57 protein-coding genes, 1 pseudogene and 2 riboswitches (1 of these 60 running past the window's edge) are annotated in these 54,554 nt (G+C 65.6%); of the genes and pseudogenes, 31 read left to right on the forward strand and 27 right to left on the reverse strand.

The annotated features are described in order from the left end of the window. From F615_RS18305 to F615_RS19430, 7 genes and pseudogenes are all read left to right on the forward strand, one after another. Positions 1–544 (forward strand): annotated as a pseudogene (locus F615_RS18305) (hypothetical protein); the annotation flags it as partial. Between the two features lies 1 nt (position 545). After that, positions 546–1,364 (forward strand): beta-ketoacyl synthase chain length factor, encoded by an 819-nt coding sequence (locus F615_RS19425; RefSeq protein WP_156824615.1) that lies wholly within the window; start codon positions 546–548, stop codon positions 1,362–1,364. Continuing rightward, positions 1,361–1,795: a hotdog family protein gene (locus F615_RS18315; protein ID WP_019561227.1), complete on the forward strand. Its 435-nt coding sequence runs from the start codon at positions 1,361–1,363 to the stop codon at positions 1,793–1,795. The genes F615_RS19425 and F615_RS18315 overlap by 4 nt, the downstream gene beginning before the upstream one ends. Next, on the forward strand, positions 1,792–2,514 hold the full coding sequence (fabG, locus tag F615_RS0110940) for a 3-oxoacyl-ACP reductase FabG (RefSeq protein ID WP_019561228.1): 723 nt from the start codon (positions 1,792–1,794) through the stop codon (positions 2,512–2,514). Before F615_RS18315 ends, fabG begins: the two co-directional genes overlap by 4 nt. 8 nt (positions 2,515–2,522) lie before the next feature. After that, positions 2,523–3,296 (forward strand): glycosyltransferase family 2 protein, encoded by a 774-nt coding sequence (locus F615_RS18320; RefSeq protein ID WP_051090238.1) that lies wholly within the window; start codon positions 2,523–2,525, stop codon positions 3,294–3,296. Then, positions 3,293–4,030: an ABC transporter ATP-binding protein gene (locus F615_RS18325; RefSeq protein ID WP_019561230.1), complete on the forward strand. Its 738-nt coding sequence runs from the start codon at positions 3,293–3,295 to the stop codon at positions 4,028–4,030. The genes F615_RS18320 and F615_RS18325 overlap by 4 nt, the downstream gene beginning before the upstream one ends. A 45-nt stretch (positions 4,031–4,075) precedes the next feature. After that, positions 4,076–5,311 (forward strand): ABC transporter permease, encoded by a 1,236-nt coding sequence (locus F615_RS19430; RefSeq protein WP_169452429.1) that lies wholly within the window; start codon positions 4,076–4,078, stop codon positions 5,309–5,311. A gap of 142 nt (positions 5,312–5,453) precedes the next feature. Here F615_RS19430 and F615_RS19925 read toward each other — a convergent pair whose 3' ends face one another. Beyond that, the gene (locus F615_RS19925; RefSeq protein WP_026330242.1) at positions 5,454–6,338 is read right to left on the reverse strand and encodes a hypothetical protein; all 885 of its coding nucleotides are present in this window, start codon (positions 6,336–6,338) and stop codon (positions 5,454–5,456) included. A 195-nt stretch (positions 6,339–6,533) separates the two neighbouring features. Between F615_RS19925 and F615_RS0110965 the strand changes: the two genes are divergently transcribed. Beyond that, positions 6,534–7,973, forward strand: coding sequence for an NAD-dependent succinate-semialdehyde dehydrogenase (locus F615_RS0110965; RefSeq protein WP_019561232.1), 1,440 nt, complete (start codon positions 6,534–6,536; stop codon positions 7,971–7,973). Here F615_RS0110965 and F615_RS0110970 read toward each other — a convergent pair. Both F615_RS0110970 and F615_RS0110975 read right to left on the reverse strand, forming a co-directional pair. Further along, entirely contained in the window at positions 7,934–8,524 is a 591-nt protein-coding gene (locus tag F615_RS0110970) for a hypothetical protein (protein ID WP_019561233.1), read from the reverse strand. The genes F615_RS0110965 and F615_RS0110970 overlap by 40 nt on opposite strands. 75 nt (positions 8,525–8,599) lie before the next feature. Continuing rightward, positions 8,600–9,877 (reverse strand): D-amino acid dehydrogenase, encoded by a 1,278-nt coding sequence (locus tag F615_RS0110975; protein ID WP_019561234.1) that lies wholly within the window; start codon positions 9,875–9,877, stop codon positions 8,600–8,602. A gap of 64 nt (positions 9,878–9,941) precedes the next feature. Continuing rightward, positions 9,942–10,051, reverse strand: a riboswitch (glycine riboswitch). Continuing rightward, positions 10,052–10,149: riboswitch (glycine riboswitch) on the reverse strand. A gap of 140 nt (positions 10,150–10,289) precedes the next feature. Here F615_RS0110975 and F615_RS18335 point away from each other — a divergent pair. Further along, complete coding sequence (locus F615_RS18335; protein WP_019561235.1) at positions 10,290–11,138, forward strand: YihY family inner membrane protein; 849 nt, start codon at positions 10,290–10,292, stop codon at positions 11,136–11,138. Between the two features lie 15 nt (positions 11,139–11,153). Here the strand turns inward: F615_RS18335 and gyrB are convergent, their stop codons facing one another. The 3 genes from gyrB to dnaA form a co-directional block, all read right to left on the reverse strand. Then, positions 11,154–13,658, reverse strand: coding sequence for a DNA topoisomerase (ATP-hydrolyzing) subunit B (gene gyrB / locus F615_RS0110985; RefSeq protein WP_033371349.1), 2,505 nt, complete (start codon positions 13,656–13,658; stop codon positions 11,154–11,156). Between the two features lie 84 nt (positions 13,659–13,742). After that, positions 13,743–14,849, reverse strand: coding sequence for a DNA polymerase III subunit beta (gene dnaN / locus F615_RS0110990; RefSeq protein WP_019561237.1), 1,107 nt, complete (start codon positions 14,847–14,849; stop codon positions 13,743–13,745). A gap of 265 nt (positions 14,850–15,114) precedes the next feature. Next, on the reverse strand, positions 15,115–16,515 hold the full coding sequence (gene dnaA / locus F615_RS0110995) for a chromosomal replication initiator protein DnaA (protein WP_019561238.1): 1,401 nt from the start codon (positions 16,513–16,515) through the stop codon (positions 15,115–15,117). 442 nt (positions 16,516–16,957) lie between these two features. On the opposite strand from dnaA, the gene rpmH reads away from it, so the two are divergent. The 6 genes from rpmH (at position 16,958) to F615_RS0111025 (ending at position 21,742) form a co-directional block, all read left to right on the forward strand. Then, positions 16,958–17,092 carry a 50S ribosomal protein L34 gene (gene rpmH, locus F615_RS0111000; RefSeq protein ID WP_019561239.1) on the forward strand — a complete coding sequence of 45 codons (135 nt, stop codon included), beginning with the start codon at positions 16,958–16,960 and terminating at the stop codon, positions 17,090–17,092. Between the two features lie 25 nt (positions 17,093–17,117). Then, entirely contained in the window at positions 17,118–17,597 is a 480-nt protein-coding gene (locus F615_RS0111005) for a ribonuclease P protein component (RefSeq protein WP_019561240.1), read from the forward strand. Continuing rightward, on the forward strand, positions 17,594–17,932 hold the full coding sequence (gene yidD / locus F615_RS0111010) for a membrane protein insertion efficiency factor YidD (RefSeq protein ID WP_019561241.1): 339 nt from the start codon (positions 17,594–17,596) through the stop codon (positions 17,930–17,932). Before F615_RS0111005 ends, yidD begins: the two co-directional genes overlap by 4 nt. After that, the gene (gene yidC / locus F615_RS0111015; protein WP_026330244.1) at positions 17,929–19,635 is read left to right on the forward strand and encodes a membrane protein insertase YidC; all 1,707 of its coding nucleotides are present in this window, start codon (positions 17,929–17,931) and stop codon (positions 19,633–19,635) included. The genes yidD and yidC overlap by 4 nt, the downstream gene beginning before the upstream one ends. Positions 19,636–19,714: 79 nt before the next feature. Continuing rightward, on the forward strand, positions 19,715–21,091 hold the full coding sequence (gene mnmE / locus F615_RS0111020) for a tRNA uridine-5-carboxymethylaminomethyl(34) synthesis GTPase MnmE (RefSeq protein ID WP_026330245.1): 1,377 nt from the start codon (positions 19,715–19,717) through the stop codon (positions 21,089–21,091). Between the two features lie 183 nt (positions 21,092–21,274). Continuing rightward, positions 21,275–21,742, forward strand: coding sequence for a cyclic nucleotide-binding domain-containing protein (locus F615_RS0111025; protein WP_019561244.1), 468 nt, complete (start codon positions 21,275–21,277; stop codon positions 21,740–21,742). Positions 21,743–21,752: 10 nt separating this feature from the next. On the opposite strand, the gene F615_RS0111030 is transcribed toward F615_RS0111025, so the two are convergent. The 4 genes from F615_RS0111030 to F615_RS0111045 all read right to left on the reverse strand — a co-directional run bounded on the left by F615_RS0111030 (position 21,753) and on the right by F615_RS0111045 (position 26,112). Continuing rightward, positions 21,753–22,292 carry an adenine phosphoribosyltransferase gene (locus F615_RS0111030; RefSeq protein WP_019561245.1) on the reverse strand — a complete coding sequence of 180 codons (540 nt, stop codon included), beginning with the start codon at positions 22,290–22,292 and terminating at the stop codon, positions 21,753–21,755. A gap of 43 nt (positions 22,293–22,335) precedes the next feature. After that, entirely contained in the window at positions 22,336–22,911 is a 576-nt protein-coding gene (locus F615_RS0111035; protein WP_019561246.1) for a histidine phosphatase family protein, read from the reverse strand. A gap of 27 nt (positions 22,912–22,938) precedes the next feature. Further along, positions 22,939–23,913: an MBL fold metallo-hydrolase gene (locus tag F615_RS0111040; protein WP_019561247.1), complete on the reverse strand. Its 975-nt coding sequence runs from the start codon at positions 23,911–23,913 to the stop codon at positions 22,939–22,941. A 201-nt stretch (positions 23,914–24,114) separates the two neighbouring features. Continuing rightward, positions 24,115–26,112, reverse strand: coding sequence for a monovalent cation:proton antiporter family protein (locus tag F615_RS0111045; RefSeq protein WP_019561248.1), 1,998 nt, complete (start codon positions 26,110–26,112; stop codon positions 24,115–24,117). A gap of 90 nt (positions 26,113–26,202) precedes the next feature. Between F615_RS0111045 and F615_RS0111050 the strand changes: the two genes are divergently transcribed. From F615_RS0111050 to F615_RS0111065, 4 genes are read left to right on the forward strand one after another with little or no spacing between them, the layout of a single operon-like run. Next, positions 26,203–27,198, forward strand: coding sequence for a KpsF/GutQ family sugar-phosphate isomerase (locus F615_RS0111050; RefSeq protein ID WP_026330247.1), 996 nt, complete (start codon positions 26,203–26,205; stop codon positions 27,196–27,198). Then, complete coding sequence (locus tag F615_RS0111055) at positions 27,198–27,788, forward strand: KdsC family phosphatase (protein ID WP_019561250.1); 591 nt, start codon at positions 27,198–27,200, stop codon at positions 27,786–27,788. Before F615_RS0111050 ends, F615_RS0111055 begins: the two co-directional genes overlap by 1 nt. Further along, positions 27,789–28,499: an LPS export ABC transporter periplasmic protein LptC gene (gene lptC, locus F615_RS0111060; RefSeq protein ID WP_019561251.1), complete on the forward strand. Its 711-nt coding sequence runs from the start codon at positions 27,789–27,791 to the stop codon at positions 28,497–28,499. Further along, the gene (locus F615_RS0111065) at positions 28,496–29,272 is read left to right on the forward strand and encodes an SDR family oxidoreductase (RefSeq protein WP_019561252.1); all 777 of its coding nucleotides are present in this window, start codon (positions 28,496–28,498) and stop codon (positions 29,270–29,272) included. Before lptC ends, F615_RS0111065 begins: the two co-directional genes overlap by 4 nt. A gap of 6 nt (positions 29,273–29,278) precedes the next feature. Here the strand turns inward: F615_RS0111065 and F615_RS0111070 are convergent, their stop codons facing one another. Together F615_RS0111070 and F615_RS0111075 are read right to left on the reverse strand one after the other, a co-directional pair. After that, a complete protein-coding gene (locus F615_RS0111070) occupies positions 29,279–29,743 on the reverse strand; it encodes a hypothetical protein (RefSeq protein WP_156824616.1) in 465 nt (154 codons plus the stop codon). After that, on the reverse strand, positions 29,740–30,243 hold the full coding sequence (locus F615_RS0111075) for a hypothetical protein (protein ID WP_019561254.1): 504 nt from the start codon (positions 30,241–30,243) through the stop codon (positions 29,740–29,742). Before F615_RS0111075 ends, F615_RS0111070 begins: the two co-directional genes overlap by 4 nt. A 209-nt stretch (positions 30,244–30,452) precedes the next feature. Between F615_RS0111075 and fumC the strand changes: the two genes are divergently transcribed. From fumC to F615_RS0111090, 3 genes are read left to right on the forward strand one after another with little or no spacing between them, the layout of a single operon-like run. After that, positions 30,453–31,847 (forward strand): class II fumarate hydratase, encoded by a 1,395-nt coding sequence (gene fumC, locus F615_RS0111080; protein WP_019561255.1) that lies wholly within the window; start codon positions 30,453–30,455, stop codon positions 31,845–31,847. A gap of 43 nt (positions 31,848–31,890) precedes the next feature. Continuing rightward, complete coding sequence (locus F615_RS0111085) at positions 31,891–32,826, forward strand: sodium-dependent bicarbonate transport family permease (RefSeq protein WP_019561256.1); 936 nt, start codon at positions 31,891–31,893, stop codon at positions 32,824–32,826. Positions 32,827–32,828: 2 nt separating this feature from the next. Continuing rightward, positions 32,829–33,137, forward strand: a complete 309-nt coding sequence (locus tag F615_RS0111090) for a P-II family nitrogen regulator (RefSeq protein ID WP_019561257.1) — start codon at positions 32,829–32,831, stop codon at positions 33,135–33,137. 74 nt (positions 33,138–33,211) lie between these two features. Here F615_RS0111090 and rbp read toward each other — a convergent pair whose 3' ends face one another. Then, entirely contained in the window at positions 33,212–33,589 is a 378-nt protein-coding gene (gene rbp, locus F615_RS0111095; protein ID WP_019561258.1) for an RNA-binding regulator, read from the reverse strand. A gap of 229 nt (positions 33,590–33,818) precedes the next feature. On the opposite strand from rbp, the gene F615_RS0111100 reads away from it, so the two are divergent. The 7 genes from F615_RS0111100 to F615_RS0111130 all read left to right on the forward strand — a co-directional run bounded on the left by F615_RS0111100 (position 33,819) and on the right by F615_RS0111130 (position 40,586). Beyond that, entirely contained in the window at positions 33,819–34,652 is an 834-nt protein-coding gene (locus F615_RS0111100) for a helical backbone metal receptor (protein ID WP_019561259.1), read from the forward strand. After that, positions 34,625–35,782, forward strand: coding sequence for a GGDEF domain-containing protein (locus tag F615_RS18340; RefSeq protein WP_019561260.1), 1,158 nt, complete (start codon positions 34,625–34,627; stop codon positions 35,780–35,782). The genes F615_RS0111100 and F615_RS18340 overlap by 28 nt, the downstream gene beginning before the upstream one ends. 61 nt (positions 35,783–35,843) lie before the next feature. Then, positions 35,844–37,304: a metalloprotease TldD gene (gene tldD, locus F615_RS0111110; protein WP_019561261.1), complete on the forward strand. Its 1,461-nt coding sequence runs from the start codon at positions 35,844–35,846 to the stop codon at positions 37,302–37,304. Positions 37,305–37,460: 156 nt separating this feature from the next. Then, the gene (locus tag F615_RS0111115) at positions 37,461–37,955 is read left to right on the forward strand and encodes a hypothetical protein (protein WP_019561262.1); all 495 of its coding nucleotides are present in this window, start codon (positions 37,461–37,463) and stop codon (positions 37,953–37,955) included. Positions 37,956–38,228: 273 nt separating this feature from the next. After that, the gene (locus F615_RS0111120; RefSeq protein WP_019561263.1) at positions 38,229–39,347 is read left to right on the forward strand and encodes a 3-deoxy-7-phosphoheptulonate synthase; all 1,119 of its coding nucleotides are present in this window, start codon (positions 38,229–38,231) and stop codon (positions 39,345–39,347) included. A 61-nt stretch (positions 39,348–39,408) separates the two neighbouring features. Beyond that, positions 39,409–40,059 carry a dioxygenase family protein gene (locus tag F615_RS0111125; protein ID WP_019561264.1) on the forward strand — a complete coding sequence of 217 codons (651 nt, stop codon included), beginning with the start codon at positions 39,409–39,411 and terminating at the stop codon, positions 40,057–40,059. A 218-nt stretch (positions 40,060–40,277) separates the two neighbouring features. Beyond that, positions 40,278–40,586: a hypothetical protein gene (locus F615_RS0111130; RefSeq protein ID WP_019561265.1), complete on the forward strand. Its 309-nt coding sequence runs from the start codon at positions 40,278–40,280 to the stop codon at positions 40,584–40,586. Here the strand turns inward: F615_RS0111130 and F615_RS0111135 are convergent. Genes F615_RS0111135 through F615_RS0111145 form a run of 3 tightly spaced genes read right to left on the reverse strand, consistent with a single transcriptional unit; the run spans position 40,583 to position 42,242 of the window. Further along, entirely contained in the window at positions 40,583–41,164 is a 582-nt protein-coding gene (locus tag F615_RS0111135) for a cob(I)yrinic acid a,c-diamide adenosyltransferase (protein ID WP_019561266.1), read from the reverse strand. The genes F615_RS0111130 and F615_RS0111135 overlap by 4 nt on opposite strands. A gap of 27 nt (positions 41,165–41,191) precedes the next feature. Next, on the reverse strand, positions 41,192–41,629 hold the full coding sequence (locus tag F615_RS19435; RefSeq protein WP_019561267.1) for a hypothetical protein: 438 nt from the start codon (positions 41,627–41,629) through the stop codon (positions 41,192–41,194). 10 nt (positions 41,630–41,639) lie between these two features. Beyond that, the gene (locus F615_RS0111145; RefSeq protein WP_019561268.1) at positions 41,640–42,242 is read right to left on the reverse strand and encodes a peptidoglycan recognition protein family protein; all 603 of its coding nucleotides are present in this window, start codon (positions 42,240–42,242) and stop codon (positions 41,640–41,642) included. Between the two features lie 141 nt (positions 42,243–42,383). Between F615_RS0111145 and F615_RS0111150 the strand changes: the two genes are divergently transcribed. Both F615_RS0111150 and F615_RS0111155 read left to right on the forward strand, forming a co-directional pair. Beyond that, positions 42,384–43,805, forward strand: coding sequence for an FAD-binding oxidoreductase (locus tag F615_RS0111150; protein WP_019561269.1), 1,422 nt, complete (start codon positions 42,384–42,386; stop codon positions 43,803–43,805). Positions 43,806–43,907: 102 nt separating this feature from the next. After that, the gene (locus F615_RS0111155) at positions 43,908–44,438 is read left to right on the forward strand and encodes a class I SAM-dependent methyltransferase (protein WP_019561270.1); all 531 of its coding nucleotides are present in this window, start codon (positions 43,908–43,910) and stop codon (positions 44,436–44,438) included. Between the two features lie 21 nt (positions 44,439–44,459). On the opposite strand, the gene F615_RS0111160 is transcribed toward F615_RS0111155, so the two are convergent. From F615_RS0111160 to mnmG, 11 genes are all read right to left on the reverse strand, one after another. Then, a complete protein-coding gene (locus F615_RS0111160; RefSeq protein WP_019561271.1) occupies positions 44,460–45,986 on the reverse strand; it encodes a SpoVR family protein in 1,527 nt (508 codons plus the stop codon). Then, positions 45,983–47,272 (reverse strand): YeaH/YhbH family protein, encoded by a 1,290-nt coding sequence (locus F615_RS0111165; protein WP_019561272.1) that lies wholly within the window; start codon positions 47,270–47,272, stop codon positions 45,983–45,985. Before F615_RS0111165 ends, F615_RS0111160 begins: the two co-directional genes overlap by 4 nt. 53 nt (positions 47,273–47,325) lie before the next feature. Further along, positions 47,326–49,248 (reverse strand): PrkA family serine protein kinase, encoded by a 1,923-nt coding sequence (locus tag F615_RS0111170; protein WP_019561273.1) that lies wholly within the window; start codon positions 49,246–49,248, stop codon positions 47,326–47,328. A 412-nt stretch (positions 49,249–49,660) separates the two neighbouring features. After that, positions 49,661–50,557: a ParB/RepB/Spo0J family partition protein gene (locus tag F615_RS0111175; protein ID WP_019561275.1), complete on the reverse strand. Its 897-nt coding sequence runs from the start codon at positions 50,555–50,557 to the stop codon at positions 49,661–49,663. Between the two features lie 10 nt (positions 50,558–50,567). Further along, complete coding sequence (locus F615_RS0111180) at positions 50,568–51,119, reverse strand: RBBP9/YdeN family alpha/beta hydrolase (protein ID WP_019561276.1); 552 nt, start codon at positions 51,117–51,119, stop codon at positions 50,568–50,570. A gap of 21 nt (positions 51,120–51,140) precedes the next feature. Then, entirely contained in the window at positions 51,141–51,911 is a 771-nt protein-coding gene (locus F615_RS0111185; RefSeq protein WP_019561277.1) for a ParA family protein, read from the reverse strand. A gap of 19 nt (positions 51,912–51,930) precedes the next feature. Further along, positions 51,931–52,347 carry a type II toxin-antitoxin system VapC family toxin gene (locus F615_RS0111190; RefSeq protein WP_019561278.1) on the reverse strand — a complete coding sequence of 139 codons (417 nt, stop codon included), beginning with the start codon at positions 52,345–52,347 and terminating at the stop codon, positions 51,931–51,933. Continuing rightward, the gene (locus F615_RS0111195) at positions 52,344–52,592 is read right to left on the reverse strand and encodes a type II toxin-antitoxin system Phd/YefM family antitoxin (RefSeq protein ID WP_019561279.1); all 249 of its coding nucleotides are present in this window, start codon (positions 52,590–52,592) and stop codon (positions 52,344–52,346) included. Before F615_RS0111195 ends, F615_RS0111190 begins: the two co-directional genes overlap by 4 nt. Positions 52,593–52,652: 60 nt before the next feature. Beyond that, entirely contained in the window at positions 52,653–53,264 is a 612-nt protein-coding gene (locus F615_RS0111200) for a LysE family transporter (RefSeq protein ID WP_019561280.1), read from the reverse strand. Continuing rightward, positions 53,264–53,968 carry a 16S rRNA (guanine(527)-N(7))-methyltransferase RsmG gene (gene rsmG / locus F615_RS0111205; protein ID WP_033371340.1) on the reverse strand — a complete coding sequence of 235 codons (705 nt, stop codon included), beginning with the start codon at positions 53,966–53,968 and terminating at the stop codon, positions 53,264–53,266. The genes F615_RS0111200 and rsmG overlap by 1 nt, the downstream gene beginning before the upstream one ends. Before the next feature lie 115 nt (positions 53,969–54,083). After that, positions 54,084–54,554 carry the final stretch of a tRNA uridine-5-carboxymethylaminomethyl(34) synthesis enzyme MnmG gene (gene mnmG / locus F615_RS0111210; protein ID WP_019561282.1) on the reverse strand. It continues 1,494 nt past the right edge of the window, so 471 of the gene's 1,965 nt are visible here — the last part of the coding sequence; its start codon lies beyond the right edge, outside the window — the gene reads right to left on this strand; it ends in the stop codon at positions 54,084–54,086.

Genomic DNA, 54,554 nt, shown 5'->3' on the forward strand with positions numbered 1-54,554 from the left:
GGGCTTGCGAAAACGCTCGAATCCCGCGGACGCATCGGCCGCCGCTGCCAAGGTCATCTGCTTCATGACCGTAATCATCGCCGCCCATCACCAGGGCGACAAGACGGACTACTGCCAGGCGCAGGACTTGATCAGCGTTTCCTTAGGGGCCGCCCTGGCCATGCGGGCTGCTTTGGACGCCGCCGGTCTGTCCCCCGCGGACATCGGCTATGTCAACGCACACGGAACGGCCACGCCAGCCAACGATCGCGCGGAAGCAGCCGCTCTGGCGTCTGTGTTCGGAGATCAAGGAGTGTCGGTGTCGTCCACCAAAGGCATCACTGGACACACCTTGGGGGCTTGCGGGATCGTCGAAGCGCTGATTACCGCCGAAGCACTGCGACATCAAATCTTGCCTGCAACCACCAACCTCGAACACCCCGATGCCGATTTGCCGCTCGATCTGATCGTCACTCCACGCGAAGCGAAACTGCAATATGCAATGAGCAATAATTTTGGATTTGGCGGCAGCAACTGCTCGCTAATCTTTTGCCGCAGCAACTGACGTGAGCCGCCTGAGATTCTTCCTCCATGCCGCCGGGGTTTTGGCTCCTGGCGCGATGTCGCTCGATGCGTTGCTCGAAGCCGCTCGCAACGGAACGCCGTTGACGTGGGACAACGAGGCGTTCTGCCTGCCCATGCCTTCAGCTTTGCCTGCCAATGAACGTCGCCGTGCCAGTCGCTGCGTGCGGCTGGTTTTGGCCTGCGTGGAACAAGCCTTGTCCGGCACCGGCTTCGATGCCAGCACACTGCGCTGTGTCTTCGCCACCGACGAGGGCACCGGAGAAGTCTGTCAGCAAATGCTCGAATCTTTGACCACGGTGGGGCAAGTGTCGCCGCTTGTCTTTCCGAATTCGGTGCTGAATGCCTCTGCAGGCTACTTTTCCATCGCCCATCGCAACCACCAGCCGGCCACCGTGGTGAGCTTGGGAGAGGACAGTTTTGCCAGCGGACTGCTGTGCGCCCTGACAGAAGCCCAAGCCTTCGGCCAGCCAGTGCTGCTAGTAGGTTACGACGCTGCAATCACGCCTCCCTTGGACGAACTGTTGCCCCTCAAAGAATCTCTCTGTACCTCCTGGGTGCTCAGCGTGGCCAACAAACCTGAGCACGGGCCTGTGATTGGCCATGGTGAAGTGGTTCTCACGTCGGCCGAGGGTGTGCCAGCTCCTCAGTGGCGCCCTGCTTGGCTACCCCAAGCCTGGGCCCATCACAGTGCCGCGCGGGGGTTGGCCGCACTGGGGCTGTTGGCCGCACCTGCAGGTGCTACCCTCACCCTGCCGCTGGGGGGGCTGCACCTTTTGCTTACCCTTGCTTCAGCCTCATGAAGCTCGATCGCACCGACATCGAACGCCGCGTGCCTCATGGAGGCACGATGTGTCTATTGGAAGAAGTATTGCATTGGGACAGGACGCGCATCGTGTGCCAAGCAAGCGCTCCAAGCGCCGATCATCCTCTGGCACGCGATGGCCGAGTGGCCAGTGTGATCGCTCCGGAGTACGCTGCACAAGCCACGGCCGTGCACGGCGCATTGCTCGAAGGACATGCGCAGCCTCGCGCTGGCGTCCTTGCCAAACTGGCCCAAGTCGATCTGCTGCGCCCCGATATCCCCGGCGATGCGGGCGCCCTGCGGGTGCAAGCCGAAATGCTCAGCCGCGATGTGTCTGGATGCCTCTATGGCTTCGAGGTGAGCGCTAACCATCAAACCATCTGTCGCGGCAAACTGATCGTCGCCTTCGATCGTGGGGGACGGTCGTGAGCCGTCGTGCCTTGGTCACTGGTGGCAGCGGCGGCATCGGCGCCGCCATTTGTCGCGCCCTGGCCGCACAGGGGCTGCAGGTCTTGGTTCATACCCATCGTGGTCAGGACCGCGCCCAAACTCTGGTCGAAGAAATCAGGGCCTCGGGTGGCCACGCCCACGTCGTGACTTTCGACCTCGACGACGCCCAAGCGGTGGCACGCGCCATCGAAGCAATCCTGGCCACGGGGCCGGTACAGGTTCTCGTGAACAACGCTGGCGTGCATCGCGATGCACCCATGGCTGGCATGGATGCACATACCTGGCACTCGGTGATCGATACCAATCTGCACGGCTTTTATCGAGTGACTCAACCTTTGCTGTTGCCGATGATGCGCACACGCTGGGGCCGCATCGTCAACATCAGCTCGGTCGCAGCGCAGGCAGGTAACCGCGGCCAAACCAACTATGCTGCGGCCAAGGCCGCGCTGCTCGGCGCGACCAAGTCGCTGGCATTGGAACTCGCTTCGCGCGGTATCACGGTCAATGCCGTTGCACCTGGCATCATTGACACGGCCATGACCGAATCGGCGTTTCCACCCGATCGCATTCGAGCTCTCGTGCCTGCCGGACGCGCAGGTCGGCCTGAGGAGGTGGCTGCCCTGGTCGCCTTCCTGGCGTCTGATGCCGCAAGCTACATCACCGGTCAGATCATCGGTGTCAATGGCGGGATGTATTGATGCAATCCATGGATTGGACGGACGTCTGGATTGCCATCCCGGCATACAACGAAGAACGAACCATCCGCGCTTTGGCCGAAGGAGCGCTGCGGCAATGTCCACGTGTGATCGTGGTCGATGACGGCTCGTCGGACGGCACAGCCGCTGCCATGAAGGGTCTGCCCGTGTGCCTGTTGCGTCATGAGATCAACCGTGGGAAGGCGGCCAGTCTGCGCACTGCTTTTGCCTATGCACTGGATCGCGGAGCACGCTGCTTGATCGCCTTCGACGGCGACGGACAACATGACCCCGAAGATGCCCCGGTGCTGTTGGCCGCCTGGGAGCAAGCCCCTGAGCGCATCGTCATTGGGTCGCGGCTGCACGACCGCTCGCAGTTCCCGTCCGCCCGTTACCACGCCAACCGCTTTGCGAGCTTCTGGATCTCCTGGGCCGCCGGTCATCCGATCGCGGACTCGCAATCGGGCTATCGTGTCTATCCGCGTGAGGTCATGCGCATTGCTTTGAGCCCCCGAGTTCACAGCTCTCGCTTTACCTTCGAGAGCGAAATCTTGATTGAGGCCGCTCAGCAAGGCCACCAGACCTTGTCCGTGGCCATCGCCGGGCGATATCCCCCCAACGCTCGGCCAAGCCATTTTCGGCCTGTAGTCGATATCGCCAAGATCGTCATCATGGTTGGCAGTCGGCTGTTGCGGCGCGGCATGGCTCCGCTGTCTTTGTGGCGCAGCCTAGGACCAGCACCCGTGCTACCCGGCCGCATGCCTTCGAGGTCTTGGCGACGATGAACAGCTCTGCTGTCCTGATCGCCGAGCAGCTGGTCTATCGCTACCCGGGGCAACCGGATGATACGCTGCGCGGAGTCAATCTGCGTCTGCATCGTGGCATAGCCGTGGGGCTGCTGGGGCCCAACGGCTCTGGCAAGTCCACGCTTATCAACTTGCTCATCGGTTTGCGCACCCCCAAAAGCGGACACCTCATCTATCCAGATGACAAACAGCCTTGCATCGCTTGGGTCCCGCAAGAGTACGCCTTCTATCCCGAATTGAGCTGCCTGGAAAATCTTCAGCTCTTTGCCAGCCTGCTTGACATCGACGCTCATGATCGACAGCGGCGTATTGCTTCTGCCATGGCCAATTGCCAGCTGCAGGAGTTTGCCAAACGTCGCGCACGCCATTGCTCGGGAGGGGTACGGCGGCGTCTGAACCTTGCCATTGCTTTGCTACAACAGCCAGATGTGCTGCTCCTGGACGAGCCCACGGTCGGCGTTGATCCCCAATCGCGCGCGTTTCTGCTTGAGCGTGTTCGGGAGCTGGTGCAAGGCGGCACAGCTGTGCTTTACGCCTCCCACTACATGGAAGAGATCAGCGCAGTGTGCTCGAACATCGTGTTACTCGATCGTGGCCAAGTGATCGCTCACGGTGAGCTCTCCACTCTACTGCAGGGGCCCGCAGGCGGTCCTTCTTTTGCTGATCTCGATGCCCTGTTCATGCACTACACCCACCGGTCCTTGCGTGACTGAAGCCCGCCCCTCATGACCAGAGCCGCTCATCGTCTCCATCAGATCGTGAACCTGGCCCTCAAGGAGTGGCGGCTGCTGGCACGCAATCCGCATGGCTTGGCGGTGCTTTTCTTCATGCCTGCGATGTTCATCTTGGTGATGTCTTTCACGCTGAAAAACACCCTGGTGACGCATGTCGACCTCCCTGTCACCGGCTGGGTCGTCGAAGACACCCATCCTGCTGCGCAGGCCTGGTGCCAGCAATGGCTCAACCACCATGGAGGGCAGCGTTACGCAAGCCGCGAAGCCTTGCAAACAGCCTTGCGCGAGCGCACCATTGACGCTGCCGTAGTGGTACGGTCACCATGGCTGGACAAGAACGGACGACCTCAGGCCAACCAAGTCGAGCTTTGGTTAGGAAACAGAGTACAACCCGCGGCAGCAGCTAGGCTACGCACCGAGCTGAGCTTTTCCATGCTGCAAGTGCGTTTGCGCATCGCCGCCGCTGAGGCGGGACCCTTGGCCAGCATGCTGCTCGACAGTACCTCCGCACCCGAACTGATGGGGCAGGATCATGGTCCGCGAATCCGCTATCTTTATGAAATCGAGTCGGGCCGTGCCATGACTGCCGTCCAGCAAAGCGTTCCTGCTTGGCTGGTGTTTGGAATGTTCTTTGTCGTGATTCCTATGGCCGGCGTGCTCATCCAGGAACGTAATGAAGGCACGCTCTTGCGGTTGGCCAGCTTTGGTGTAACACCGGGGACCGTGCTGGGCAGTAAGCTGGCGGCCTTCATGTTGCTGAACTGGATACAGCTGTCGTTCATGATCTTGGTGGGACGCTGGCTGGTACCGCTGTTGGGCGGCCCGGCCCTGCAATTGGACATCGAGCTCGGGTGGTTTGCACTCATGGTGCTGTCCACCAGTGCGGCTGCTGTGGGACTGGCCTTGCTAGTGGCGGCCTACAGCCGCAGCTTTGATCAGGCCGCTGCACTCGGTGGCGGCCTCAACGTGCTGCTCGGCGCCATTGCCGGCGTAATGGTGCCGCGCATGTTGATGCCCCCAATTCTGCAAACGGTCTCGGAATGGTCTCCCATGGGCTGGGCACTCGACGGCATGCAGGTCGTCTTCGTCGGCAATCCTCAGGCTGAGGATCTCTTGCTGCGTGCTGGATTGCTATGGGTCTTTGCGCTGTCGTGTCTGGCAGCTGCCTGGAATACCATTCGGCACTGGGGATCGATTGTCCCTCGATCCAGCAATTCGCCCTCGCCGGTCGCTTGCCAAGGAAGCAAGGACTCAACTTAGCCGGAGCTTGGCATGCTCCCCTGATAAGGGGTCTCGCAATCGACCTAAGCATGAGGTGGCCTGGCAATCAAGCCGCCTGGACTGCCTGCAGCGGCACGGCCGCAGCATGCAGCCAAAGCATCGTGATCTCACGATGCGTGACTCACCCCAGATCCTCCCCGCCGGCACCCACCACCCGTGTGTTGCCCAAGCCCAGCAGCTCGCGGGCTTCGCGCAGCAGCGGCATCACCTCGTGCAGCTTGCGCTGGCGACGTGAGCGCAGCAAATAGCGCTCGATGTCGAACACCAAGTCCCCCAACTCACCCAGGGTCTCGCAGCGCTCCAGGCGCGCCGGCACACGCGAGGTGAAAGGCGGCGGCTCGCGTTGGATCACGGTGCGCAGCAAGGCCCGCACCTGCTCGTGCAAGGCCATCTCCGACGGCGTGGGCCCCCCCTCGGGCGCCTTTTCGATCTCGGTGAGCACCGGCAGCTCGAGCGGCGCATCCAGCCGGACCGGGGGGAGAAGCGGCGCAGCCCCCCGGCGCGATGACCGCAGCGCCCCGACCGGCCCACGACCACGCGCTGGCGCCAAAGCCTTTGGCGCCGGTGGGAGCGACGGTGGAAGCGACGGTGGAGCCTCGGACATGAAACCGGCCGTCTCGGCCAGGGCACGGGCCAAAGGGCCTTGGGGACATGGCGGCGCTGCCGGTGCAGCTGCAGACCCGCCCTGTGTCTGTGGCGCTGGCGCAGATGCGGGTGCCGGTGCGGGCACACTCACCGCTTGCGGCATGCCCTCGGGCTCGGGCGCCTCCGGCGCTGGTGCCGCCGCCGGCGGGCTGGACAGCTCCACCAGACCCAGCCGCAGCAAGTCGTCGAAATGCTGCGGGCTGGCCCCGGCCTTCTGTGCCATGCTCAGCACCTCGGCCAAAGACCGCGTCCCATCGACCAGCCACAACACCGTGCGGTGGCGTTGGCTGAGCCGATGCACACGATGACGCAACTCCTCGTGGCCGAGGGCGGTCTTGAGGGGTATGGCCGGTGAGCTCATCGCCGAAACGAAGCGCGGGCTCACATTGTGGCGCAGCCAGCCGCATCGTGCCGAGCAACGACACGACTTGCGCCCCCAGCCTCGGTGGAAAGTCACGGTCGTGGTCGCAAGGGGCCTTCGGGGTTACAGTCGGCCCTGAGCCGATGCCTTGCATTCGTCGCGCCTCACCTGTCCCATCCGATCCCAAGACCTGCCATGACCTACCCGCACACCCAACTCTTCATCGCCGGCCAGTGGTGCGATGCGGCCGACGGCCGCACGCTGCCGGTCTACAACCCGGCCACGGGCCAGGAAATCGGCCGCGTGGCCCATGCCTCGGTGGCCGATCTGGACCGCGCCCTGCAGGCCGCCCAGGCCGGCTTCGAGGTCTGGCGCGACATGGCGCCGGCCGAGCGGGCGAAGATCATGCGCCGCGCCGCCGCGCTGATCCGCGAGCGCGCCAACGAGATCGCCCCGTTGATCACCCAAGAGCAAGGCAAGCCTCTGGCCGAAGCCAAGGCCGAGACCTTGGCCGCGGCCGATCTCACCGAATGGTTCGCCGACGAGGGCTTGCGGGTCTATGGCCGCCTCGTGCCCTCGCGCGGCAAGCCGGAGCTGCGCCAAATGGTGCTCAAGGACCCGGTGGGCCCGGTGGCGGCCTTCACGCCGTGGAATTTCCCGATCAACCAGGTCGTGCGCAAAGTCGGCCCGGCGTTGGCTGCCGGCTGCTCGATGCTGGTGAAAGCCGCCGAGGAAACTCCCGCCGGCCCGGCCGCCTACATCCGCGCCTTCGCCGACGCCGGCCTGCCGCCAGGGGTCTTGGGCCTGGTCTATGGCCAGCCGGCCGAGATTTCGAGCCATTTGATCCCGCACCCGATCATCCGCAAGATCACTTTCACCGGCTCGACGCCGGTGGGCAAGCAACTGGCCGCCCTGGCCGGTCAGCACATGAAGCGCGTGACCATGGAGTTGGGCGGACATGCGCCGGTGATCGTCTGCGAAGACGCCGACCTGGAACTGGCCGTGCGCGTCAGTGCGGCAGCCAAGTTCCGCAATGCTGGCCAAGTGTGCATCTCGCCCACGCGCTTTTTGGTGCATGAGCGCCTGCGCGACGACTTTGCGCAGGCGCTGGCGCAACATGCGCAAAGTCTCAAGGTGGGCGACGGCCTGGCCGAAGGCACGCAGATGGGCCCGCTGGCCAACCCGCGACGCCTGGCCGCCATGGCCGAGCTCACGCAAGACGCCGTGCGCAAGGGAGCCACCGTGCTGGCCGGGGGCGAGCGCATCGGCCACAGCGGCAATTTCTGGCAGCCCACCATCCTGGCCGATGTGCCTGTCGATGCGCGCGTCTTCAACGACGAGCCCTTCGGGCCGGTGGCGGCGATCCGCTCGTTCAAGACGCTGGACGAAGCCATTGCCGAGGCCAACCGCCTGCCCTATGGCCTGGCCGCCTATGCCTTCACGCGCTCGCTGAAGAACGCGGACTTGCTCGCGCGCCGCATCGAGGTCGGCATGCTGTGGATCAACATGCCGGCCATGCCCTCGGCGGAAATGCCCTTCGGCGGGATCAAGGACTCGGGCTATGGCTCCGAGGGCGGCCCCGAGGCGTTGGAAGCCTACCTCAACGTGCGTTCCGTGGCCGTGATGAACGTCTGAGAAACCTGCTCGGCACCGGACGGAGGCCGGGCGTCTTGCGTGCCGCAGCCGTCCGGCGCACGCAGCCCCTCGGGCAACTGGGCTTGCACCTGAGACCAAAAGAGGGCGGCGCGCGCCTCGCCCGCTTGGCGAGCGACGCACGCCCGGGCCAGCTGCATCCAGGACCACAGCGAGGGCTCGTCATGCACCGTGCGCACCGCATCGCGCAGGCTGGGCTCGTGATCGGGCGCCATCAGTATGGCCAATTCCAGCGCATAGATCTTGGCCAGGTGCAAGGAGCGCGGTCGTGGCCGAGGAGCGCCGGGTTTTTTCGGCACGGGCGGAGGTGCGACCACCCATTCGGCCAGCCCCAGGGCGACCAAGTCGCGCACCTGGTCCTCTTTGAGCCCCAGGCTCTCGATGATCGGCGCCAGGGCCGCCAGGCTTCGGCGGCCGTCGAGCATGACCAACAACTGCCGTTGCGCCCAAGTCCCGGGAAACGATGTGCCCTGCAAGACGGCGCGTCCCCGAGCCGTCTTGCGCAGGATGCCATGTGTCGGCCCACCCGACATGCTTTGCCTCCAGCCATGTGATGCGTGTGGTGATGCCTGCGCCCCCACGCCATCGCGGCGCAGTGTGCCCAAGGCTTACGACAAGGACGTGACAGGCCCGCAGCGCCGCGCCGGCACCGGCACGGCGACGGGATCGGGCCATGCTCGTCGAACCAGGTCGGCCACGCACTGCGCCGTGGCGGCCGACAGCGTCCATCCCAGGTGGCCATGGCCGGTGTTGTAGAACACGCGCGGATGCCGGCCGCGGCCCACGCGGGGCATCATGTCGGGCATCATCGGTCGCAGTCCGGCCCAGGGCACCACGCTGCGAGTGGACACCCCCGGAAAACAGCGCTGCACCCAGTCCACCAACGGTCGGATGCGATCGGCGCGGATGTCGCGGTTCTCACCGTCGAACTCGGCCGTGCCAGCCACGCGCAAGCGGTCCGTGCCCAATCGGCTGGTCACGATCTTGGTCTCGTCGTCGAGCAGGCTGACCGTGGGCGCAGCGGCCTGGCTGGCCTCGTCGAGCAGGTTGACGGTGATCGAATAGCCCTTCACCGGATAGACATTGACCCGGTCGCCCAGCTGCGCGGCCAGGGCCCGGCTGGCCACGCCGGCACACACCACCACGCCATCGAAGCGCAGCGTCTGCTCGCCCTCGGGACCGGCCAGCCTCATGTGCACGCCATCGTCGCGGGCTTGCAGCCGCCGCACCTCCCATCCGTACAGGCCGCGCACGCCGCGGCGCTGCGCGGCTTCGGCCAGGCCGTGGGTGAACTTGTGGATGTCGCCGGTGGTGTCGCTGTCGGTATACCAACCGCCAAAGTATCGGCCGGCCAGGGTCGGGACGATGGCGCGGATTTCCTCGGGCGTGACTGCGCGGCGCTGCAGACCGCCGGCGGCCAGCAAGGCCGAAACCCGCCGCGCATGCTCGAAGCCCGCCCGATCACGATAGATGTGCAGAATGCCCTCGCGTCGGTGATCGAATTCGATGCCCTCTTCATCGGCCCAGGCATACAGAGGCTCCCGTGCGGCAATCGCCAGGCGCACCGTCTCGATCGTGTGACGACGGTAATGCGCGATGCTGGCCATGAATTGCACAAACCAGCTCAGCTGGTGCCAGCTCGGCCGCGGATGCACCAGCAAGGGCGCGTCGGCCTTCAGCATCCATTTCAGGCCTTTCCACACCGTGGAGGCATGGTTCCACACTTCGGCATTGGAGGCAGACAACTGCCCGCCGTTGGCATAAGAGGTTTCCATCGCGGCATAGCGATGGCGCTCGACCAAGGTCACGGACAAGCCGCGGCGGGCCAGGGCATAGGCGGTGGTGACGCCGGTGATGCCGGCGCCGATGATGGCAATCGAAGGCATGAGAGCTCCTCTCAGGCAAAGCCACGCGTCGAGGCGGGAAGCCCAGGCCACGTGCCGCAGCCTGGACGCCCCCTCTGTTGCGGACCTGAGAGATTCACGGAGGCGCGCGAGGCTCCCGCTTGCTCCTTCGGTGCTGGCCGGCGACGCGAACGGCCGGCAGCTCTTCAGAGTCGGTGGGCGATGCCGGTCCTGGGGCCTGAGAGTTTCCGGGGCGGTTGCTCCTTCGGCGCCGCCTGGGCATGTGCACAGGCAGGCTCTCCCGACATCACCATGGCTGCCTTCGGGCGGCCACCCTTGGATTGTGCCCGAAACCTTGAATTGGGCTGCAGGCATCGGAGCGTCCGGACTTTCACCGGGCTTCGATTCTCGGACAATCCGCCGCGCGCCCGACGAAGACTTCCCGAGGAATGCCATGCGTTTGCCACGCTCCAGACTGTTCGAGCGGCTGCAGGACGCCCAGCTCGCCCAGGCGGCCGCCAGCCTGAGTTTCACCACCTTGCTGTCGCTGGTGCCACTGCTGGCCGTGGGATTTGCGCTGTTCACGCTGGTGCCTGCCTTGCGTCCGTTTCGGCGTACGCTCGAAGGGCTGTGGCTGCCGCATCTGCTGCCAGCGGACCTTGCGCAGCCCGTGCTGAGATACCTCGGCCGCTTTGCCGACAATGCCCATGGGCTGAGCTGGAGCGGCGCGGCCTTGCTGCTGGTGGCCGCGCTGGCCATGATGTTCACGGTGGAGACCGCGCTGAACCGGATCTGGCAGGTGCGCCAAGGCCGCCCCTGGCGCAAGCGCCTGGCGCTGTACCTGCCCCTGCTGGCCGCCGGCCCGCTGGTGCTGGGGTGGAGTCTGTGGGCCACCTCGCGGGCCTTGGCCCTGTCTCAAGGCCTGATGAGCCCGTGGCCGCCGGCGGTCGAGGTGTTATGGACCTTGGGTCCGGCTGCGCTCAACCTGGCGATGCTGTTCTTGCTGTTCTACCTGGTGCCCCATGCCCCGGTGCGCTGGCACGAGGCGCTGCTGGGCGGCTTGCTCGGTGCCGCCGGGCTCGAAGCCGGCAAACAGGCTTTCGCGACCTACGTGCTGGCGCTTCCCACGTACCGCACCTTGTACGGCAGCTTTGCCGTGTTCCCGGTGTTCCTGCTGTGGATCTATTACTCCTGGGCCGTCACCTTGGCCGCCGCGGTGGTGACCGCGCATCTGGGGTCCCTGCGCGCGGCACGCGGCCGGGGCATCGGCCGCGCCGCAAGGCCCGGGCGAACTCGGGCTTAGGGCCTTGCCGCCGTCTCACACGTCGATGTTGGCCGCCCGCAGCGCATTGCTCTCGATGAACTCGCGCCGCGGCTCCACCTCGTCGCCCATCAGCATCGTGAACACTCGGTCGGCTTCGATCGCGTCTTCGATCTGCACGCGCAACAAGCGGCGCACCTTGGGATCCATCGTGGTTTCCCAGAGCTGTTCGGGGTTCATCTCGCCCAGGCCCTTGTAGCGCTGGCGTGTGACGCTGTTTTCAGCCTGCTGCATCAGCCAAGCCATGGCCTGGCGGAAGTCGCTGACCTGGGCTTCTTTCTGCTTGTCGCCTTCGCCCTTGCGCACGATGGCATTGGGGCCCACCAAGCCTTTGAACATGCGGCCGGCAGTGCTCAACGCTTCGTAGTCGGCGCCATGCACGAAGTCGGCACTGATGACCGTGGTCTTGAGATTGCCATGGTGTCGCCGGCTGATGCGCAACATCTGCTTGTCGGTGCGTTCGTCGTACACGGCCTCGACCTCGGCATCGTGCAATGCGGCCTTCAGTGCCGCTGCCGAGGCATGCGCCTGCTCGGCCGTGTCCAGTTGCAGCTCCAAGCCATCGGCCAGCGCGCGCAAGGCTTCCACATCCATCCAATTGGCCAGACGGTGGATCACGTTGTTGGCCAGCACGTACTGACGCGCCAAGGCTTCGAGCGCCTCGCCTTCGAGCACCGTGCCATCGATGCCCGTTTCCAATCGGGCATCCTTCAGCGCCACGCGCAGCAAGTAGGCGTCGAGCTCGTGGGCATCCTTGAGGTACTGCTCTTCCTTGCCCGACTTGACTTTGTACAGCGGCGGCTGGGCGATGTAGATGTGGCCACGCTCGACCAGCTCGGGCATCTGGCGGTAGAAGAAGGTCAGCAACAGGGTGCGGATATGGGCCCCGTCCACGTCCGCGTCGGTCATGATGATGATGCGGTGATAGCGCAGCTTGTCGGGATTGAAATCGTCTTTGCCGATCCCGGTGCCCAAGGCGGTGATCAAGGTGATGATTTCGTTGCTGGACAACAGCTTTTCGTAGCGCGCCTTCTCCACGTTCAGGATCTTGCCGCGCAGCGGCAAGATGGCCTGGAACTTTCGATCGCGCCCTTGCTTGGCGCTGCCGCCGGCCGAATCCCCCTCGACGATGTAGATCTCGCTGAGCGCGGGGTCTTTTTCCTGGCAGTCGGCCAGCTTGCCCGGCAGACCGAGTCCATCGAGCACACCCTTGCGGCGGGTCATTTCACGCGCCTTGCGCGCGGCTTCGCGGGCGCGAGCGGCCTCGACGATCTTGCCGCAGATGATCTTGGCATCGGTGGGGTTCTCCAGCAACCAATCGGTGAGTTTGCTGGAGACGATTTCTTCCACCGGCCCACGCACTTCGCTGGAGACCAGCTTGTCTTTGGTTTGGCTGGAAAACTTCGGCTCGGGCACTTTGACACTGATCACGCAGGCCAGGCCTTCGCGCATGTCGTCGCCGGTGATTTCGACTTTGGCCTTCTTGGCCAGTTCGTTGTCTTCGATGTACTTGTTGATCACCCGCGTCATTGCCGCACGCAAGCCGGTGAGGTGGGTACCGCCATCACGCTGCGGGATGTTGTTGGTGAAGCACAGGACGTTTTCGCTGTAGCCATCGTTCCACTGCATGGCCACTTCGACACCGATGGTGGTGCCTTGCTCGCTGAGCTTCTCCCCCACGGCATGGAAGACATTGGGGTGCAAGACCTTCTTGCCCTGATTGATGAAGTCGACGAAGCCCTTGACCCCGCCAGAAAACGCAAAGTTGTCCTCCTTGTTGTGGCGTTCGTCGACCAGACGGATCTTCACGCCGTTGTTCAGGAAGGACAGCTCGCGCAATCGCTTGGCCAGAATGTCGTAGTGGAAATCGTTGTTCTGCTGAAAGATCTCGTCATCGGGCAGAAAGTGCACTTCGGTGCCGCGCTTGTCGGTCTCGCCAATGATCTTCATGGGACTGACGGCCACACCGTCGCGCATCTCGATCAGGCGGTCTTGGGGCACGCCCTTGCGAAACTCCATGAAGTGCACCTTGCCGTCGCGCCGTACCGTCAGGCGCAGCCATTTGGACAAGGCGTTCACGCAGGAGACACCCACACCATGCAGCCCCCCCGAAACCTTGTAGCTGTTCTGGTTGAACTTGCCACCGGCATGTAGCTCGGTCAAGGCAATCTCGGCAGCCGAGCGCTTGGGCTCGTGCTTGTCGTCCATCTTCACGCCAGTGGGAATGCCGCGGCCATTGTCGATCACGGAGATCGAGTTGTCGGTGTGGATGGTGACGACGATGTCATCGCAATGCCCTGCCAAGGCTTCGTCGATGGAGTTGTCCACCACTTCGAACACCAGGTGGTGCAAGCCCGTGCCATCGGAGGTGTCGCCAATGTACATGCCAGGGCGTTTGCGCACGGCCTCCAGGCCTTCGAGGATCTGGATGCTGTTTTCGCCATAGCCGCCTGCGTCCACAGGCGTGGAGGAAGGTTTTTGGCTCGAGGTCGGGTCAGACATGAGGAAACTCTTTTCAAACATGCATGCCCGCTCATGGCGGGCATTGGGAGATAAGGGTCCAACGAGGGATGGGCCGATCGGGCCTCAGATCCTCATGGGCATCACGACGTACTTGAAGTCGTCGTCGTCAGGGATGGTGATCAACGCGCTGGAGTTGGCGTCCTGCAGATCGACTCTGACCATGTCTTGGCTCATGTTGGCCAGGACATCGACCAGGTAAGTCACATTGAAGCCGATTTCGATGGTGTCGCCACCGTAGTCGATTTCGATGTCCTCCTTGGCTTCTTCCTGCTCGGCATTGCTTGCGGCAATGCGCAGCAGGCCCGGCTCGATGTTCAGGCGCACGCCCTTGAACTTCTCGCTGGTGAGGATGGCTGCTCGTTGCAGGCTGGCCAGCAGCGCGGCGCGACCCAGCACGACGCTGTTCTTGTGGTTTTTGGGAATGACGCGGTTGTAGTCGGGGAACTTGCCTTCGACCAGCTTGGTGACGAATTCCATGCCCGAGAAAAGGAACTTGGCCTGGTTGCCGGCAAAGCGCATCTCGATGGGCGTGTCTTCGTCTTTGAGCAGGCGTTGCAATTCCAGCACGGTCTTGCGCGGCAGGATGACTTCCTGACGCGGCATCTCCACCTCCAGCGTGGCCTGGGCCAGGGCCAGGCGGTGACCGTCGGTGGCCACGAGCGTGAGCTGCCGGCCTTCGGCCACGAACAGGATGCCATTGAGGTAGTAGCGGATGTCGTGCACCGCCATGGCGAAGTGCACCCGCCCGATCAGGGTTTTGAGTGTTTTCTGCGGCACGCTGAAGCTGGGGCCGAAATCGGCGGCTTCTTGCACCAGCGGAAAGTCTTCGGCCGGCAGCGTTTGCAGCGTGAAGCGGCTCTTACCGCCGGTCAAGGTGAGCTTGTTCTGTTGGGCTGACAGCGACACCACTTGCTCGGCCGGCAAGGAGCGCAGGATGTCGATCAACTTGCGCGCCCCCACCGAGGTGCTGAAGTCGCCCGCATCGCCTTGCAGTTCGGCCGTGGTGCGCACCTGGATTTCCAGGTCACTGGTGGTGAACTCGACCAGCGCCCCGGTCTTGCGAATCAGCACATTGGCCAGGATGGGCAGGGTGTGGCGACGCTCCACGATGCCGGCCACGGCCTGCAAAGCGCTGAGCACTTGGTCCTGGGGTGCTTTCAACACAATCATGTGAACCTCTTGAGGTGGTAGCCGTAGTAGGGGGCCGGTTTTTTTGTGGAAAACGCTATTTTGTCTTGTTCGATCAAGGCTTTGGAGCGGGGACAAGCCTGTGGCTTGCCGTCGGGGAACGACGCGGGCGAAGTGACAACAACTTCGCGCAGACACGCCAGCCTGTGGACAATACAGGGCTTGTTCGAAACTTGTCCCCAGCTTTGTGCTTTGACAACAGTGTTCCCCTTGTGGCAGTCGAACGGAAAAAAAAGAGGGTGGGCGCTCAGCCCTTGAGGGTCTGCTCCAGCACGTGCAGCTGCTGGTTCAGTTCGGTGTTCTTGCTGCGCTCGCTGCCGATCTTGCGCACGGCATGCAGCACGGTGGTGTGGTCGCGTCCGCCAAAGAGCTCGCCGATCTCGGGCAGGCTCTTTTGCGTGAGTTCCTTGGCCAGGTACATCGCGATCTGGCGGGGCCGGGCGATGGAGGCCGGCCGTTTCTTGGAATACATGTCGGCGACCTTGATCTTGTAGAAATCGGCCACCGTCTTTTGGATGTTCTCCACCGAGATCTGCCGGTTTTGGATCGACAGCAGATCCTTGAGGGCTTCACGGGCCAGCGCGATGTTGATTTCTTTGTGGGAAAACCGTGAATAAGCCAGGATCTTGCGCAGTGCGCCTTCGAGTTCACGCACGTTGGCGCGCACGTTCTTGGCCACGAAGAAGGCCACGTCCTCGGGCATTTGCGCGCCTTCCATTTCGGCCTTCTTGATCAGGATGGCCACGCGCATTTCCAACTCGGGAGGCTCGATGGCCACGGTCAGGCCCGAGTCGAAGCGGCTGGTCAGCCGCTCGTCGATGTCCACCAACCCCTTGGGGTAGGTGTCGCTGGTCATGACGATGTGGGCACGCTTGGCCAGCAGCGCCTCGAAGGCGTTGAAGAATTCCTCCTGGGTGCGGTCCTTGCCGGCGAAGAACTGCACGTCGTCGATCAGCAGCAGATCGAGCTGGTGGTACTTGGCCTTGAGCTCGTCGAAGGTCTTGCGCTGGTAGTTCTTCACCACGTCCGAGATGAATTGCTCGGCGTGCAGGTACAGCACCTTGGCGTCGGGCCGGTCGGCCAGCAAGGCATTGCCCACGGCATTCATCAAATGGGTCTTGCCCAGGCCCACGCCGCCGTAGATGAAGAGCGGGTTGTACATCTGGCCCGGGGCGCCGGCCACGTGCAGCGCGGCGGTGCGGGCCATCTGGTTGGCCCGGCCAGGCACCAAGGTGTCGAAGGTCAGGCTGGGGTTGAGGCGGTGGCGCGAGGGCTGGGGCGGCGGCGGGGCGGCAACGGCCGGACTGGCGGCCACCGCGCCGTTCATCGCCGGGGCGGCTGGGGTCGCGGTCGGGGCCGATGCGGCCGCCACCGGCCGCGTCGGCATCGGGTCCCGGGGGGCCAGCGACAGCTCCAAGCGCACCGGCTGGCCATGCAATTCGGTCAGCAGGGCTTGGATGCGGGCGGCGTACTGGGCCCGGATCCAATCCAGCTTGAAGCGGTTGGGCACGCGCACGGACAGCACTGGCCCGGCCTCGCCCTGTGTCAGCAGGGCTGGAGGCAGAGGCCGGATCCAGGTGTTGAATTGCTGTTCGGGCAGTTCGGCGGCGAGTCGTTCGCAGCAGCGCTGCCACAAGTCGGAGCTCATGGAATTGTGGAAAACTTTCTTCTAGAGCCGCCGGATTCTAGCCTTGCACGGCCGTGCACGGACGACTTATCCACAGAAAATGACTTCGAATCCACCCCTCGGTCCTCCAGGGTCGGTGCGCAGGGTCCATTGACCGACGAACTTGCATTTGGTGTAATTGAGGGTTTCCCGCACTTTCGTTGGCCTGCTCGAGACGCGTGTGAGACGCTTCGCGCTTACAGAGTCCACAGGAGGGGCTCAGAGCGCTTCTTGGGAGCGTTTCTGCGGCTTGATCGGGGGGCTTGATCGGTCTATCCCGGGTCGGTTGGGCGTTTCGTGAAGCTGCCGCAGGCATGTCCGGTGCCGGGAAACCCCAAGCCCTGGCCGGGCCTGGGCTCTGCAGAGGTGTTGATGTGTCGCCAGGCTGTTCGGCCCGGGCGGAATTCTCCGAGAGGATCCGATCATGAAACGTACTTATCAGCCTTCCAAGGTTCGCCGCGCACGCACGCACGGCTTCCTGGTGCGCATGAAGACCAAGGGTGGCCGCAAGGTCATCAATGCCCGCCGCGCCAAGGGCCGCAAGCGCCTGGCCGTCTGATCCCGGCGGCGCGGCGAACGCCGGCTTGATCCTGCCTGCAGCCTCGACCCGTCTGGTGCGGCTGTCGCGCCGTGCCGATTTCGAGCGGGTGCTGGGGGCGGGTGCCTCGGCCATCGCAGCGCGCAGCCCACATTTCGTGCTGCATCACCTGCCGAACACGGACGAGTTGTCGGACGAGTTGTCAACAGGAGGGCATCCCGAGGGGGCGCTGCCTGTGGATGTCTTCCGACCAGCGGCCCGCGAGCTGCTCGTCGGCGTGGTGATTCCGAAGCGATGGGCCCGCCGTGCGGTCACGCGCAACCTGTTGAAGCGGCAGATGTACGCGGCTTTCGCGCGCCATGCCCCTGCCTTGCCCGGCGGGATGTGGGTGGTGCGTCTGCGCGCCGCCTTCGATCGCGAACGATTCCCCAGTGCCGATTCCAAAGCGCTGCGCCGTGTGGTGCGCAGCGAGGTCGATGCCCTGATGCAGGCGGCGGTGCGACAGCGGGCCGGGAGGGCGGGATGATTGCGGCCCTCCTGAAGGCCTTGGTGCGTGCCTACCAGGTGTTGTTCAGCCCCTGGATCGGGGGCGACTGCCGTTTCGAGCCCAGCTGCTCGGCATACGCCTGGCAAGCCTTGGACCGCCATGGCGCGGTAAAGGGCAGCTATTTGGCCGCACGCCGCTTGTTGCGCTGCCATCCTGGGTGCGTGGGCGGGCACGACCCCGTGCCCGAACGCCATTGGGCAGGCTCGGCCCGGTCGGCCCCCTGGTTCACCCGCCTCGTCGAGGCTGGCCGTGCCCCGGACGTGCCGTCTCGTTCCTCCCCTTGCTCCTCTTCCAACAGCGAGTCGTCTCCATGACCGATATGCGCCGCACCATCCTGTGGGTGGTGTTCTCGATGTCCCTCATCCTGCTGTGGGATGCTTGGAACAAGCACACCGGCCGGCCGTCGATGTTCTCGCCGACGCCGGTGGCCCAACAAAAGGCCGCCTCGGCGCCGCCCCCGTCGGGCACCGCGTCGGCCGCCGCATTGCCTGCGCCAGCGCAAGCGGGCGCCTCCGGCAGCATCGCCACCCAGGCGCCAGCGGCCAGCAGCGCCGCGTCGCAGCAGCTGGAGATCGTCACCGACGTGGTCAAGGCGCGCATCGATACCCAGGGCGGCACGCTGAGTTACCTGGAGTTGTTGCACTACGCCGACCAGGAGGACCGCCGCCGCAACGTGGTGTTGATGGACCAGTCGGCCCAGCGGGTCTATCTGGCGCAGACGGGCTTGATCCAGGCCGGTCGCAGCTTTCCGAACCACTTCACGGCTTTTTCGGTGGATGATGCAACGCCGCGTCGCTTGGCCGATGGGCAAGACCGTGTGGAGGTGAAGCTGAGCTCGCCGGTGGTCGGTGGGCTGCAGTATGTCAAGACCTACACCTTCCAGCGGGGGCAGTACACCATCGGCGTGCGCCATGAAATCATCAACCGCGCCGATGAAACCTTGGAGCCGCAGCTGTATCTGCAGCTGGTGCGCGATGGCAACCCGCCCCCGGGCGAGTCGTCCTTCTACTTCACCTTCACCGGTCCGGCGCTCTACACCGAGCAGAAGAAGTTCCACAAGGTGGAGTTCAAGGACATCGAGCGCGGCAAGGCCAGCACGGCCGAGCCGGCCGACAATGGCTGGGTGGCGATGGTGCAGCACTATTTCGCCTCGGCCTGGCTGCTCAATGTGCCGGGACACGACCGCATGATGCGGGAGTTCCGCGCCGCCAAGGTGAGCGACAACCTGTACTCGATTGCCATGGTGGTGCCGCTGCCGCCGATGGCCGCCGGCCAGAGCCACCGTGTCGAGTCCACGCTGTTCGTCGGCCCGCAAGAGGAGAAGAAGCTCGCCGCGCTGGCGCCCGGGCTGGAATTGGTGAAGGACTACGGCTGGTTCACCATCCTGGCCAAGCCCTTGTTCTGGCTGCTGGACAAGCTCCACGCCCTGCTGGGCAACTGGGGCTGGTCCATCGTGGCCTTGGTGGTGCTGCTCAAGGCCGCTTTCTATGGCCTCAATGCCAGCGCCTATCGCTCGATGGCCAAGATGAAGGCCGTGGCCCCGCGGATCACGGAGCTGCGTGAGCGCTACAAGGACAAGCCGCAGCAGATGCAGCAGGAGATGATGCGCATCTATCGCGAGGAAAAGGTCAACCCCATGGGGGGATGTTTGCCGATCTTGATCCAGATCCCGGTGTTCATCGCGTTGTACTGGGTGTTGCTGTCGTCGGTGGAAATGCGCAACGCGCCGTGGATCTTGTGGATCCAGGATCTTTCGGCCAAGGACCCGTATTACATCCTGCCGCTGCTGATGACGGCCTCCACGCTCTTGCAGACGTGGTTGAACCCCACGCCGCCGGACCCGATCCAGGCCAAGATGATGTGGATCATGCCGCTGATGTTCTCGGTGATGTTCTTCTTCTTCCCGGCCGGTCTGGTGCTGTACTGGTTGACGAACAACCTGCTGTCCATTGCGCAACAGTGGTACATCAACAAGAAGCTCGGCGTGCTGGAGCTGAAGTTCCCGTCCAAGGACTGAAGCCGCTGACGGTGTGAAGCCAACGCCCCGGGGTCTGCGCCGCGGGGCGTTGGCGTTTGTTGGGCTCACAATGGGGGCCATGCTGTCTCGTCATCAAGACCCGATCTTGGCGATCGCCACGGCTCCCGGACGCGGGGCGGTGGGCATCGTGCGCGTGTCCGGGCGCGATCTTTCGAGCTTCGTGCCGGCCTTGCTGGGCCGCTCGCTCGTGCCACGCCATGCGCACTATCTGCCCTTCACCGATGCGCAGGGTCAGCCCATCGACCATGGCTTGGCGCTGTATTTCCCGGCGCCGCATTCCTACACCGGCGAGGACGTGTTGGAGCTGCAGGCCCATGGCGGCCCGGTGGTGTTGCAGTTGCTGGTGGCCCGTTGTCTGGATGTGGCAGCGCAGGTCTTGCCCCGCCTGCGCTTGGCCGAGCCCGGCGAGTTCACCGAGCGGGCCTTTTTGAATGACAAGCTCGATCTGGCCCAAGCCGAGGCGGTGAGCGACTTGATCGAAGCCAGCACCGAGGCGGCCGCGCGTTCGGCCGGCCGCTCGCTGGCCGGTGCGTTCTCGCAGCAGGTCGAAGGTTTGCGCGAGCGCTTGGTGCGTTTGCGCTTGCTGGTGGAGGCCACGTTGGACTTTCCCGAGGAGGAGATCGACTTCCTCGAGAAAGCCGATGCGCGTGGCCAGCTCGAAGGCATTCGCAGCGCGCTTCAGACCTTGCTGGATCAGGCGCACCAAGGGGCTTTGCTGCGCGAAGGCATGCGGCTGGTGCTGGCCGGCCAACCCAATGTGGGCAAGAGCTCGCTGCTCAATGCCCTGGCTGGCGCGGAGCTGGCCATCGTCACGCCGATTCCGGGGACCACTCGCGACAAGGTCAGTCAGACGATCCAGATCGAGGGCGTGCCGGTGCATGTGGTCGATACCGCAGGCCTGCGCGAAGCCACCGACGAGGTCGAGCGCATCGGCATTGCGCGCAGTTGGAGCGAGATCGCCCAGGCCGACGTGGTGCTTTTTTTGCACGACCTCACGCGCCTGGGGCAAGCGGACTATGACGCCGGCGACATCGAGATCGGCCAGCGCTTGCCTCCGGGGGCAAGGGTGGTGCATGTCTACAACAAGCTCGATGCTCAGCGCTTGCCTGCTGGACTGCCGCAGCCCCATGTGGCGGTGTCGGCCAAGACCGGCGAGGGCCTGCAGGCACTGCGCCGCTTGCTGTTGGAGCAAGTGGGTTGGCAGGCGCAGCCCGAAGGGGTGTTCATCGCGCGCGAACGCCACCTGCGCGCCTTGCGCCGCACGGCCGAGCACCTGGAGCAGGCGCAGGCCCATGCGCTGGCTGCCGATGCCGCCTTGGATTTGCTGGCCGAGGAGCTGCGCTTGGCCCACGACGCGCTGGGCGACATCACCGGGCGCATGACGCCCGACGAGCTGCTGGGAGAAATCTTCCGTCAGTTCTGCATCGGCAAGTAGCGAAGATTCCGGCGGCGTCCAAATTGTGTCAGGTCGCGCCGCTACGCCGCCGTCCACCCTGCCTGCGGGGGGCGGCATTGTGAGCCCTGGGGCTGCGGCCCATAATGGGATGCTTCAAGCCGCGATGCCGCGCGTGTGGGCGCGGCATCGTCGGCACAGCCGACCCAGGAAGGACAAAAGAAGATGGAAGCCCAGGAGCTGATCCAGGCAGTGCAATCGCTCAATGCCGAGGACGCCTTCCGGCCGCGTCTCGATGCTCATCAATGGCGCACGCTGACGCAATTTCTCTCGCGCCACGAGGTGCGCATGGGCGATCAAGTGATTCGGCAAGGCGATCGCGACCGCGCCATGTATTTCCTGGCCCAGGGCACGATGCAAGTGTTCGTGGCCAATGCGGCGCCAGGAGCCAACAAGGTGGCCATCTTGCGTCCCGGCGCGGTGATGGGCGAGCCCTCGCTGTTTGCCGAGGGCCCGCGCATGGCCACGGTCGAGGCCATGACGCCAGGGGTGATCTATGCCTTGCGCTTGCCACGCCTGGAGGAACTGGCCGCGCGCATGCCGGTGGTGGCCTTGGAAGTCTTGCGCGCAGCCGGTGCGGTGATGGCCATTCGCATGCGCGCCAATCTGGCGCATCGCATTCCGATGACCTGAGCCACCGCGCTCAATGCCCCTCGAAGCTGACGAGGGTATACACCGGCAGGCCCGAGGCGCGCAGCTTGTCCCCACCACCCAATTCGGGCAGCTCGACGATGGCCGCGCCCTCGATCACGTTGGCGCCCAGGCGCTCGAGCAGACGTTTGCCCGCCATCATGGTGCCGCCGGTGGCGATCAGGTCGTCGATCAGCACGACCCGATCTCCGGGTTTGACCGCGTCGGTGTGCAATTCCACCGTGGCCGAGCCGTATTCCAGCTCGTAAGTTTCTTCCACCGTCGTGAAGGGCAGCTTGCCTTTTTTACGGATCGGCACGAAGCCCACGTTGAGCTCGTAGGCCAGCACCGAGCCGATGATGAAGCCGCGCGCATCCAGTCCGGCCACCACATCGACGGTGGTGTCGAAATAGCGGTGCACGAATTGATCGATCAGCACCCGAAAGACCTTGGGGTTTTGCAGCAGCGGGGTGATGTCGCGGAACTGCACCCCGGGGCTGGGCCAGTCGGGGACGGTGCGGATGTGGCGCTGGATGTATTGGGCGGTATCCATGGGGAGTACGGCAAGAAGTAGGCCAAAGGCCGAGCTGCTGCGCTCAGGCGTCCAGGCGCAGCCGGCCCAGCATTGTGCCGCCATCGGGGCCGCCACGGATCACCACGGCTTCGCCCATGTCCACCCAGGTGCCCGTCAATGCCGTGATGTTGACTTGGTGGCTGCCCCAGGCCTCGAAGCCTTCGGCAGGCAGCTGTGCCAAGGCTTCGTGCAGCGCGGCGGTTTGGGCGCGGCGCTGCGCGTCGTGTTCGGTGAAGAACGAATGCAACGCCGGCCAGACTTCATGACGGCCGAAGGCCAGCTCGGCCGTCTCGATGCAGCGGCACCAGCCGCTGCTGCGCACGAGACGGGGTTGCAAGCCATGCGCGGCCAGGGTCTGCCCGATGCGCCGGACTTGGGCGCGGCCTGCGGCCGACAGATTGCGTTGCGTAGCGCAGTCACCCAACCGAAAGTCGGGGGGATCGCCCACACCGGGCACGGTGCGGGCATGGCGCAGCATCAGCACCACGCCGCCACCACGCAAGGCGCTCAGCAGTGCGGCGGCTTCGGCCCGCAAGTCTGCGGGGCCCATGCCGAAGCCCAGGCCCATCAGGCTGCCAAGCAGCAAGCGACGCTTCATGGGCGGCCGGTGCGCTTGGGCTGCGCATCAGGTCCGCGCAGGCTTGAAGTCATAGCCCTGGGCCTGCCGTTGGAGCTGGCCAAAGGCCGGGAAGGGGAAGTGGTAGCCGCCCACGGTCACGCCTTCTTGGGCGGCCATCGACAGGATCTTGTGTCGCACGGCGCGTGCGGCCTGCGGGTCCATGTCGAAGGTGACGGCCCAGTCCGGTTGGCGCACGAACAGGGCGGGGAGGTTGGACAGATCGGCCAGGTTGAGGAAGCGCTGGCCACGCGACTCGACCTGGAACATCGACATGCCCGGGGTGTGGCCATGGGCGGCGATGGCGCGCAGGCCGGGCATCAGCACCGCATCCGGCGCGAAGCGACGCACTTGAGTGGCGATGGGGCCGAAGACGCGGCGCACGTTCTGAAAGGCGCCGCGCATGGCGTCTGGGGCGGCGTTCATGCGGGCGTCATCCATCCAGAAGGCCCATTCGGCCTCGGGCACCCATACCTCGGCCTTGGGGAAAGGTGTGCTGCCGTCGCGGTTGCGCAGGCCGTTGATGTGGTCGCCATGGAAGTGCGTGATGAGCACCGTGTCGATTTGATCCGGCGGGAGGCCGGCGGCCTGCAGGTGGGCCAGCAGTCGGCCGGTGGTGGGGGCGCCGAACTGGCCGTTGCCGGTGTCCATCAGGATGCGGCGCTCGCCCAGGATCGCCACGAAGGCCGTGAAGCCGATGTCCACATGGGTGGTGGGCAGGCCGGCGTCGCGCAAGGCGGCCTGGACCTGCGCCAAGGGCACCTCGCGCACGAAGCCCTCGGCCAAGGGACGCCGGGCCACGCCATCGTTGATGGCCAGGATCTCGACCTCTCCAAGACGGAGGCGGGCAAAGCCGGGATTGGGCAGCTCGGGCAGGCCCAAGTCGGGCGCGTTCTGGGCCCAGACCGGTGCCCAACCCAGGCCCCCAAGGGCCCCGAGGGTGACGACGGCCGATCCGGCGAGAAACTGGCGACGCTGCAGCATGGGAACTCTCCTGTACACAGACACTCACGGGGCTGATCCGCAGGCCGGATGGCGTCGGCCTGATGGCCACCGACGGGCATGGCGCACGGCGATGATGGTCGTGCCATCCGGGCGCTGCCGCCAGCGGCGCGGATAAATCCACGAGCGGCTGCGGGCTTTGCGCGCCCTGCGCGCACACCGGCCCACGGGTCAGACCGCGCATCAGACTGCGAGCAAGCGCTCCTCGGCCCGGGCGAGGGCTTCGGGCAGGCCCGACAGCACCAGGGTGTCTTCGCTGTGCAACACCAGCTGTGCCTCTGGCCGCACCACCGCCCCCTGCAGGCGGCGCACCGACACCACCTGCACGTCCAGGGCTTCGAGTCCCAGGCGGTGCAGGGGCTGGCCGCTCCAGGGCGAGCCGGCGGGCAGGGTGACCGACTGCAGACGCTGGGTATGCAAATCATCGGCACCGCTGTCGTCGGCGCCATGGAAGTAGCCGCGCAGCAGGCTGTAACGGGCTTCGCGCTGCTCTTGCACGCGACGCAGCACCCGCCGCATCGGCACCCCGACCAAGGCCATCGCATGTGAAGCCAGCATCAAGGAGCCTTCGATCGCTTCGGGCACCACCTCGGCAGCACCGGCGGCGCGCAGGCGCTCGAGGTCCGCATCGTCGATGGTGCGCACGATCACCGGCACCTTGGGGGCGTGCTGGCGCACCAGCTGCAGGATCTTCAGCGCCGAGGGCGTGTCGTGGTACGTCACCACCACGGCGCTGGCGCGCGACAGGCCGGCGGCCACCAGGCTTTGCAAGCGGGCTGCGTCGCCGAAGACCACGCTTTGACCGGCCGCTGCGGCTTGGCGCACGCGGTCGGGGTCCAGGTCCAGTGCCATGTACGCAATGCCCTCGGCTTCCAGCAGCCGGGCCAGGTTCTGGCCGCTGCGCCCATAGCCGCAAATGATCACGTGGGCTTCGGAGCGGATGGACTTTTTGGCAATGCTGGTGAGTTGCACCGATTGCAGCATCCAATCGTTGGCCGACAAACGCATGACGATGCGGTCGGCATGCTGGATGATGAAGGGGGTTGCCAACATCGACAGCACCATCGCGGCCAAGACCGCGCTGCGCAGATCCAGCGACACCAGTCCGCGCTCGGTGGCCAGGTTGAGCAGCACCAGACCGAACTCGCCAGCCTGGGCAAGGTACAGCCCGGTGCGCAGCGCCACCCCGGGGGGCGCGCCGAACAGCTTGGCCAATGCGGCCACGAAAGCGAACTTGAACAGCAGCGGCACGGTCAGCAGCAGCAACACCAGCGGCCATTGCTCCCAGACCACCCGCCAGTCCAGCAACATGCCGATGGTGATGAAGAACAGGCCCAGCAGCACGTCATGGAAAGGCCGGATGTCGGCCTCGACCTGGTGCTTGTACTCGGTCTCGGCAATCAGCATGCCGGCCACGAAAGCGCCCAGGGCCAGCGACAAGCCGGCATGTTCGGTCAGCCAAGCCAACCCGAGCGTGATCCACAGCACGTTGAGGATGAAGAGCTCCTCGCTCTTGCGCCGCGCCACCAGAGTCAGCCACCAGCGCATCACACGCTGGCCGCCGGCCAACAGCACGATGAGCAGCGCCGCGGCCTTCAGCAAAGCCAGGCCCAGGTCGCGCGCCAGTGCGTCGGCCGCCGCCCCCAGTGAAGGAATGAGCACCAGGAAAGGCACCACCGCCAGATCCTGGAACAGCAACACGCCGATCACACGCCGGCCATGCTCGCTGTCGAGCTCCAAGCGCTCGGCCATGAGCTTGACCACGATGGCGGTGGACGACATGGCCAGCGCTGCGCCCAAGGCCAGCGCCGTGGGCCAGGCCAGAGGCCAGGGTCGACCCAGCAGCCCCAGCCCGAAGGCCAGCACGGCATTGCCGGCCACGGCCAGCACCACCGTGCCCAGCACCTGGCTGAGGCCCAGTCCGAAAACCAGGCGGCGCATGCTCTTGAGCTTGGGCAGGTTGAACTCCAGCCCGATCACGAACATCAAGAACACCACGCCGAACTCGGCCAGGTAGCGGATGCCGGCCGTATCCTTGGCCAAGGCCATCGCGTTGGGGCCGATCAGCACCCCGACGGCCAGGTAGCCGAGCATGGGCGGCAGCTTCAGGCTGCGGCACACCCCCACGCCGAGCACGGCGGCCAACAAATACAGCAAGACGAGATCGAGAGTGGAGGCCATGGTGAGTGTGCACAAGGGTCGGCGCGAGACAGGCCCAGCGCCTAGAATCTGCCCATCGTAAACGAGCCATGCCCTCGACGGCCCGTCCCCATGCCTAGCCCGTCTGCTCCCGGATACAACGCTGATCGAGCCATTGCGTTGGCGCGCCAAACCCTTCAGATCGAAGCGCAGGCCCTGCTGGCCCTGCGCGACCGCCAAGGCCCAGCCTTCGCGCAGGCCGTGCAGACCATTCTCGGCTGCAGCGGCCGTGTGGTCGTCATGGGCATGGGCAAGAGCGGCCATGTGGGCCGCAAGATCGCCGCCACGCTGGCCTCCACGGGCACGCCGGCCATGTTCGTGCACCCAGCGGAGGCCAGCCATGGCGACCTGGGCATGGTCACCTCCGCCGACGTGGTGATCGCGATTTCCAATTCTGGCGAAAGCGATGAGCTCACCGCCATCTTGCCCTTGCTCAAGCGCTTGGGTGTGCGACTGATCGGCATGACCGGGCGGCTGGCCTCCACACTGGCCCGGCACAGCGACGTGGTGCTGGACACCTCGGTCGCGCAAGAAGCGTGTCCGCTCAATCTCGCGCCCACGGCCAGCACCACCGCGCAGATCGCCATGGGCGACGCCTTGGCGGTGGCCTTGTTGGATGCGCGGGGCTTTCGTGAGGAGGACTTCGCGCGCTCGCACCCGGGCGGCGCCTTGGGCCGCAAGCTGCTCACGCATGTGCGAGATGTGATGCGCCAAGGCTCAGCCGTGCCGCGCGTGCGGCCCGACACCGGCTTTTCGGCCATGATGCGCGAGATGTCGGCCAAGGGCTTGGGGGCCACGGCCATCGTCGACGATGACGACCGGGTGCTGGGCATCTTCACCGACGGCGACTTGCGCCGCCAGATCGAGCAAGGCCGCGACCTGCGCGGCCTGACCGCCGGCGAGCTGATGACCCGTCAGCCCCGCACGGTGCGTGCCGATGCCTTGGCGGTGGAGGCGGCCGACCTGATGGAGCGGGCCCGCATCACCTCGGTTTTGGTGGTCGATGAAGACGGCCGCCTGGTGGGTGCGCTCAACAGCAACGACCTGATGCGTGCCAAGGTGATCTGATGCGGCGCGAGCTACGACCGGCTTTGTCGGCACCGCCTGAGCTGCTGCTGCAAGCCCAAGGCCTGCGCGCGGCCATCTTCGACGTGGACGGCGTGCTCACCGACGGACGGCTGTACATCGGCGAGGACGGGGAAGCCTTCAAGGCCTTCCACGTGCTCGATGGCCATGGCATCAAGCTGCTGGCGCGCGTTGGCATCGAGCCGGTGGTCATCACCGGCCGCGATTCTCCGGCGGTGCGTCGCCGGCTGGGCGACTTGGGCATCGTCGAAGCCCGCTTCGGCGTGGCCGACAAGCTCGCGGTGGCGCAGGCGCTGCTGGACGAACGTGGCTGGGGCTGGCATGAGGTGGCCGTCATGGGCGACGACTGGCCCGACCTGCCGCTGATGGTGCGCGCTGGCTGGGCCTGCGCGCCGGCCAATGCACATGCCGAGGCCAAGGCCGTGGCGGACCATGTGTGTGCCTTGCGCGGCGGCGAAGGCGCCGCCCGTGAGTTCTGTGACCTGTTGCTGATGGCCAGTGGACACTACGCCCGGCTCTTGGAGGGCCATTTGCACACCCTGGACGACGGCCGAGCGGCCGCCGGCGCGTGAATGAGCCGCGCCGGTTCGACCGAGCCGCATGCCACCGGCTTGGGCCGCCTCAAAGTCCCGGCCTCGGGAGGGGTGCCGCCGCGGTCGCGCTGGATCCAGGCGGTGGACCAAATCATGACCTCGCTGCCGCTGGTGCTGATGGCCGTACTGGCCGGCCTGACGTACTGGTTGGTGCGCAGCACCCCCGTGCCCGAGACCCCGAGCCCGGACGCCCCGCCGCGCCGTGATCCCGACTACGTGATGGAACGATTTTCCGTGCAGCTATACCGCGGGGTCGGTCTGCCGGAGCTGCGCCTGGAAGGCCGCACCTTGCGTCACTACCCCGACACCGACCGGCTCGAAATCGACGAGGTGCGCTTGCGCCACACCGATGCGCAGGGCCGTGTCACGGTGGCCACGGCAAGCCAGGCCCAGGCCGAAGGAGACGGCAGCCAAGTGCGCCTGCTCGGCGGGGCTCGGGTGCTGCGCCAGCCTGGGGCCGACCCGGCAGGCCCACCTTGGGACCAAGCCACCGAGCTGCGCGGCGAGGAACTGCTGTTCTTCGTCGAGGCGCAACGAGTGGTCTCCGATCGTCCCGTCACCTTGGTGCAAGGAGGCATGCAGTTGTCTGGACAAAGCTTGATCTACGACCATCCCCGGCGCGTGCTCGAGCTGCGCGGCGGGGTGCAAGGCGTGTTGCCGCCCACACGGCGTGCGGGGGCGGCTTCATGAGCCGGCCGCTGGCCTACATCACGGGCGCATCCAGCGGCATTGGCCAGGCACTGGCGCTGCGCTACCACCGAGCGGGCTGGCGCCTGGCTTTGGTGGCGCGCCGTGCGGCCGACACCGAGGCCTGGGCGCGCTCGCAGGGCTGGACGGCCGAAGACTGCGTGGTCCATGCCGCCGACGTGCGGGACGTGCAGGCCATCGTCGCGGCAGGCCGGCAGTGCCTCGAGCGCCAGGGCTTGCCGGAGGTGGTGATCGCCAATGCGGGCATCAGCGTGGGCATGGACACGGCCATCTTCCACGATCTGGAGGTGATGCGAGCCACCCTCGAGACCAATGTGCTGGGGCTGGCGGCCACCTTTCATCCCTTCATCGAGGGCCTGCGCCAGCGCCGCAGCGGCCGCCTGGTGGGCATCGCCAGTGTGGCGGCCATCCGGGGCCTGCCCGGCCACGGCGCCTACTGCGCCAGCAAGGCGGCGGTGGTGAACTATTGCGAAAGCCTGCGCGGCGAGATGCGGCCCTATGGCGTGCCGGTGGTAACGCTGCTGCCGGGCTACATCGACACGCCGCTGACGCGCGAGAACCGCTACGCCATGCCGTTCTTGATGAGCGCCGAGGACTTTGCCGATCGCGCCTACGCGGCCATCGAGGCCGGGGTGAGCTACCGCGTCATTCCCTGGCAGATGGGCCTGGTGGCCAAGCTGCTGCGCGTCTTGCCCAACGCCCTGTTCGACCGGGCCTTGGCCGGGCGGCCGCGGAAGAAGCGACAAGGGGAGTGAGGATCGTCACAAGCACAGCAGGCTGCCTGGCACCAGGCGCCATCGGTCCTTGGTGAAGTGGCCGCGGACGAAGGCGTTGGCGACGAAGCCTTCGGCGATGTCCTCCTGCACCATGTTGAGCGAGCAGGCCCAGGCATCGATCACACGGCCATCGGGCGTTTGCACCGGATCCGACGTGCAAGTCCCTTTGAGCACCGCGCGGTGATGCTCGGGATGGTCCAGCGCATCGCCCAGCACCTGCGCCAGCCGGTCCCGCAGCGTGAGGCGGGCGTCGAGGGCCTCATCGGACATGCAGCCCGAACCGCGCAAGGGCGTGTCGCCCTGGCTCAGGAAGAGTTGCATCATTTGCGCCCCCTTGGGGGGTTGGCTGGGATCGATGACCACTCGTTCGCCTGTCCAGGGGTCGATGGGGGCGTGGGCGCAGCCCACCAGCATCAAGGCTCCCCCGAGGCGCCACAGTTGCGTTCTCAAATGAACTCTCCGAAGTAGAACTCCACAGTCTGGCCAGACATTTGATAGGCCCGACCAAAGCGTTCATTGAAGACCGAGACGGCTTCACTCACCACCCGGCGCTGCGTATTGCTGTAGTGCCAGACGGTTCCTCCAAGATGAATGCCGATGTGCTTCCAGCGGGAGTCGCGCATCTGCAGCTGGTGGCCAAGCACGACGACATTGCTGGTGTGGGTCACGAAGATCAGGCAGCCCTGGAGATGCAAGGGTCGGTCGGACCACAAACCTCGGTGGCGGCAGCGATTGAAGACTTCGTTGACGCGGAGGTTGGCGCCACGCTCTTCGCGCTGCTTGTCCGTCCAAGTGAAGGTCTTGCACGTGTGTCCGAAATCGTAGCCCAGCATGTGGCTCACGAAGTGGGCGCAATGATTCTGTTGATCGTCATTGGCAATGGAAAAGAGGCATAGCTCGCTGATGTGCTTGCCAACGGCCTCGGCCAGTGGCACGGTGGTGTGCAGCATGGAAGCTCCTCTCTGAATCTTGTGGTATGGGCTGCTGCGAAGCAGCCCAAGGCATTGTGGCCTCGAGCCGGGCGAGCAACTGTGTCCGGTGGTAAGCGGCCGTGACGAGCCCCGGTGCCGGGGGAGGGCGTGACCGCAAGACAGCGCCGGACGCCGGCGCTATCGTTATGCTGCAAGCGCTTGCATGGCGCGCAGGCAGGGAGACGCACATGCCAACTCGCATCGAAACCGATTCCATGGGCCCCATCGAGGTGCCGGCGGACCGCTATTGGGGCGCGCAGACGCAGCGCTCGATCCAGCATTTCAAGATCGGCGGGCCGCGCTTCGTGTGGGGCCGCCCGATCATCCGCGCGCTGGGTCTGCTCAAGCTGGCCGCTGCGCGCGCCAATCGCGAGCTGGGCGAGCTGCCGGCAGAGCTGGCGGCCTTGATCGAGCCGGCAGCGCAAGAGGTGGCCGACGGCCACCTGGACGATCATTTTCCCTTGGTGGTGTTCCAAACCGGCTCGGGCACGCAGTCGAACATGAATGCCAACGAGGTGATCGCCAACCGAGCGATCGAGTTGGCCGGCGGCGTGTTGGGCAGCAAGCAGCCGGTGCACCCCAACGACCATGTGAATCGCGGGCAATCATCGAACGACACCTTTCCCACCGCGATGCACATGGCGGTGGTGGAGCAGCTGCACGAGCGGCTGTTCCCGGCGGTGCAGGCGCTGCGCCAGACCTTGGCGGCCAAGGCCAAGGCGTATGAGCATCTGGTCAAAACGGGCCGCACCCACCTGCAAGATGCCACGCCCATCACCTTGGGCCAGGAGATCGGGGCCTGGGTGTCGCAGATCGACTTCGGGGTGCAAGCGGTGCGCCAGACCTTGGACGGCTTGTACGATCTGGCCATCGGCGGCACGGCCGTGGGCACGGGGCTCAATGCGCACCCGCGCTTTGGTGAGCGCGCGGCTTGGCATCTGGCGCAACTGACCGGCCACCCGTTTCGCAGCGCGCCGGACAAGTTTTTCGCGCTGGCCGCGCACGATGCGCTGGTGCAATGCTCGGCGGCCTTGCGCACCTTGGCCGGCGGGCTGATGAAGATGGCCAATGACGTGCGGTGGCTGGCCAGCGGGCCGCGTTGTGGCATCGGCGAGCTGCGCATCCCCGAGAACGAGCCGGGCTCGTCGATCATGCCGGGCAAGGTCAATCCCACCCAGTGCGAGGCCCTGACCATGGTGTGCGTGCAGGTGTTCGGCAACGATGCGACCGTGGCGTTTGCCGGCTCGCAAGGCAACTTCCAGCTCAATGTGTACAAGCCGGTGATGGCGCACAACGTGTTGGAAAGCATCGCCTTGTTGGCCGACGCCTGCGAAAGCTTCGAGCAGCACTGCGCGCGTGGGCTCGAGCCCAACGAGGCGGTGATCGACGAACACCTGGAGCGCAATCTGATGCTGGTGACGGCGCTGAACCGACACATCGGCTATGACCGCGCCGCGCAGATCGCCAAGGCGGCGCATGCGCATGGGCTGAGCTTGCGCGAGGCGGCCATCGAAAGCGGCTATGTCAGCGCCGAGGAGTACGACCGCTGGATCGATCCGCTGGCCATGACGCGGCCAGGCTGAGCCGCGCCGGGTGCGGGCGGTTTCTGTGGCACCATGCCGGGCCATGATCGATGTCGTCGTGTTTTTCTTTCTGCTGGGCGTGTTTGCCCGTCTGGTGCGTTCGGACCTGCGCGTGCCCGAGGCCTTGTACGAAACCCTGTCCATTTACTTGTTGCTGGCCATCGGTCTCAAAGGCGGCATCGAGTTGTCCAAGCAGCCGGTGATGCATTTGCTGCCGCAAGTGGGGGCGGCGCTGGCGCTGGGGCTGGCCATTCCGTTTGCCCTGTATCCCGTGCTGCGGGTGCTGCGGCTGAGCATGGCCGATGCGGCCTCGGTGGCGGCGCACTACGGGTCGGTCAGTGTGGTGACGTTTGCCGTGGCCAGCGCGGCATTGACCCGCCAGGGCATTCCTTACGAAAGCCATGCCTCGCTGTGGGTGGCGGTGATGGAGGCGCCGGGCATCGTCTCGGGCATTTTGTTGGCGCGCCTGTCGCGGCTGCGTGAGGTGCGTTGGGGCACGCTGGCCCATGAGGTGGCCTTTGGCAAGAGCGTGTTGTTGCTGGTGGGCGGTTTGCTCATCGGCGCCATCGCCGGCGAGGCGGGTACGGCGCCGATTCATGCGGTGTTCGTCGAGCCCTTCAAGGGCGTGCTCGCGCTGTTCCTGTTGGAGTTGGGCTTGGTGGCCGGTGGCCGGCTGGCCGAGGTGCGTCGCTATGGCGTGGCGGTCATTGGTGTGGGCCTGATCGCCCCGCCGCTGCTGTCCTTGGCCGGGGCGGCCGTGGGCCTGATGCTCGGTCTGTCCACGGGCGGGGTGGCCTTGTTGGCCACGTTGGCGGCCAGTGCGAGCTACATTGCCGCGCCCACGGCCATGCGCATCGCCGTGCCCGAGGCCAATGCCGGTTTGTCGATCACCGCGGCGCTGGGCGTGACGTTCCCCTTCAATGTCTTGGTGGGCATTCCTTTGTACATTGCATTGGCAAAAGCCCTCACCGGAGCTTGAGCATGGCCCTGACCAAACACCCCCGTACCTTGTTGGTGATCATCGCCGAGGCGGCCTTGGAAAAGCAGCTCGTGGCCGACGTCAAGCGCCTGGGCGCGCATGGCTATACCGTCTATGACGTGCGCGGCGAAGGCAGCATGGGCGTGCGCGAAGGCGCCTGGGAAGCGGACCGCACGATCGAGATGAAGGTGATTTGCGAGACGGCCGTGGCCGATCAGATCGCTGAGCACGTGCTGACGCGGTATGCACCGCATTTCGGGCTGACGATGTTCTTCGCCGACGTGCAGGTCTTGCGCCCCCACAAGTTCTGAGCCCGGCGGCCGCACCAAACAAAACGGCGAAGCCGAAGCTTCGCCGTTGGGGGGAACAGACGGATACCTGGGGCTCAGTACTGACCGCGACCGCCACCGCTGCCGTAGCCGCCCCGACCCCCGCCGCCACCGTAACCGCCGCGGCTGCCGCCTGCACCGCCGCCAAAGCCCCGGTGACCGCCCCCGAAGCCGCCGGGCCGCGGTTCGCGGGGCCGGGCTTCATTGACGACGATGGCGCGGCCGGACAGGGCCTGGCCGTTCAAGCCATTGATGGCCGATTGGGCCTCGGCATCCGACCCCATTTCCACGAAGCCGAAGCCCTTGGAGCGGCCGGTATCGCGGTCCATCATGACCTTGGCCGAGGTGACCGCGCCGAATTGGCTGAAGGCCTGGTTCAGGTCTTCGTCGCGGATGGAATAGGCGAGATTGCCCACGTACAGCTTGTTGCCCATCGAGAGAGCTCCTTTCTATCGCTCATCGTTCAGTTGGAGCTTCTACCCGTCGAGAACCACTCAAGCCTAGGCGCCGCATCCACACAGAGACCCATCCATTATGGGCGAGTCGCCTGACAATGGGAAATCCAGGTGTGAAAAACTGTTGTTTTCCCGGGGAGGGTTTTTCCGGGTCGCCCTGCTTTGGTGCGCCGCTCCCCGGGGCTTGGATTGGAGGCAAGATCGGCGCATGCCCGCACCGCCCCTCGACCCCCCTCGCATCGCCAGCTTGGTGCCCTCGATCACCGAGCTGCTCTTTGCCTTGGGTCTTGCGCCGTGGATCGTGGCGCGCACGGGTTTTTGCATTCATCCGCGCCACGCCGTGGCGGCCGTGCCCAAGGTGGGCGGCACCAAGGACGTGAAGCTCGATGCTCTGCGCAAGCTGGCGCCCACGCATGTGATCGTCAATGTCGACGAAAACGAGTGGCCCACGGTGCAGGCCTTGCGGGAGTTCGTGCCCGAGGTCATCGTGACCCACCCGTGCGCGCCGCAGGACAACCTCGCGTTGTACGAGCAGGTGGTGCAGGCCTTTGGTCGGTTGCCGGGGGTGCGCGCGCGGGCCGAAGCCTTGTCCGAGCGGCTGCGCCAGGGTTTGGGCGCGCTGCAGCGCGCCGGGCCGTGGCCGCCGCGCCGGGTGTTGTACGTCATCTGGCGCGAGCCCTGGATGACCGTGGCGCGCGACACCTATATTTCCCGGCTGTTGGCCACGGTGAATTGGCAGACCTGGCCCGACGTGCATGGCGGCCCCAGCGGGGCGGCTCGCTATCCGGTGTTCGACTGGGCGCAGGTGCGGCACGCAGGGCTGGATGCGGTGTTGCTGGCCAGCGAGCCCTACCGCTTCGGCGCGCGGCATGTGGAGGAAGTCCGGCGGCATCTGCCCGACGTGCCGGTGCAGTTAGTCGATGGTGAGTTGCTCAGTTGGTATGGCAGCCGCGCGATCGACGGCTTGAGCTATGTGCTGGCATTGGCGCGGCCGACGGCGCCTGGGGGCGGGCCATGCAAGGCGTGCAACTCCAGGCCTTGAGCATCCTGTTCACCTTGTGGGCGAATGTGACGCTCACGGGGCTGGCCTTGTTTGCCGTGGTGGGCCGCAGTGCCCATGCGGGCTTGCGCTGCTGGATTCGTGCGCTGTTGTTGCAATCGCTGGGTTGGGCGGCCTTGATCGTGGCGCCGCTGGCCGGCGTCGGCCGGCCTTGGGTCTCCAGTGCCGGGGTGTGGGCCTTGAGTCTGTCATTCGCACTGGGGTGGCGGGCCCTGGGCCTGTATCTGGAGCGCCCCGTGGGCTGGCGTTGGATCGTGCTGTGGCCCCTGGGCCTGGCGATGCTCAATGGGCTGATCTATGAGCATGTGCAGTGGCGGGTGAGCCTGGTCAATGTGCTGCTGGCCGTGCAGCTGGCGGCGGTGGTGCATCTGGCGCTGCGGCCGGCACCGCAAGGGCGCGCTTGGCGTTGGTTGCTGGCAGGGGCGGCTTCGGCGTCTGCGGCGATGTTGCTGGCGCGCGCGGCCCTGATGGCCGGCTGGCCCGAGGACTATCCCTCGTTTGGCGCCAATCATCCGCTGAGCATTGCCGGACTGATCATCGACAATGCCACGGTGAGCCTGGCCACCCTGGCGTTTCTGCTGGCGCATCGCGACGAAGCCGAGCGGCGTTTGCGTCAATTGGCCACCTATGACGACCTCAGCGGTGTGCTCAACCGCCGCGCGGTGCTGGAGCAGGCCCAGCGGCTGGTGCGGCTGGCGCGCCGCCATGAGGTGCCGGTCACGGTGATGATGATCGACATCGACCACTTCAAACGCATCAATGACGAACGCGGGCACCCCGCCGGCGACCAGGTGATCGCCGGCTTTGCCGCCGTGCTGCAAGAAAGTTTGCGCGAAGGCGATGTGGTCGGCCGCTACGGGGGCGAAGAGTTCATGGCCGTGCTGTACGATGCCGACGCCGCCGCCGCCCAACGGGTCGATGCGCGCTTGCGTCAGCGGCTGCGGCGGCGGCCCTGGCCGACACCGGACGGCAGCGTGGACTTCAGTGCCGGGGCCTTCACGATGAACCGGGCCGACGGTGATCTCGACGCCGCCATTGCGCGGGCCGACGCGGCCTTGTACCAGGCCAAGGCAACCGGCCGGGGCCGCTTGGTGTGGGTGGCTGGGGCCTGAGCGCCGGCTGCGCAAGCCCATGCCGGCGCCATGTGGACCCTGCCCTGCCTACAATGTCGGCATGATCTCGCGCGAACCCACCCTCGAACGCTTGGCCGTGGCCCGCTCGCTGTTGCTGGAGCCTTTCGGCCTGGACGAAACCGTGCTGGCGCGGGCCTTGCGCACCATCGGCGAGCATCGCATCGATGACGCCGATCTGTATTTCCAGTACACCCGCAGCGAGGGGTGGAGCCTGGAGGAGGGCATCGTCAAATCCGGCAGCTTCAGCATCGACCAAGGCGTGGGCGTGCGGGCAGTGTCGGGCGAAAAGACGGCGTTTGCCTATTCCGACGACATTTCCGAGGCGGCGCTGCTCGATGCGGCGCGCACGGTGCGCACCATTGCGGCGGCCGGTCAGAGCCGGCGGGTCAAGGTGGGCCCGCCGCAAGTGGCCAGCAGCCGCATGCTGTATGCGCCGACCGATCCGATCGCCACCTTGGACAGTGCGCGCAAGGTCGAATTGCTCGAGAAGGTCGAGCGCCTGGCGCGCGCGCGCGATCCGCGCATCGTGCAGGTGATGGCCGGCCTGGCTGCCGAATACGACGTGGTGCTGGTGGCGCGCGCCGATGGCACGGTGGCCGCCGATGTGCGCCCGCTCGTGCGCCTGAGCGTGACCGTGATCGCCGAACAGAACGGCCGGCGCGAAATCGGCACCGGCGGCGGTGGTGGGCGGTTCGGACTGGGGTATTTCCACGACGGCGTGATCGCCGGCTATGTGGACGATGCGGTCAAGGCGGCATTGACCAATCTGGAGTCGCGCCCGGCGCCGGCCGGCGAGATGACCGTGGTGCTGGGCCCGGGCTGGCCCGGGGTGCTGCTGCACGAGGCCGTCGGTCATGGCCTGGAGGGGGATTTCAACCGCAAAGGCTCGAGCGCGTTTTCGGGGCGCATCGGCCAGCGCGTGGCCGCCAAAGGCGTGACCGTGCTCGACGACGGCACCTTGCCGGATCGGCGCGGCTCGCTCAACATCGATGACGAAGGCCACGTCACCCAGTGCAATGTGCTGATCGAAGACGGCATCCTGCGCGGCTACATCCAAGACAGCCTGAACGCGCGGCTGATGAAGGTCAAGCCCACGGGCAACGGCCGGCGTGAAAGCTATGCCCATGTGCCCATGCCGCGCATGACCAACACCTACATGCTCGGCGGGGACAAATCGCCCGAGGAAATCGTCGCCTCCATCAAGAAAGGGCTGTATGCCGTGAACTTCGGTGGCGGCCAGGTGGACATCACCAGCGGCAAATTCGTGTTTTCCGCCAGCGAGGCCTACTGGGTCGAAAACGGTCGCATCCAGTACCCGGTCAAGGGCGCCACGCTGATCGGCAACGGCCCCGACGCGCTCACCCGGGTGAGTCTGATCGGCAATGACATGCGTCTGGATTCCGGCGTGGGCACCTGCGGCAAAGAGGGCCAGAGCGTGCCGGTGGGCGTGGGTCAGCCGACCTTGCGCATCGATGGTCTGACCGTCGGCGGGACGGCCTGACCGGCTGTGACCCGACCGGCCTGCGGTCGCGGGTGTGAAGATTTGCCGAGAGCTTTTGCACGCTGAGGCCGATGGCGTGCCCGGCAGGCTTGATGGAGCGCGGCGCAGGCACTACGCTCAAGGGTCCCGGTCCCTCCTGCATGGGGCCGGGTTGCCATGTCCGACCCCGACGCCCCTGCGCCCGAGCCCCCACGCTCGCAGCCCGACCCCGAGCTGATCGAGCGGGTCGAGCGCGTCAACACCGACCTGATGAAGTTCGTGCGGCAGGTGCGCACGGCCAGTCCGCCGGTGCGCACACGGCTGCAGCTGGACTTGCGCGAGCGCCTGGAGCGCCAGCGACGCGACCTGTTGGGGCGTCACAGCGTCTTGCCCGTGGAGCTGCGTCACTATGCCGTGACCTTCACCGAGGTGCAATGGATGCTCGATGTGTGGATCGACGCCTGCGCCCGGGAGGTGGACGAGCCCTTGCTGCGCCGCGAGTTCATGGACGTGGCCTCGCGCCTGCTGGGCGAACTGGAGGTGCTGCGTGCCCCGGATCCCGCGCTGGACCCGCCGGCGCGTCGGCCGCTGTGGTGGTCGGCCCTCACGCGGGGTCTGCACACCGAGGGCGACGAGCCGCCGCGCTCGGGCGAGCCCGACATCCTGCTTTGACGTGGCGCCGTTGCCACATCCGATCTTGACGCAGCGCCGCAAAACCGTGCTACATTAGGCGCCTATGGCTCGCGCAACGACCTTCTTTTTTGCCTACTTTTGGTTCTCGCACCGCACCGGCGGAGGAGAGGTCAGCGCGTAACCGTACAAACCCGCAACCGAATCCCAGAAAACCGCCGGAAGACCTCCGGCGGTTTTTTTTCGTCCCTCTGGGAGGCGGTGGCTGCAGACAGTCCGTCACCCCCTGATGATCGAGCAAGGAGAACGCACCCCATGAACGCCAAGTCCGCCAGCGCCATCGAGGGTTGGTATGCGCCCGTCGACCGTACCTCTCAAACCGATGATGAAAGGATCAAGGACGTGACGCCGCTGCCGCCACCGGAGCATCTGATCCGCTTCTTTCCGATCCGCGGCACGGCAGTGGAGACCTTGGTGTCCGAGACCCGTCAGCGCATCCGACGCATCATGCAGGGCAAGGACGACCGCTTGCTGCTGGTCATCGGTCCGTGCTCGATCCACGACCCGGCGGCCGCCGTCGATTACGCCCGCCGCCTGCTGGCGCAGCGCCAGAAGTACGCCGACACGCTGGAGATCGTGATGCGTGTGTACTTCGAGAAGCCCCGCACCACCGTGGGCTGGAAGGGCCTGATCAACGACCCGTACCTGGACGAGAGCTTCCGCATCGACGAGGGGTTGCGCATCGCGCGCCAGTTGCTGCTGGAAATCAACCGCCTGGGCATGCCCGCCGGCAGCGAGTTCCTCGACGTGATCTCGCCGCAATACATCGGCGACCTCATCAGCTGGGGCGCCATTGGCGCACGCACCACCGAAAGCCAGGTGCACCGGGAGTTGGCCTCCGGCCTGTCGGCGCCCATTGGCTTCAAGAACGGCACCGATGGCAACATCCGCATCGCCACCGATGCGATCTTGGCCGCCAGCCGGGCGCATCACTTCCTGTCGGTGCACAAAAATGGCCAGGTGGCCATCGTCGAGACCAAGGGCAACAAGGACTGCCACGTGATCCTGCGCGGTGGCAAAACCCCCAACTATGACGCGGCCCATGTCGAAGCCGCCTGCAAGGACCTGGAGGCGGCCAAGCTGACCCCATCGCTGATGGTGGACTGCTCGCATGCCAATTCCAACAAGCAGCACGAGCGCCAGCTCGAGGTGGCGCGCGACATCGCGGCGCAGGTGGGCAGCGGCTCCCGCCGCATCTTCGGCGTGATGGTGGAAAGCCATCTGCAAGCCGGCAACCAGAAATTCAACCCGGGCAAGGACGATCCGTCCAAGCTCGAATACGGCAAGAGCATCACCGACGCCTGCCTGGGCTGGGACGACTCGCTGGAAGTGCTGCACGTGCTGTCGGAGGCCGTCAAGCGCCGGCGGGGTTGAGAGGGGGGAACTTCTGGGGCGCCGTGCGGGCCCAAGCGGCATGGTCTCGTTGGAGCCAGCGATGTCCTCGTCGAACCGTCTTGCCTGGCCGCCGCGCCGGCGCCAGCTGATTGCCGGTCTGGGCTGGGCTGCGGCCTGCCTGGCGTGGCCGGCGTTGGCCTCGTCGCGCCGTGCGCTGCCCGCCATGACCGAAGGCCCGTTTTACCCCCTGCATCGGCCGCTCGATGACGATGCCGACCTCAGACGGGTGCGTGGCCAGGCGCAGGCCGCCCGCGGCGAGTGGCTCGACATCGCTGGCGTGGTGGTCGATACCCAGGGGCGTGTGGTCGACGGCGCGGCGATCGAGATTTGGCAGTGCGATGTCTACGGCAGCTATCGCCACCCGCATGGCACTGGGCCGCGGGTGGATGCGGGCTTTCAAGGCTTTGGCGCCACGGTCAGCGACGCGCAGGGCGCCTTCCGCTTCCGTAGCATCCGCCCCGTGGTCTATCCTGGGCGCGCGCCCCATATTCACGTGAAGGTCTTGCATCCGAGCTTTGGGCAACGGGTGTCGCAATGGTTCGTCGCCGGCGAGGCTGCCAATGAGCAAGACGTGCTGTTCCGGCGCCTTGGCCCGGCCGATCGGGCCGAGGTGGAGATGCGCCTGCAAGCAGCGCCTGCTGGCGCTGCGGTGCGCTGGATCACCCGCCGTGACCTCGTGGTGCCGGCCTGAGGCCGGCATCGCCGCCGGCGCGTCCAGTTGTAAGCAAGGTAAGGGCTGGCAAGAACGCTGGCGCAAGCCCGGGTTTGGGGGTGAAATGTCGGCAAGCTGCTCCTCAGCGGCTGCGTTTTCCCTCAGCAGACCACCTTCGGGTGGATCCGCCCGCCATGCCCGTTCGGCTTGGCGGGCTTCTTTTTGATGATGGGGCTGAGGCAGCCCAGGAGAGCGCGATGCGTGCAGAAGTGGTGGTGAAGTTCGGCGATGGGCAGGAAGTCCGAGTGCCGCTGGAGGGCGGCGCACCGATGGGGCATGAGGAAGCCCGCCAGTGGCTGGATGCCGAATTCGTGGCCCATGAATGTGAGCCCTTGCGCGCCAGCGGCAAGGTGCTGATCGTGGACAAGTTGTTGTCCATTGCCCAGGCCGTGGGGCCGGCGCAGTTCCGGCAGGCAGACTGGGCCCAGGCCTACGCCCGCGCCGCCTTGGGCGCCACCGGCCGCTCGCATCTCAGGGTGGACGTGGCGGCGCTGCAGGTGAGTTAGGCGCCGTCGTCCTCGCGCTGGAGGCGTTCGCTGCGCCAGTAGACGTCATCGCCGCCCAGGCCGTCGAGCCGCGCGCGGTTGAGCACGCGTGCGAGCACGAACATCAGGTCGGACAGACGGTTGAGGTATTGCCGCGCTGCGGCGCGGATGGGCTCGCGTGCGCCCAGTGCCACCACGGAGCGTTCGGCGCGTCGCGCCACCGTGCGGCACACATGGGCCAGGCTGGCCGCGCGCGTGCCGGCCGGCAGGATGAATTCCTTCAGGCGGGGCAGGGCGGCGTTGTGCTCGGCCAGCGCGGCATCCAGCGCCAACACGGCCTCGTCTTTGAGCAGGGCGTGGCCCGGCATCGACAGCTCGCCGCCGAGGTTGAACAGTTCGTGCTGGATGCTCACCAGCAGCTCGCGCACCGCCGGCGGCAGCGGCTCGGCCAGCAGCACGCCGATGTGCGAATTGAGTTCGTCCACGTCGCCCATGGCCTGCACCCGCAGGTGGTCCTTGGCCACGCGGCTGCCGTCGCCCAGCCCCGTGGTGCCATCGTCGCCGGTGCGGGTGGCGATTTGTGTGAGTCGGTTGCCCATGGGGGCATCGTACTGCAGAGTGCCCGCTCAGGGCAGGCGTCGGCCGGCCAGGCGGCATTCGGGGCAATACATGTGGATTCTCGGCGCTCCATTGTCCGGGGCTACCCATCCCGAGTGGCCGAGCCTGATAAGCCATTGAGCGGTCTGCCCATCGGCGAACCCTACTCGGCCTGTGGCATAGCAAGGCGTCCAATTGAGCATCTCCATGTAGTCACGACTGGTGACTGCCCCGCTGCGGCGCAAAAAGTCTGCGACTTCCCTTTGACTGACGATGAAATCCTTGCAGTTCATCGTGTCGGAGGACGTCCGCACGTTGCGCTGGCCATTGGATTCGATGACGACCCAGCGAACCTCCGGCAAATGTGTGGGTGTGCGCATCGGCTCGGTGCCGTCATCCATCCCGGAGGGCAGTGTTGGAGTGCTCACCATCAAGGTGATCAAGAAGACAAATGCAAGGCGCTTCATGGTCCGCACTCTATTGCCACACAGCGGTTTCAGCCTCGGTGCGGTTCTTGCGCGAAACAACGGGGTGCCGGAAGACTTCGGCCATGGTCACGCCGAGCGAGCGGCAGAGCCCGGAGACGAGCCATTTCAAGGAGGCTTTCTGTGCTGAAGTCACGGGCTCGAACGTCTTGTCGTCATCTTTGAGGGCGTCGACGGGCAGGGCTTGCCCGACAAGTTCGATACCGATGGCGTCCTGATTGGAGGGATATCGATCCGGATGCGCTTTGGCCATTTCGCGGCGGTGCTCTCCGCGAGGGTCAAACTTCTTGAGGGCTTGAAGTTCCGTGGGGGCACAACGATGTTCGGCCAAGCATCGAGCTTTCAAGGGGCCGACGTGCCATGTCACCTTCCGTATGGAAGCCGTCTGATAGATCGTCCCGTCGCGGTCGATCAGGAAGTGCGCTCCATTGGCGCCGGGCGAGCGATAGCTGTGGAGGGTGGATGTGGCGGTGGGGCTGTCGGTCTGGTGGACCACGATGCCACGCACCAGCGTCATGGGGCCGCGTTCAATGTTCGGGCTGATGGCCAGGCGCACGCGCGGATCCTGGACCCAGCCTTGGCTGTCGATGTTCATGTTTTCTCCCTGCGAGGCTCCGAAATGCCGAACCATAGTTTGCCGTGTGGACGACCCGGATGCCCCCCGGATTCAGGCGGCTTAAAGTAAACGCTTGTAATGTGTGCATCCCCGGTCCCTAAGCCGCAGAGGAGACAAACCATGAACGCCCCCTTGCCCGGCCACGTGCTGCCCGCGTATGAACCCCGCCCGGTGCCAGCGGCGATGATCGAGGCGCTGAAGGGGCGGTTTGGCGCTCGGTGCTCGACCGCCCAGGCGGTGCGTGAGCAGCACGGCCGTGATGAATCGCCTTTCGAAGTGCCGCCGCCCGAGGTGGTGGTGTTTGCGGAAAGCACCGAGGAGGTGGCCGAGGTGGTGAAGCTGGCCGCCGCGCATGCGGTGCCGGTGATCCCCTATGGCGTGGGCTCGTCGCTGGAAGGCCACCTGCTGGCGGTGCAAGGGGGGGTGAGCCTCGACCTGTCTCGCATGAACCGTGTGCTGGCGGTCCATGCCGAGGACCTGACCGTGACCGTGCAGGCCGGGGTGACACGCACGCAGCTTAACAACGAGATCCGCCACACGGGGCTGTTCTTCCCGATCGACCCGGGTGCCGATGCGTCGATTGGCGGCATGTGCGCCACGCGGGCTTCGGGCACGAATGCGGTGCGTTACGGCACGATGCGCGAAAACGTGCTGGGGCTGACGGTGGTGACCGCCGCAGGCGAGGTGGTGCGCACCGGCACGCGCGCGCGCAAGTCCAGCGCAGGCTACGACCTGACTCGGTTGTTCGTGGGCAGCGAGGGCACCTTGGGGGTGATGACGGAGATCACGCTGCGCCTGTATCCGCAACCCGAGGCGGTGTCGGCGGCCGTGTGTTCTTTCCCCTCGCTGGAGGCCGCGGTGAACACGACCATCCAGATCATCCAAATGGGCGTGCCGATCGCGCGCTGCGAGCTGCTCGATACCAACGCGGTGCGCGCGGTGAACCGTCATGACAAGCTCACGCTGCGCGAGGGGCCGATGCTGTTGATGGAGTTCCATGGCAGCCCGGCGGGCGTGCAGGAGCAGGCGCAGACCGTGCAGGAGATCGCCAGCGAACACGGCGGCGAAGATTTTCAATGGGCCACCACGCCGGAGGCGCGCAGCAAGCTGTGGACCGCGCGCCATCATGCGTATTTCGCGGCGCTGCAAATGAAGCCGGGCTGCCGGGCCGTGACCACCGATGCTTGTGTGCCGATCTCGCGGCTGGCCGAATGCCTGCTGCAGACCGCGGCCGAGGCCGACGAGGCAGGCTTGCCCTATTTCATCGTGGGTCATGTGGGCGACGGCAATTTCCACGTGGGCTATCTGATCGACCCCCACAAGCCCGCGGAACGCGAGCTGGCCGAGCGACTGAACCATCAGCTGGTGGCCCGTGCGCTGCGTCTGGAGGGCACCTGCACCGGGGAGCACGGCATCGGTTTGCACAAGATGGGCTTCTTGCGCGAGGAAGCTGGCGAGGGCGCGCTCGCCTTGATGCGTGCGATCAAGCACGCGCTGGATCCCCAGAACATTTTGAACCCAGGCAAGATCTTTCCATGGTAAGCCTTGGTTTCCAGCCCTTGCGGATGGCCGCGGCTGGCCCTACAGTGGCCGGGTCGCGATGACGCGGTTCGGTCGATCCTTATGCGAGCAGTCACCGCTTTCATGATGCTGGCTTTTACCCGGCCGACCATGGTGGGGGCGATTTGGCCGTCCTCGTGTTACTTGGCGCAGGCGATGGCGCGTGGAGCCGACGGCGCGCAGCAGATCATCGAATTGGGCGCTGGCACCGGAGCGATCACCGAAGCCTTGTGCGAGCGCCATCCTCGGGTGCCCACCACCGTGGTGGAATTGCAGCCCGAGTGGGCCGGGCGGCTGCGGCAGCGGTTTCCCGGCATGACCGTGCTGCAAGCGCCCGCGCACGAGGTGTTGGAGGCCTGGTGCGGCGGCGACGAGCCCGTGGTGCTGGTGTCCTCGCTGCCGTTCCGTTCGTTGCCGGCGCGCTGGCGTGACGGCACGAGCCGTGCGATCGAGCGTTTCTTGTGGGCCCACCCCCAGCGCCGCCTGATTCAATACACCTACCAGCCGCGTGCGCCGTTCGATTTGCAATTGGGCCGTGGCTTGGTGTGGCGCCGGCGTGCCGTGGTGTGGCGCAATGTGCCGCCGGCTTGGGTGTGGGAGCTGGGCTGGGCCTGAACCGGGCCTCGAGCGCGTCCGTCAGTGTCGGGGCGCCACCGCCGTCCACTGCTTGGTGATGCGCCCCTGATCGTCCACGCTGTCCAGATGCACGTCGAAGCCCCAGAGCCGGGCCACATGCTTGAGCACTTCCTGGGCGCTGTCGTGCAGCGGGCGGTTGTGGTGTTGGATGTGGCGCAGCGTGAGCGAGCGGTCGCCGCGCAGGTTGACGTTCCACACTTGGATGTTGGGCTCGCGGTGGTTCAGGTCGTACTGGCGTGACAGCGATTCGCGCAAGGCGCGGTAGCCGCTGTCGTCGTGAATGGCCGAAACCTCCAGTTCGGGCTCGTCCTCGTCGTCGCGGATGGCGAACAGCCGGAAGTCGCGCATCACCTTGGGGCTGAGGAACTGGCCGATGAAGCTTTCGTCCTTGAAGTTGCGCATCGCGTAGTCCAGCGTCTGTTGCCACGGGCTGCCGGCGATGTCGGGGAACCAGCGACGGTCTTCCTCGGTGGGCTGTTCGCAGATGCGCTTGATGTCGCTGAACATCGCAAAGCCCAGCGCGTAGGGATTGATGCCGCTGTAGGCCGGGTGTCCTACCGGCGGCTGGAAGATCACATTGGTGTGCGATTGCAGCCACTCCATCATGAAGCCGTCGCTCAGCAGGCCTTCGTCGTACAGGGTGTTGAGCAAGGTGTAGTGCCAGAAGGTGGCCCAGCCCTCGTTCATCACCTGGGTTTGGCGCTGCGGATAGAAGTACTGCGCGATCTTGCGCACGATGCGCACGATCTCGCGTTGCCACGGCTCCAGCAGGGGCGCGTTCTTTTCGATGAAGTACAGCAGGTTTTCCTGCGGCTCGCTGGGGAAGCGGCGCGACTGGGCGTCTTCGTCATCGCTGCGTTCGTTGCGCCGCGGCAGGGTGCGCCACAGATCGTTGACTTGCTGCTGCAAATAGCGTTCGCGTTCTTGCCGCCGCGCTTGTTCTTGGGCCAAAGACAGTTTCTGTGGGCGGCGGTAGCGATCCACGCCGTGGTTCATCAAGGCATGGCAGGAGTCGAGCAGGTCTTCCACGGCGTCCAGGCCGTAGCGCTCTTCGCATTCGGCCACGTAGTTCTTCGCGTAGACCAGGTAGTCGATGATGGACGAGGCATCCGTCCACATGCGAAAGAGGTAGTTGCCTTTGAAGAAGCTGTTGTGCCCGTAAGCCGCATGGGCAATCACCAGGGCCTGCATGGCCATGGTGTTTTCTTCCATCAGGTAGGCGATGCAGGGATCGGAATTGATGACGATTTCATAGGCCAGCTCCATGTGGCCGCGCCGGTAGCTCTTTTCCGTGGCGATGAACTGCTTGCCATAGGACCAGTGGCGGTAGATGACCGGCATGCCCACAGAGGCGTAGGCATCCATCATCTGCTCGGCGGTGATGATTTCGAGCTGGTTGGGGTAGGTGTCGAGTCGGTACTTCTGTTGCGCCACGCGCGCGATCTCGGCGTGATATTGCTCGATCAGCTCGAAGGTCCAGTCCGGCGGGCTGGGCAGGCGTTCGCGGGGGTGATCGACGGCATTCATGCGGGTGCGCCCTCCTTGCGGAACAGCTCACGGAACACCGGGTAGATGTCAGCCGCGTCGGCCACCTTGCGCATGGCAAAGTGAGGATGGGTCTCGAGCAGTTGGGAGTATTCTTCCCAGAGGTTTTGCTCGGCCTCGGCCACTTGCACGTAGGCGTAATAGCGCACCAACGGCAGGATGTGTTCGTCCAGGATCTGGCGGCAGCGGCCGCTGTCATGGTGCCAGTTGTCGCCATCACTGGCCTGGGCGCCGTAGATGTTCCATTCGCTGCTGGGGTAGCGCGCGCGGATGATCTCGTGCATCAAGTTCAGCGCGCTGGAGACGACGGTGCCGCCGGTCTCGGTGGCGTGGAAGAACTCGTCTTCGGTGACTTCGGCGGCTTGGGTATGGTGGCGGATGAAGACCAGGTCGATTTTTTCGTAGTGCCGCGTCAGGAAAAGGTAGAGCAGCATGAAGAAGCGCTTGGACATGTCTTTGCGCTGCTCGTCCATCGAGCCCGAGACGTCCATCAAGCAGAACATCACGGCCTTGGCGCTGGGCACGGGCACCCGGACCCGGTTGCGGTAGCGCAGGTCGATCGGGTCGAGGTAGGGGATGCGGCGGACCTTGGCGCGCAGTTCCTCCAGCTGGGCCTCGGTGTCGCGGATTTCTTTCTGAATCAGCGGTTCGCCCGCATGCGGATGCGACCGCAGGTGCAGCAGCCGGGCTTCGAGTTGGCGGATTTCGCGGCGGGTCTGTCCGCCCAGGGCGATGCGCCGGGCCAGCGCCCCGCGCATGGAGCGCACCACGTGCAGGTTGGCCGGCGTGCCATCGGTGGTGAAGCCGGCACGGTGGCTTTTCCACTCCGGCACCTCGGCCAGCTGGGTGCGGATCAGATGGGGCAGGGCCAGGTCTTCGAAGAAGACCTGCATGAACTCCTCTTTGGTGAGGTGGAAGACAAAGTCGTCTTCGCCCTCGCCGGAGTCGCTGGCTTGTGAGCCGCCCCCGCTGCCACCGCCGCCGCGTGGCCGCTCGATGCGGTCGCCTTTGACGTACTCGCGGTTGCCCGGGTGCACATATTCACGTTGGCCCCCTGGGGCGTGGCCGAAGACCGGCTCGGAGACGTCGCGCCGCGGCAAGATGATGTCTTCGCCTTGTTCGAGGTTGCGGATGCCCCGGCCTGAGACGGCTTTGCGCACCGCCTCGCGGATTTGCGCACGGTAGCGGCGCAGAAAACGCTCGCGGTTGCCGATGGACTTGTTCTTGCCCGACAGGCGTCGATCGATGATCTGCTGCAGGGTGGGCATGAAACTGTCCTCGTGTGATGCTGAGGGTTGGACCCTGGTTCAGGCGATCCGGTTCATGAACTCTTGCGCACGCGCAGGTACCACTCGCACAGCAGACGCACTTGCTTGGGTGTGTAGCCCTTTTGGACCATGCGGTTGACGAAGTCTTCGTGTTTTTTCTGCTCGTCGGCGCTGGACTTGGCGTTGAAGCTGATGACCGGCAGCAGCTCCTCGGTGTTGGAGAACATCTTTTTCTCGATCACCGTGCGCAGCTTCTCGTAGCTGGTCCAGTTCGGGTTCTTGCCGTTGTTGTTGGCGCGTGCGCGCAGCACGAAGTTGACGATTTCGTTGCGGAAGTCCTTGGGGTTGCTGATGCCTGCGGGCTTCTCGATTTTTTCCAGCTCGGCATTGAGCGAGGCGCGATCGAAAATCTCGCCGGTGTCGGGGTCGCGATACTCCTGGTCCTGAATCCAGTAGTCGGCGTAGGTGACGTAGCGGTCGAAGATGTTCTGGCCGTACTCGGAGTAGCTTTCCAGATAGGCGGTCTGGATTTCCTTGCCGATGAACTCGGCATAGCGTGGCGCCAGCAGTTCTTTGATGAAGGCGATGTACTTTTCCTCGACTTCCTTGGGGAATTGCTCGCGTTCGATTTGTTGTTCGAGCACGTACATCAGGTGCACCGGGTTGGCGGCCACTTCGGCAGGGTCGAAGTTGAACACCTTGGACAAGATCTTGAAGGCAAAGCGGGTGGAGATGCCGCTCATGCCTTCGTCCACCCCGGCGTAGTCGCGGTATTCCTGGATGGACTTGGCCTTGGGATCGGTGTCCTTGAGGCTTTCGCCGTCATAGACCTGCATCTTGCTGAAGATGCTGGAGTTTTCCGGCTCTTTCAAGCGGGTGAGCACCGAGAACTGCGCCATCATCTTCAGCGTGCCCGGCGCGCACGGGGCGTTGGCCAGCGAGGAGTTGCGGATCAGCTTCTCGTAGATCTTCATCTCCTCGCTGACACGCAGGCAGTACGGCACCTTGACGATGTAGATGCGGTCGAGGAAGGCTTCATTGTTTTTGTTGTTGCGGAACGCCTTCCACTCGCTTTCATTGCTGTGCGCCAGGATGATGCCGTCGAAGGGGATGGCGCCGAAGCCTTCGGTGCCTTTGAAATTGCCCTCTTGGGTGGCGGTCAGCAGCGGGTGCAGCACCTTGATGGGTGCCTTGAACATCTCGACGAATTCCAGCAAGCCTTGGTTGGCCAGGCACAGGCCGCCGGAGAAGGCGTAGGCGTCGGGGTCGTCCTGCGCGAAGGTTTCGAGCTTGCGGATATCGACCTTGCCCACCAGGGAGGAGATGTCCTGGTTGTTTTCATCGCCCGGCTCGGTCTTGGCGATGGCGATCTGTTTGAGCACGCTGGGGTAGCGTTTGACGACCTTGAACTGGCGGATGTCGCCGCCGAACTCCTCCAGGCGCTTGACCGCCCACGGCGACAGGATGCGCTGCAGGTAGCGCCGCGGGATGCCGTATTCCTTCTCGAGGATGGGGCCGTCCTCGTCGGGGTCGAACAAGCCCAGGGGCGACTCGTTCACCGGCGAGCCCTTGATCGCGTAGAAGGGCACGCGCTCCATCAGCTGCTTGAGCCGCTCGGCGATCGAGCTCTTGCCGCCACCGACGGGGCCGAGCAAGTAGAGGATTTGCTTCTTTTCCTCCAAGCCTTGCGCGGCATGGCGGAAGTAGCTCACCACCTGCTCGATGGCGTCTTCCATGCCATAGAACTCTTGGAAGGCGGGGTAGATCTTGATGACTTTGTTGGCGAAGATGCGCGACAAGCGTGGATCGTTGCGCGTGTCCACCAGTTGCGGCTCGCCGATGGCCGCAAGCATGCGCTCGGCGGCCGTGGCATAGGCCATGGGATCACGCCGGCAGATGTCCAGGTATTCCTGGAGGGTGTATTCCTCTTCCCGGGTGCGCTCGTAGCGCGCGGCGAAGTTGCTGATGACGTCCATCGACACCTCCTTGGGTTCAACGCTTGGCGCCTGCGGCGCTGCAGCGGGGCTTGCGTTTGGCGTCTAGGTGTTGAGCATGAAACCACGAGCGGCAAATGCAAGCCTCGAACAGGGGGGCAAAGCGGGCGTAGTTCGATCGCTTGCAAACAGTGTGCCCTCATTTCGCGTGTCGTGCCACCGGTGAGGGTCGCAAGACCCGATTCCAGTGTGGGCAGAACCGCACAAACCCTGGGAAGTTCCTTCGGGTCTGTACCAGGCGATCGAAGCCATCACGGCCGGATGTGGAAAGCTTGGCGGTTTGGCCGCGGCGGGGTGTCGGTGCTGGGGCGGGCGGCCTGCAGGGGCGCCGTGGTCTGGATGCGGGTGAAGTCGGCGGCTCGAGGTCCGCCGGGCCGCGTGCGGCCGTGTTGGATCACGCCGAGGGCAGCCCCAGCTTCTCCAGCAAGCCGTTGAGCTCGTCCAGCGAGCCGAAGGCAATGGCGATTTCGCCTTGTTCGCCGCGCTTGGTGCGTTTTTTCACGCGGATCTCCACTGCCGCGGTGAGGTGGTCGGACAGCTGCTCTTCGATGCGCAGCAGGTCGCGCGGCTTGTCGCCAGAGGGCCCGCGCGCGGCCGGTTTGCGGGCTTGCATCGCCCGTGCCACGAGTTTTTCGGCTTCGCGCACGCTGAGCTTCTTGGCGGCGATCTCGTGAGCGCTGAGGATTTGTTGCGCTGGCGCCAAGGGCAGCAGCGCGCGGGCGTGGCCCATGTCGATGTCGCCGGCCATCAGCATGTGCTGCACGGGTTCGGCCAGCTGGAGCAGGCGCAGCAGGTTGGAGGCCGCGCTGCGCGAGCGGCCCACGGCCTGGGCGGCTTGCTCGTGGGTGAGGCCGAATTCGGTGATCAGGCGTTGCAGGCCTTGGGCTTCTTCCAGCGGATTGAGGTCTTCGCGCTGGATGTTTTCGATCAGCGCCATCGCGGCGGCGGCTTCGTCGGGCACTTCTTTGACCAGCACCGGCACGGTGTCGAGTCCGGCCAGTTGGGCCGCGCGGAAGCGTCGTTCACCGGCGATGATCTCGTAGCGTTGGGGGCCGATGGGTCGAACCAGAATGGGCTGCATGATGCCCTGGGCCTTGATGCTTTCGGCCAGCTCGTACAAGGAGCCTTCGTCCATGCGGGTGCGCGGCTGGTATTTGCCGGGCTGGAGCTGGGCCAAGGGAAGGCTGGAGGGGGTGTCGGCGCCGGCGGCCGCCGCGGGGGCGTCGCTGACCTTGGGGCCCAGCAGGGCTTCCAGGCCGAGGCCCAGACCTTTGGGTTTTTTCGTGACCATGGGGGTAGGTTCAGGAATCGGAAGTCGGCGCCGGGCGCAAGGCATCGAGCCAGGCGCGGCCCTCGGGCCAGTCGCCCAGGCCGCTGGCGTGATTGAGGTGGCCTTTGGGGCCCAGGCTGACCAGCCGGGCGCCCCATTGGTGGGCCATCTCGGCGGCGCGTTCGGCGCGGCAATAGGGGTCGTCGGTGCTGATGAGTGCGATGGCTGGAAAGGGCAGGCGCTGGCGCACGATGGGCCGCCAGTGCTGCAGTTGCGGAGGGGTGTCGTCGCGCTCGGTGTCGGGCGGGGCTACCAGCAGCGCGCCCAGCACGCGATGCGCGTGGCGCGTGTGGGCGGCCCAGGCGGCCACGAGCTGGCAGCCCAGACTGTGCGCCACCAGCAGCGCGGGGGTCGGCTCGGCGCACACCACGTCTTCGAGGCGGGCCATCCAGTCGCCGCGACGGGGCCATTCCCAATCGGCCTGCTCCACGCGTGTGTCGCCATAGAGGGCTTGCCAGCGGCTTTGCCAGTGGTCCGGGCCGGAATCGAGCCAACCGGGCAGCAACAAGATGCGTGGGTTCATGGACGGCATGGGGGTGGGGCCTTACATCGTGGCCACGCGCGAGACCATCTCGCGCGCGAATTCGACATAGGCCTGGGCGCCGCGCGAGCTCGGGTCGAACACCACGCCGGGCTGTCCGTAGCTGGGCGCTTCGGCCAAGCGCACGTTGCGCGGGATGACCGTGTTGAAGACTTTGTCGGCGAAGTGCTGCTTGAGCTGTTCGCTGACCTGGCTTTGCAAGGTGATGCGCGGATCGTACATCACGCGCAGCAGGCCGATGATCTTCAGGTCGGCGTTGAGGTTGGCATGCACTTGCTTGATGGTGTTGACCAGGTCGGTCAAGCCTTCGAGCGCGAAGTATTCGCACTGCATCGGCACGATCACGCCATGGGCGCTGACCAGGCCGTTGAGGGTCAGCATGGACAGCGAGGGCGGGCAGTCGATCAGGACGAAGTCGTACTCGGCCTCGGCGGCGGCCAGCGCGCTTTTGAGCCGGCGGTCGCGGCGCTCCAGGTCGACGAGTTCGACCTCGGCGCCGGCCAGTTCACGGTTGGCCCCCAGCACGTCGTAGCCGCCCAGTTCGGACCGCGCACGGGCTTCGGCCACCGTGGCGGATTCGAGCAGCACATCGTAGACGGACAAGGGCAGGGTGCGCTTGTCCACGCCCGAGCCCATCGTGGCATTGCCCTGGGGGTCGAGGTCGACCAGCAGCACACGTTGGCCGACTTTGGCCAGGCCGGCCGCAAGGTTGACGGCGGTGGTCGTCTTGCCGACGCCACCTTTTTGGTTGGCAATGCAGAAGATCTTGGCCATGGGCTGCTTCGGTGGGGGCTCAGAGTTCGATCAGTTCGACGCCCACGGCGCGGGCGGCGCGTTGCAGGGCGGTGTCTCGCGTGGCCAGGGGCAGGCGGCGGCGCATGGCCAGGTCGAGGTAGCAGGCGTCGTAGACCGAGAGGCGGTGTTCGCGGGCGAGGCGCAAGGTGTCGGCGCGGGCCCGTTCGGGCGGGGCGGCATCGGTGTCGATGCGCAGCTGCCTGAGCAGGTCGAGGTAGCTCTCGACCTCGGTTTGCGTCAGGCGTCGGCGGCGTTCGGCGCTGAGCACGATGTGGGCGATCTCCAGGTGCCACAGCGGGGGCACGACCGCGCCGCGGTCCTGCACACGGCAGAAAAGGCGGTCACCGGCCTCGCTGGCTTCGTCCTCGAAGCACCAGGTGAGGGCGCTGGAGGCGTCGAGCACCACAGGACTCATCCCTTGCGGCCCTCGTCTCGTAGCACGCGCCAATCCATACCCAGGCGGCGTCCGGCACGTTGTTCGCGCATGCGCTCCAGCAGATCCTGGCCCCCCGAGGCCGCATGGGGCGCGGGCCGGACGGGCAGCAGGCGCGCCACGGGGCGGCCGTGTTTGGTGATGACGACCTCTTCGCCGTGCTCGACCCGGTCCAGCAGGGCCGACAGGTGCGTCTTGGCTTCGAAGGCGCCGATGGTGACGGACATCAATTCAACTGGTTGAATAATCTGGTTGAATTGTCCTTGGGCTGCCTGTGCGTGTCAAGCTCAGTTCGTGGTCAGGCGGATGCCAAAGCCGATCAGAAAGACACCGGCCAAGCGCTCCAGCCATTTCGCGGCCCGCCGGTGGGCGCGTATTTTGGCGGCGATGGCATGGGCGAAGGTGCACAGGGTCAGGCAATAGAGGGCGGTGAGTGCGGCAATCGTGATGGCCATCGCGGCGAAGGTGAGCATGCCCTGGTGACGGGCCGGGTCGATGAACAGCGGGAAGAAGGCCATGTAGAAGACGACCGCCTTGGGGTTGAGCACGGTGATGATGGTGGCCTGGCGGAAGTAGCGGCCGGCTTCCATCGACGCGACCGGTGTCGCGCCGTCCTGGGCGCGCAAGAGCCTGAGGCCGATCCAGCCCAGGTAGGCCGCGCCGGCGTACTGCACGGCTTGGAAGAGGGCGGGATGGGTGGCCAGCAGGGCGGCCACGCCGGCCACCGCCAGCCAGAGCAGGATCTGGTCGCCCACGATCAGCCCGGCGGTCGCGGCCGCGCCGGCCCGCAAGCCGCCCTTGCCGGTGGCCGTGAGCAAGGCCAAGGTGCCGGGGCCGGGCAAGGCCAAGAAAACCAGGATCGCGGCGCAGTAGGCGCCGAAGTCGGTGATGCCGAACATCAGGGGGCTCCGGGGGAAGAAGAAGTATCGCTGAAGCGGGGGCGCATCCAGACCAGGCAGCGTTCGGCATCCAGGCCCGGCACGGTCAATGGTTCCACGTGAAACAGGGCCACGTCGGGCGGCAGCTCAGCGGCTTCGGCGTCGGGGCGTTTGCCTTTCATGGCCATCCAGACCCCTTGGGGCCCCAAGTGGGCGCGGGTGAGGGTGACGAAGTCGGACAGGGACGCGAAGGCGCGCGAGGTGACGATGTCGGCCTGCTGGGGCGGCAGCGCTTCGACCCGCGCGTGCTGGGCGTGCAGCCGGCTCAGGCCGAGCTCGGCGGCCACCTGCTGGATGAAGCTGGCCTTCTTGGCGACCGTGTCCACGCAAATGACTTCGGTCGAAGGGCGGGCGATGGCGATGACCACGCCAGGCAGGCCGGCGCCCGCGCCGACATCCAGCACTCGAAGCGCTTGCTCGCCATGGCGGGCCTGCAACGGGGGGATGATGCTGAGGCAGTCGAGGAGGTGGTGGGTGACCATCTGAGCCGGATCACGCACCGCCGTGAGGTTGTAGACCCGGTTCCACTTGCCCAGGAGCGTGAGATAGGCGAGGAGCTGGTCGATCTGCTCAGGACGCAAACGCAGCCCGAGACGGTTCAGGCCGGATTCGAGGAGATGCTTCATGGGTGAGGAGAGTGTGCCCGATCTGAGAGGGTCTGCCATCGTGGTGGGGGCTTGGCGGTGGGGTGCCGCCCGCGTGGGCTGGGGCGCCTGGGGGGCGGGGCGCCGGCCGCAGGGCGGCCGGCAGGGCCGGGCGGGGGCGCGCTCGTCGGGCGGCTCAGGCCGCGCGCTCTGGCGCGGGGGTGTCGCCGCCGAATCCCTTGAATCGCCCCTTCTTCAAGTGGATGAGCAGCAGGGAGATGGCCGCTGGCGTCACGCCGGAGATGCGCGAGGCCTGGCCCAGGGTTTCCGGGCGGTATTTGTTCAGCTTTTGGCGCACCTCGTGGCTCAAGGCCGTGACTTGGGAATAGTCCAGATCGGCGGGCAGCTTGAGGTGCTCGTAGGCCAGGGCGCGCTGCACTTCTTCGTTCTGCTTGTCGATGTAGCCGGCGTACTTGATGCTGATCTCGACCTGCTCGATCACGGCATCGGCCAGCGTGGCGCCCAGTTCGGCGCGCAGCGTTTCACGTGAAACACCGGCCTCGGGCTTGGCGAGGGCGGCCACCGCGGCCACGGTGTCGAAGTTCACGCCGGGGCGGCGCAGCAGATCGGCAAGGCTGTACTCATGCTCCAGGGCCTTGCCGATGAG

The sequence above is a fragment of the Caldimonas manganoxidans ATCC BAA-369 genome (genome assembly GCF_000381125.1).
GTDB classification, from domain to species: domain Bacteria; phylum Pseudomonadota; class Gammaproteobacteria; order Burkholderiales; family Burkholderiaceae_C; genus Caldimonas; species Caldimonas manganoxidans.

Excerpts from the sequence above, each read along its gene's own strand:
- F615_RS18315 (WP_019561227.1), top strand. The coding sequence starts at position 1,361 with ATGAAGCTCGATCGCACCGACATCGAACGCCGCGTGCCTCATGGAGGC.
- F615_RS18320 (WP_051090238.1), top strand. The coding sequence starts at position 2,523 with ATGGATTGGACGGACGTCTGGATTGCCATCCCGGCATACAACGAAGAA.
- F615_RS18325 (WP_019561230.1), top strand. The coding sequence starts at position 3,293 with ATGAACAGCTCTGCTGTCCTGATCGCCGAGCAGCTGGTCTATCGCTAC.
- F615_RS19925 (WP_026330242.1), bottom strand. The coding sequence starts at position 6,338 with ATGAGCTCACCGGCCATACCCCTCAAGACCGCCCTCGGCCACGAGGAG.
- F615_RS0110965 (WP_019561232.1), top strand. The coding sequence starts at position 6,534 with ATGACCTACCCGCACACCCAACTCTTCATCGCCGGCCAGTGGTGCGAT.
- F615_RS0110970 (WP_019561233.1), bottom strand. The coding sequence starts at position 8,524 with ATGTCGGGTGGGCCGACACATGGCATCCTGCGCAAGACGGCTCGGGGA.
- F615_RS0110975 (WP_019561234.1), bottom strand. The coding sequence starts at position 9,877 with ATGCCTTCGATTGCCATCATCGGCGCCGGCATCACCGGCGTCACCACC.
- F615_RS18335 (WP_019561235.1), top strand. The coding sequence starts at position 10,290 with ATGCGTTTGCCACGCTCCAGACTGTTCGAGCGGCTGCAGGACGCCCAG.
- gyrB (WP_033371349.1), bottom strand. The coding sequence starts at position 13,658 with ATGTCTGACCCGACCTCGAGCCAAAAACCTTCCTCCACGCCTGTGGAC.
- dnaN (WP_019561237.1), bottom strand. The coding sequence starts at position 14,849 with ATGATTGTGTTGAAAGCACCCCAGGACCAAGTGCTCAGCGCTTTGCAG.
- dnaA (WP_019561238.1), bottom strand. The coding sequence starts at position 16,515 with ATGAGCTCCGACTTGTGGCAGCGCTGCTGCGAACGACTCGCCGCCGAA.
- rpmH (WP_019561239.1), top strand. The coding sequence starts at position 16,958 with ATGAAACGTACTTATCAGCCTTCCAAGGTTCGCCGCGCACGCACGCAC.
- yidD (WP_019561241.1), top strand. The coding sequence starts at position 17,594 with ATGATTGCGGCCCTCCTGAAGGCCTTGGTGCGTGCCTACCAGGTGTTG.
- yidC (WP_026330244.1), top strand. The coding sequence starts at position 17,929 with ATGACCGATATGCGCCGCACCATCCTGTGGGTGGTGTTCTCGATGTCC.
- mnmE (WP_026330245.1), top strand. The coding sequence starts at position 19,715 with ATGCTGTCTCGTCATCAAGACCCGATCTTGGCGATCGCCACGGCTCCC.
- F615_RS0111025 (WP_019561244.1), top strand. The coding sequence starts at position 21,275 with ATGGAAGCCCAGGAGCTGATCCAGGCAGTGCAATCGCTCAATGCCGAG.
- F615_RS0111030 (WP_019561245.1), bottom strand. The coding sequence starts at position 22,292 with ATGGATACCGCCCAATACATCCAGCGCCACATCCGCACCGTCCCCGAC.
- F615_RS0111035 (WP_019561246.1), bottom strand. The coding sequence starts at position 22,911 with ATGAAGCGTCGCTTGCTGCTTGGCAGCCTGATGGGCCTGGGCTTCGGC.
- F615_RS0111040 (WP_019561247.1), bottom strand. The coding sequence starts at position 23,913 with ATGCTGCAGCGTCGCCAGTTTCTCGCCGGATCGGCCGTCGTCACCCTC.
- F615_RS0111045 (WP_019561248.1), bottom strand. The coding sequence starts at position 26,112 with ATGGCCTCCACTCTCGATCTCGTCTTGCTGTATTTGTTGGCCGCCGTG.
- F615_RS0111050 (WP_026330247.1), top strand. The coding sequence starts at position 26,203 with ATGCCTAGCCCGTCTGCTCCCGGATACAACGCTGATCGAGCCATTGCG.
- F615_RS0111055 (WP_019561250.1), top strand. The coding sequence starts at position 27,198 with ATGCGGCGCGAGCTACGACCGGCTTTGTCGGCACCGCCTGAGCTGCTG.
- lptC (WP_019561251.1), top strand. The coding sequence starts at position 27,789 with ATGAGCCGCGCCGGTTCGACCGAGCCGCATGCCACCGGCTTGGGCCGC.
- F615_RS0111065 (WP_019561252.1), top strand. The coding sequence starts at position 28,496 with ATGAGCCGGCCGCTGGCCTACATCACGGGCGCATCCAGCGGCATTGGC.
- F615_RS0111075 (WP_019561254.1), bottom strand. The coding sequence starts at position 30,243 with ATGCTGCACACCACCGTGCCACTGGCCGAGGCCGTTGGCAAGCACATC.
- fumC (WP_019561255.1), top strand. The coding sequence starts at position 30,453 with ATGCCAACTCGCATCGAAACCGATTCCATGGGCCCCATCGAGGTGCCG.
- F615_RS0111085 (WP_019561256.1), top strand. The coding sequence starts at position 31,891 with ATGATCGATGTCGTCGTGTTTTTCTTTCTGCTGGGCGTGTTTGCCCGT.
- F615_RS0111090 (WP_019561257.1), top strand. The coding sequence starts at position 32,829 with ATGGCCCTGACCAAACACCCCCGTACCTTGTTGGTGATCATCGCCGAG.
- rbp (WP_019561258.1), bottom strand. The coding sequence starts at position 33,589 with ATGGGCAACAAGCTGTACGTGGGCAATCTCGCCTATTCCATCCGCGAC.
- F615_RS0111100 (WP_019561259.1), top strand. The coding sequence starts at position 33,819 with ATGCCCGCACCGCCCCTCGACCCCCCTCGCATCGCCAGCTTGGTGCCC.
- F615_RS18340 (WP_019561260.1), top strand. The coding sequence starts at position 34,625 with ATGCAAGGCGTGCAACTCCAGGCCTTGAGCATCCTGTTCACCTTGTGG.
- tldD (WP_019561261.1), top strand. The coding sequence starts at position 35,844 with ATGATCTCGCGCGAACCCACCCTCGAACGCTTGGCCGTGGCCCGCTCG.
- F615_RS0111115 (WP_019561262.1), top strand. The coding sequence starts at position 37,461 with ATGTCCGACCCCGACGCCCCTGCGCCCGAGCCCCCACGCTCGCAGCCC.
- F615_RS0111120 (WP_019561263.1), top strand. The coding sequence starts at position 38,229 with ATGAACGCCAAGTCCGCCAGCGCCATCGAGGGTTGGTATGCGCCCGTC.
- F615_RS0111125 (WP_019561264.1), top strand. The coding sequence starts at position 39,409 with ATGTCCTCGTCGAACCGTCTTGCCTGGCCGCCGCGCCGGCGCCAGCTG.
- F615_RS0111130 (WP_019561265.1), top strand. The coding sequence starts at position 40,278 with ATGCGTGCAGAAGTGGTGGTGAAGTTCGGCGATGGGCAGGAAGTCCGA.
- F615_RS0111135 (WP_019561266.1), bottom strand. The coding sequence starts at position 41,164 with ATGGGCAACCGACTCACACAAATCGCCACCCGCACCGGCGACGATGGC.
- F615_RS19435 (WP_019561267.1), bottom strand. The coding sequence starts at position 41,629 with ATGAAGCGCCTTGCATTTGTCTTCTTGATCACCTTGATGGTGAGCACT.
- F615_RS0111145 (WP_019561268.1), bottom strand. The coding sequence starts at position 42,242 with ATGAACATCGACAGCCAAGGCTGGGTCCAGGATCCGCGCGTGCGCCTG.
- F615_RS0111150 (WP_019561269.1), top strand. The coding sequence starts at position 42,384 with ATGAACGCCCCCTTGCCCGGCCACGTGCTGCCCGCGTATGAACCCCGC.
- F615_RS0111155 (WP_019561270.1), top strand. The coding sequence starts at position 43,908 with ATGATGCTGGCTTTTACCCGGCCGACCATGGTGGGGGCGATTTGGCCG.
- F615_RS0111160 (WP_019561271.1), bottom strand. The coding sequence starts at position 45,986 with ATGAATGCCGTCGATCACCCCCGCGAACGCCTGCCCAGCCCGCCGGAC.
- F615_RS0111165 (WP_019561272.1), bottom strand. The coding sequence starts at position 47,272 with ATGCCCACCCTGCAGCAGATCATCGATCGACGCCTGTCGGGCAAGAAC.
- F615_RS0111170 (WP_019561273.1), bottom strand. The coding sequence starts at position 49,248 with ATGGACGTCATCAGCAACTTCGCCGCGCGCTACGAGCGCACCCGGGAA.
- F615_RS0111175 (WP_019561275.1), bottom strand. The coding sequence starts at position 50,557 with ATGGTCACGAAAAAACCCAAAGGTCTGGGCCTCGGCCTGGAAGCCCTG.
- F615_RS0111180 (WP_019561276.1), bottom strand. The coding sequence starts at position 51,119 with ATGAACCCACGCATCTTGTTGCTGCCCGGTTGGCTCGATTCCGGCCCG.
- F615_RS0111185 (WP_019561277.1), bottom strand. The coding sequence starts at position 51,911 with ATGGCCAAGATCTTCTGCATTGCCAACCAAAAAGGTGGCGTCGGCAAG.
- F615_RS0111190 (WP_019561278.1), bottom strand. The coding sequence starts at position 52,347 with ATGAGTCCTGTGGTGCTCGACGCCTCCAGCGCCCTCACCTGGTGCTTC.
- F615_RS0111195 (WP_019561279.1), bottom strand. The coding sequence starts at position 52,592 with ATGTCCGTCACCATCGGCGCCTTCGAAGCCAAGACGCACCTGTCGGCC.
- F615_RS0111200 (WP_019561280.1), bottom strand. The coding sequence starts at position 53,264 with ATGTTCGGCATCACCGACTTCGGCGCCTACTGCGCCGCGATCCTGGTT.
- rsmG (WP_033371340.1), bottom strand. The coding sequence starts at position 53,968 with ATGGCAGACCCTCTCAGATCGGGCACACTCTCCTCACCCATGAAGCAT.